This is a genomic window from Trinickia terrae, assembly GCF_005144415.1.
GTDB lineage: Bacteria > Pseudomonadota > Gammaproteobacteria > Burkholderiales > Burkholderiaceae > Trinickia_A > Trinickia_A terrae.
The window spans coordinates 56,032-111,799 of sequence record NZ_SWJE01000003.1 but is presented as its reverse complement, the minus strand read 5'-3'; the positions used below and the strand labels follow the sequence as shown (position 1 = coordinate 111,799).

54 protein-coding genes and 1 tRNA gene (2 of these 55 running past the window's edge) are annotated in these 55,768 nt (G+C 63.7%); 24 read left to right on the top strand and 31 right to left on the bottom strand.

Annotated features, from left to right (window positions below; genetic code table 11):
- The 3 genes from FAZ69_RS05750 to FAZ69_RS05740 form a co-directional block, all read right to left on the bottom strand.
- On the bottom strand, positions 1–1,668 hold the 5' portion of the coding sequence (locus tag FAZ69_RS05750; protein WP_136892995.1) for a M61 family metallopeptidase. 147 nt of this gene lie to the left of the window's left edge; only the first 1,668 of its 1,815 coding nucleotides appear in the window; it begins with the start codon at positions 1,666–1,668; its stop codon lies beyond the left edge, outside the window.
- A gap of 86 nt (positions 1,669–1,754) precedes the next feature.
- Positions 1,755–2,483, bottom strand: coding sequence for a DsbC family protein (locus FAZ69_RS05745; RefSeq protein WP_169708568.1), 729 nt, complete (start codon positions 2,481–2,483; stop codon positions 1,755–1,757).
- A gap of 75 nt (positions 2,484–2,558) precedes the next feature.
- The gene (locus FAZ69_RS05740) at positions 2,559–3,740 is read right to left on the bottom strand and encodes a UbiH/UbiF family hydroxylase (protein WP_169708567.1); all 1,182 of its coding nucleotides are present in this window, start codon (positions 3,738–3,740) and stop codon (positions 2,559–2,561) included.
- Between the two features lie 246 nt (positions 3,741–3,986).
- Between FAZ69_RS05740 and ychF the strand changes: the two genes are divergently transcribed.
- Positions 3,987–5,081: a redox-regulated ATPase YchF gene (ychF, locus tag FAZ69_RS05735; RefSeq protein WP_136892992.1), complete on the top strand. Its 1,095-nt coding sequence runs from the start codon at positions 3,987–3,989 to the stop codon at positions 5,079–5,081.
- Positions 5,082–5,173: 92 nt separating this feature from the next.
- Here ychF and FAZ69_RS05730 read toward each other — a convergent pair whose 3' ends face one another.
- A complete protein-coding gene (locus FAZ69_RS05730) occupies positions 5,174–6,163 on the bottom strand; it encodes a glycerophosphodiester phosphodiesterase family protein (protein WP_136892991.1) in 990 nt (329 codons plus the stop codon).
- A gap of 145 nt (positions 6,164–6,308) precedes the next feature.
- On the opposite strand from FAZ69_RS05730, the gene FAZ69_RS05725 reads away from it, so the two are divergent.
- The 3 genes from FAZ69_RS05725 (at position 6,309) to FAZ69_RS05715 (ending at position 9,730) form a co-directional block, all read left to right on the top strand.
- Positions 6,309–6,644 carry a DUF3761 domain-containing protein gene (locus FAZ69_RS05725; RefSeq protein WP_136892990.1) on the top strand — a complete coding sequence of 112 codons (336 nt, stop codon included), beginning with the start codon at positions 6,309–6,311 and terminating at the stop codon, positions 6,642–6,644.
- A 182-nt stretch (positions 6,645–6,826) separates the two neighbouring features.
- A complete protein-coding gene (gene ettA, locus FAZ69_RS05720) occupies positions 6,827–8,494 on the top strand; it encodes an energy-dependent translational throttle protein EttA (protein ID WP_136892989.1) in 1,668 nt (555 codons plus the stop codon).
- Positions 8,495–8,617: 123 nt separating this feature from the next.
- Entirely contained in the window at positions 8,618–9,730 is a 1,113-nt protein-coding gene (locus FAZ69_RS05715; RefSeq protein ID WP_136892988.1) for a DUF748 domain-containing protein, read from the top strand.
- Positions 9,731–9,785: 55 nt separating this feature from the next.
- On the opposite strand, the gene FAZ69_RS05710 is transcribed toward FAZ69_RS05715, so the two are convergent.
- From FAZ69_RS05710 to FAZ69_RS05695, 4 genes are read right to left on the bottom strand one after another with little or no spacing between them, the layout of a single operon-like run.
- Positions 9,786–10,409 (bottom strand): HAD family hydrolase, encoded by a 624-nt coding sequence (locus FAZ69_RS05710; protein WP_136892987.1) that lies wholly within the window; start codon positions 10,407–10,409, stop codon positions 9,786–9,788.
- The gene (locus tag FAZ69_RS05705; RefSeq protein WP_136892986.1) at positions 10,406–10,951 is read right to left on the bottom strand and encodes an isochorismatase family protein; all 546 of its coding nucleotides are present in this window, start codon (positions 10,949–10,951) and stop codon (positions 10,406–10,408) included. The genes FAZ69_RS05710 and FAZ69_RS05705 overlap by 4 nt, the downstream gene beginning before the upstream one ends.
- A 38-nt stretch (positions 10,952–10,989) precedes the next feature.
- Positions 10,990–12,819, bottom strand: coding sequence for an aminopeptidase P family protein (locus tag FAZ69_RS05700; RefSeq protein WP_136892985.1), 1,830 nt, complete (start codon positions 12,817–12,819; stop codon positions 10,990–10,992).
- An 18-nt stretch (positions 12,820–12,837) separates the two neighbouring features.
- A complete protein-coding gene (locus FAZ69_RS05695; protein WP_136892984.1) occupies positions 12,838–13,092 on the bottom strand; it encodes a hypothetical protein in 255 nt (84 codons plus the stop codon).
- A gap of 177 nt (positions 13,093–13,269) precedes the next feature.
- Between FAZ69_RS05695 and FAZ69_RS05690 the strand changes: the two genes are divergently transcribed.
- The 7 genes from FAZ69_RS05690 to FAZ69_RS05660 all read left to right on the top strand — a co-directional run bounded on the left by FAZ69_RS05690 (position 13,270) and on the right by FAZ69_RS05660 (position 19,535).
- The gene (locus FAZ69_RS05690) at positions 13,270–14,025 is read left to right on the top strand and encodes a response regulator transcription factor (protein ID WP_136892983.1); all 756 of its coding nucleotides are present in this window, start codon (positions 13,270–13,272) and stop codon (positions 14,023–14,025) included.
- A 59-nt stretch (positions 14,026–14,084) separates the two neighbouring features.
- Positions 14,085–15,374 carry a glutamyl-tRNA reductase gene (hemA, locus tag FAZ69_RS05685; RefSeq protein ID WP_136892982.1) on the top strand — a complete coding sequence of 430 codons (1,290 nt, stop codon included), beginning with the start codon at positions 14,085–14,087 and terminating at the stop codon, positions 15,372–15,374.
- 131 nt (positions 15,375–15,505) lie between these two features.
- On the top strand, positions 15,506–16,588 hold the full coding sequence (gene prfA / locus FAZ69_RS05680) for a peptide chain release factor 1 (protein ID WP_136892981.1): 1,083 nt from the start codon (positions 15,506–15,508) through the stop codon (positions 16,586–16,588).
- 37 nt (positions 16,589–16,625) lie between these two features.
- Positions 16,626–17,516: a peptide chain release factor N(5)-glutamine methyltransferase gene (gene prmC / locus FAZ69_RS05675; RefSeq protein WP_136892980.1), complete on the top strand. Its 891-nt coding sequence runs from the start codon at positions 16,626–16,628 to the stop codon at positions 17,514–17,516.
- A 108-nt stretch (positions 17,517–17,624) separates the two neighbouring features.
- Positions 17,625–17,936, top strand: a complete 312-nt coding sequence (gene grxD / locus FAZ69_RS05670; protein WP_136892979.1) for a Grx4 family monothiol glutaredoxin — start codon at positions 17,625–17,627, stop codon at positions 17,934–17,936.
- Positions 17,937–18,006: 70 nt separating this feature from the next.
- Positions 18,007–18,603 (top strand): UbiX family flavin prenyltransferase, encoded by a 597-nt coding sequence (locus tag FAZ69_RS05665; protein ID WP_136892978.1) that lies wholly within the window; start codon positions 18,007–18,009, stop codon positions 18,601–18,603.
- Between the two features lie 146 nt (positions 18,604–18,749).
- Positions 18,750–19,535 carry a DODA-type extradiol aromatic ring-opening family dioxygenase gene (locus FAZ69_RS05660; RefSeq protein ID WP_136892977.1) on the top strand — a complete coding sequence of 262 codons (786 nt, stop codon included), beginning with the start codon at positions 18,750–18,752 and terminating at the stop codon, positions 19,533–19,535.
- Between the two features lie 138 nt (positions 19,536–19,673).
- Here the strand turns inward: FAZ69_RS05660 and FAZ69_RS05655 are convergent, their stop codons facing one another.
- From FAZ69_RS05655 to FAZ69_RS33190, 3 genes are all read right to left on the bottom strand, one after another.
- Positions 19,674–19,973: an ESPR-type extended signal peptide-containing protein gene (locus tag FAZ69_RS05655; protein WP_136893347.1), complete on the bottom strand. Its 300-nt coding sequence runs from the start codon at positions 19,971–19,973 to the stop codon at positions 19,674–19,676.
- A 150-nt stretch (positions 19,974–20,123) separates the two neighbouring features.
- Positions 20,124–21,716 (bottom strand): APC family permease, encoded by a 1,593-nt coding sequence (locus FAZ69_RS05650; protein WP_136892976.1) that lies wholly within the window; start codon positions 21,714–21,716, stop codon positions 20,124–20,126.
- A gap of 49 nt (positions 21,717–21,765) precedes the next feature.
- Positions 21,766–22,080 (bottom strand): hypothetical protein, encoded by a 315-nt coding sequence (locus FAZ69_RS33190; protein ID WP_169708566.1) that lies wholly within the window; start codon positions 22,078–22,080, stop codon positions 21,766–21,768.
- A 91-nt stretch (positions 22,081–22,171) separates the two neighbouring features.
- Here FAZ69_RS33190 and FAZ69_RS05645 point away from each other — a divergent pair, with 91 nt between their 5' ends.
- Positions 22,172–22,378: a cold-shock protein gene (locus FAZ69_RS05645; RefSeq protein WP_136892975.1), complete on the top strand. Its 207-nt coding sequence runs from the start codon at positions 22,172–22,174 to the stop codon at positions 22,376–22,378.
- A 105-nt stretch (positions 22,379–22,483) separates the two neighbouring features.
- On the opposite strand, the gene FAZ69_RS05640 is transcribed toward FAZ69_RS05645, so the two are convergent.
- Positions 22,484–23,734, bottom strand: coding sequence for an Hsp70 family protein (locus FAZ69_RS05640; RefSeq protein ID WP_136892974.1), 1,251 nt, complete (start codon positions 23,732–23,734; stop codon positions 22,484–22,486).
- Between the two features lie 188 nt (positions 23,735–23,922).
- On the opposite strand from FAZ69_RS05640, the gene FAZ69_RS05635 reads away from it, so the two are divergent.
- Positions 23,923–25,404, top strand: a complete 1,482-nt coding sequence (locus FAZ69_RS05635) for an MFS transporter (RefSeq protein ID WP_136892973.1) — start codon at positions 23,923–23,925, stop codon at positions 25,402–25,404.
- Positions 25,405–25,512: 108 nt separating this feature from the next.
- On the opposite strand, the gene FAZ69_RS05630 is transcribed toward FAZ69_RS05635, so the two are convergent.
- On the bottom strand, positions 25,513–26,106 hold the full coding sequence (locus FAZ69_RS05630) for a nitroreductase family protein (RefSeq protein ID WP_136892972.1): 594 nt from the start codon (positions 26,104–26,106) through the stop codon (positions 25,513–25,515).
- A gap of 152 nt (positions 26,107–26,258) precedes the next feature.
- On the bottom strand, positions 26,259–27,545 hold the full coding sequence (locus FAZ69_RS05625) for an MFS transporter (protein ID WP_136892971.1): 1,287 nt from the start codon (positions 27,543–27,545) through the stop codon (positions 26,259–26,261).
- A 222-nt stretch (positions 27,546–27,767) separates the two neighbouring features.
- Here FAZ69_RS05625 and FAZ69_RS05620 point away from each other — a divergent pair, with 222 nt between their 5' ends.
- Both FAZ69_RS05620 and FAZ69_RS05615 read left to right on the top strand, forming a co-directional pair.
- Positions 27,768–28,436, top strand: coding sequence for a TetR/AcrR family transcriptional regulator (locus FAZ69_RS05620; RefSeq protein WP_136892970.1), 669 nt, complete (start codon positions 27,768–27,770; stop codon positions 28,434–28,436).
- A 62-nt stretch (positions 28,437–28,498) separates the two neighbouring features.
- Positions 28,499–29,065 carry a DUF1415 domain-containing protein gene (locus FAZ69_RS05615; protein ID WP_136892969.1) on the top strand — a complete coding sequence of 189 codons (567 nt, stop codon included), beginning with the start codon at positions 28,499–28,501 and terminating at the stop codon, positions 29,063–29,065.
- On the opposite strand, the gene FAZ69_RS05610 is transcribed toward FAZ69_RS05615, so the two are convergent.
- Positions 29,066–29,902, bottom strand: coding sequence for a class I SAM-dependent methyltransferase (locus FAZ69_RS05610; protein ID WP_136892968.1), 837 nt, complete (start codon positions 29,900–29,902; stop codon positions 29,066–29,068).
- A 355-nt stretch (positions 29,903–30,257) separates the two neighbouring features.
- Here FAZ69_RS05610 and FAZ69_RS05605 point away from each other — a divergent pair, with 355 nt between their 5' ends.
- Positions 30,258–30,578 (top strand): type II toxin-antitoxin system HicA family toxin, encoded by a 321-nt coding sequence (locus tag FAZ69_RS05605; RefSeq protein ID WP_136893346.1) that lies wholly within the window; start codon positions 30,258–30,260, stop codon positions 30,576–30,578.
- Here FAZ69_RS05605 and FAZ69_RS05600 read toward each other — a convergent pair.
- Entirely contained in the window at positions 30,566–31,711 is a 1,146-nt protein-coding gene (locus FAZ69_RS05600) for a methyltransferase (protein ID WP_136893345.1), read from the bottom strand. The genes FAZ69_RS05605 and FAZ69_RS05600 overlap by 13 nt on opposite strands.
- A 395-nt stretch (positions 31,712–32,106) precedes the next feature.
- On the opposite strand from FAZ69_RS05600, the gene FAZ69_RS05595 reads away from it, so the two are divergent.
- Both FAZ69_RS05595 and FAZ69_RS05590 read left to right on the top strand, forming a co-directional pair.
- Positions 32,107–32,475, top strand: a complete 369-nt coding sequence (locus tag FAZ69_RS05595; RefSeq protein WP_136892967.1) for a sigma-70 family RNA polymerase sigma factor family protein — start codon at positions 32,107–32,109, stop codon at positions 32,473–32,475.
- 311 nt (positions 32,476–32,786) lie between these two features.
- Positions 32,787–34,175: a tyrosine-type recombinase/integrase gene (locus FAZ69_RS05590; protein ID WP_136892966.1), complete on the top strand. Its 1,389-nt coding sequence runs from the start codon at positions 32,787–32,789 to the stop codon at positions 34,173–34,175.
- Between the two features lie 141 nt (positions 34,176–34,316).
- Here FAZ69_RS05590 and FAZ69_RS05585 read toward each other — a convergent pair whose 3' ends face one another.
- From FAZ69_RS05585 to FAZ69_RS05565, 5 genes are all read right to left on the bottom strand, one after another.
- Complete coding sequence (locus FAZ69_RS05585) at positions 34,317–35,315, bottom strand: GTP pyrophosphokinase (protein ID WP_136892965.1); 999 nt, start codon at positions 35,313–35,315, stop codon at positions 34,317–34,319.
- Complete coding sequence (locus FAZ69_RS05580; protein ID WP_136892964.1) at positions 35,312–36,400, bottom strand: nucleoid-associated protein; 1,089 nt, start codon at positions 36,398–36,400, stop codon at positions 35,312–35,314. Before FAZ69_RS05580 ends, FAZ69_RS05585 begins: the two co-directional genes overlap by 4 nt.
- Before the next feature lie 113 nt (positions 36,401–36,513).
- Positions 36,514–39,642, bottom strand: a complete 3,129-nt coding sequence (locus FAZ69_RS05575) for a type I restriction endonuclease subunit R (protein WP_136892963.1) — start codon at positions 39,640–39,642, stop codon at positions 36,514–36,516.
- Positions 39,639–40,967, bottom strand: coding sequence for a restriction endonuclease subunit S (locus tag FAZ69_RS05570; protein WP_136892962.1), 1,329 nt, complete (start codon positions 40,965–40,967; stop codon positions 39,639–39,641). The genes FAZ69_RS05575 and FAZ69_RS05570 overlap by 4 nt, the downstream gene beginning before the upstream one ends.
- Complete coding sequence (locus tag FAZ69_RS05565; protein WP_136892961.1) at positions 40,957–42,543, bottom strand: class I SAM-dependent DNA methyltransferase; 1,587 nt, start codon at positions 42,541–42,543, stop codon at positions 40,957–40,959. Before FAZ69_RS05565 ends, FAZ69_RS05570 begins: the two co-directional genes overlap by 11 nt.
- A 152-nt stretch (positions 42,544–42,695) precedes the next feature.
- On the opposite strand from FAZ69_RS05565, the gene FAZ69_RS05560 reads away from it, so the two are divergent.
- From FAZ69_RS05560 to FAZ69_RS05550, 3 genes are all read left to right on the top strand, one after another.
- Complete coding sequence (locus FAZ69_RS05560; protein ID WP_240702124.1) at positions 42,696–43,760, top strand: hypothetical protein; 1,065 nt, start codon at positions 42,696–42,698, stop codon at positions 43,758–43,760.
- A gap of 109 nt (positions 43,761–43,869) precedes the next feature.
- Positions 43,870–44,085, top strand: coding sequence for a DNA-binding protein (locus FAZ69_RS05555; protein ID WP_136892960.1), 216 nt, complete (start codon positions 43,870–43,872; stop codon positions 44,083–44,085).
- Entirely contained in the window at positions 44,082–45,467 is a 1,386-nt protein-coding gene (locus FAZ69_RS05550) for an AAA family ATPase (RefSeq protein WP_240702123.1), read from the top strand. The genes FAZ69_RS05555 and FAZ69_RS05550 overlap by 4 nt, the downstream gene beginning before the upstream one ends.
- 293 nt (positions 45,468–45,760) lie before the next feature.
- Here the strand turns inward: FAZ69_RS05550 and FAZ69_RS05545 are convergent, their stop codons facing one another.
- The gene (locus tag FAZ69_RS05545; protein ID WP_136892959.1) at positions 45,761–46,555 is read right to left on the bottom strand and encodes a hypothetical protein; all 795 of its coding nucleotides are present in this window, start codon (positions 46,553–46,555) and stop codon (positions 45,761–45,763) included.
- A gap of 915 nt (positions 46,556–47,470) precedes the next feature.
- On the opposite strand from FAZ69_RS05545, the gene FAZ69_RS05540 reads away from it, so the two are divergent.
- Together FAZ69_RS05540 and FAZ69_RS05535 are read left to right on the top strand one after the other, a co-directional pair.
- A complete protein-coding gene (locus FAZ69_RS05540) occupies positions 47,471–47,890 on the top strand; it encodes a DUF6573 family protein (RefSeq protein WP_136892958.1) in 420 nt (139 codons plus the stop codon).
- 61 nt (positions 47,891–47,951) lie between these two features.
- Positions 47,952–48,092, top strand: a complete 141-nt coding sequence (locus FAZ69_RS05535) for a peptidase (RefSeq protein WP_136892957.1) — start codon at positions 47,952–47,954, stop codon at positions 48,090–48,092.
- Positions 48,093–48,201: 109 nt separating this feature from the next.
- On the opposite strand, the gene FAZ69_RS05530 is transcribed toward FAZ69_RS05535, so the two are convergent.
- From FAZ69_RS05530 to FAZ69_RS05500, 7 genes are all read right to left on the bottom strand, one after another.
- Positions 48,202–48,277, bottom strand: a tRNA-Thr gene (locus tag FAZ69_RS05530).
- A gap of 19 nt (positions 48,278–48,296) precedes the next feature.
- Positions 48,297–48,803 (bottom strand): ClpXP protease specificity-enhancing factor, encoded by a 507-nt coding sequence (locus tag FAZ69_RS05525; protein ID WP_136892956.1) that lies wholly within the window; start codon positions 48,801–48,803, stop codon positions 48,297–48,299.
- Between the two features lie 65 nt (positions 48,804–48,868).
- Positions 48,869–49,480: a glutathione S-transferase N-terminal domain-containing protein gene (locus tag FAZ69_RS05520; RefSeq protein ID WP_136892955.1), complete on the bottom strand. Its 612-nt coding sequence runs from the start codon at positions 49,478–49,480 to the stop codon at positions 48,869–48,871.
- A gap of 94 nt (positions 49,481–49,574) precedes the next feature.
- Positions 49,575–50,345 (bottom strand): cytochrome c1, encoded by a 771-nt coding sequence (locus FAZ69_RS05515; protein ID WP_136892954.1) that lies wholly within the window; start codon positions 50,343–50,345, stop codon positions 49,575–49,577.
- A 103-nt stretch (positions 50,346–50,448) separates the two neighbouring features.
- A complete protein-coding gene (locus FAZ69_RS05510) occupies positions 50,449–51,828 on the bottom strand; it encodes a cytochrome b (RefSeq protein WP_136892953.1) in 1,380 nt (459 codons plus the stop codon).
- On the bottom strand, positions 51,829–52,449 hold the full coding sequence (gene petA, locus FAZ69_RS05505; protein WP_136892952.1) for a ubiquinol-cytochrome c reductase iron-sulfur subunit: 621 nt from the start codon (positions 52,447–52,449) through the stop codon (positions 51,829–51,831). It abuts the gene before it with no gap.
- Between the two features lie 216 nt (positions 52,450–52,665).
- Positions 52,666–53,412 (bottom strand): Nif3-like dinuclear metal center hexameric protein, encoded by a 747-nt coding sequence (locus tag FAZ69_RS05500; protein ID WP_136892951.1) that lies wholly within the window; start codon positions 53,410–53,412, stop codon positions 52,666–52,668.
- Between the two features lie 19 nt (positions 53,413–53,431).
- Between FAZ69_RS05500 and FAZ69_RS05495 the strand changes: the two genes are divergently transcribed.
- Positions 53,432–54,640, top strand: a complete 1,209-nt coding sequence (locus FAZ69_RS05495; protein ID WP_136892950.1) for a Do family serine endopeptidase — start codon at positions 53,432–53,434, stop codon at positions 54,638–54,640.
- 137 nt (positions 54,641–54,777) lie between these two features.
- Here the strand turns inward: FAZ69_RS05495 and tatC are convergent, their stop codons facing one another.
- Together tatC and tatB are read right to left on the bottom strand one after the other, a co-directional pair.
- Positions 54,778–55,566 (bottom strand): twin-arginine translocase subunit TatC, encoded by a 789-nt coding sequence (gene tatC / locus FAZ69_RS05490; protein ID WP_136892949.1) that lies wholly within the window; start codon positions 55,564–55,566, stop codon positions 54,778–54,780.
- A gap of 40 nt (positions 55,567–55,606) precedes the next feature.
- Positions 55,607–55,768, bottom strand: partial view of a Sec-independent protein translocase protein TatB gene (gene tatB, locus FAZ69_RS05485; RefSeq protein WP_136892948.1) — the end only. 402 nt of this gene lie beyond the right edge of the window; only the last 162 of its 564 coding nucleotides appear in the window; its start codon lies beyond the right edge, outside the window; it ends in the stop codon at positions 55,607–55,609.

The following is a 55,768-nucleotide window of genomic DNA, read 5'->3' as shown; positions in this document are numbered from 1 at the left end:
CGCGTGCACTTCGACCATCGCGCCCGGCTGGTGGCGCGTGAGCAGCGCGTCGAGGTTCGATCCGGTGACGCGCAGGCCGTCGACGGCGACGAGCACGTCGCCCGCCGACAAGCCCGCCTTCTGCGCGGCGCCGCCGTCGTGGACCGCCGTCAGCGTGCAATCGGCGCCGCCGCGCGTCTTCGCGCCCAGCGACGGCTTGCCGTTGGTGCCGGCGTCCGCCGCGAGCGTCACGCCGAACGGCGCGAGCAGCTCGGCGAGCGGCAGATCGCGCGTGCCGCGCACGGCTTCGCCAAACAGCCCCGACAGATCGGCGCCCGTCGCCTCGGCGAACAGCGCCTCGACTTCGTCCTCGCCCACGCCGTGCGCCTTGCCGCGATAGAAATCGCGCCCGTAGCGCTGCCACAGGAGGCGCATCACGTCATCGAGCGACTTGCGGTGATCCGTCTGCGCGCGGATCGCGAGATCGAGCGTCAGCGCGACGAGCGAGCCCTTCGCGTAGTAGCTGACGATCGCGTTCGGCGCGTTCTCGTCCTGGCGGTAGTACTTGACCCAGGCGTCGAACGAGCTTTCGGCGACGCTCTGCTTCAGGCGTCCGCTGCCACGCAGCACCGCGCCGATCGTCTTGCCGACGAGCTCGAAGTACTGGTCCGGCGTGATGCGCCCGCTGCGCACGAGCATCAGGTCGTCGTAATAGGACGTGAAGCCTTCGAAAAGCCACAGTAGCGACGTGTAGTTCTCGCGCGTCAGATCGTACGGCGCGAACGCGGCAGGTTTGATCCGCTTCACGTTCCAGGTGTGGAAATACTCGTGGCTGCACAGGCCGAGATAGGTCCGGTAGCCTTCGGACGTCTCGGGCCGGCCGAGCACCGGCAAGTCCGTGCGATTGCAGATGAGCGCCGTCGACGCGCGATGCTCGAGCCCGCCGTAGCCGTCGCTGACGGCCTGCGTCATGAACACGTAGCGGTCGACGGGGGTTTTCTTCGTCTTCGGCTCGAACAGCGCGATCTGCGCTTCGCAGATGCGCTTCAGGTCGGCCGCGAGCCGGTCCATGTCGAGCGCCACGACGCGCCCGGCGATCACGACATCGTGCGGCACGCCGTGCGCCTTGAACGTCGCGAGCGCGAATTCGCCGAGCGTCACGGGATGGTCGATCAGCTCGTCGTAATTCTCGGCGCGGTATTCGCCGAAGCCGTAGCGCTTCGTGCCGCGCGTCTCGGGCAGCGCCGTCGCGACGCGCCAGTTGCGGTACGCCGACCCTGCCGGCCTCTGAATCTCGACGATGCACGGCGCCGCTTCATGCCCCAGCGCCGCGAGAAAGACGCTCGTGCCGTTGAAGAACCCCGTGGTGTCGTCGAGATGCGCGGCCCGCACCGACAGATCCCACGCATACACCTCATAGCGCAGCGTCAGCGCGCCGCCGCCCTTGACCGGCGCCGCCTGCCACGTGTGCTTGTCGGTCTTCTCGATGCGCACCTTGCGGCCCGCCTCGTTGAACGCCCGCAGCGTGACGATGTTGCGCGCGAACTCGCGCACCATGTAGCTGCCGGGAATCCAGACCGGCAGCATGAAGCGCTGCCCGGCCGGATCAGGATCGGCGAGCGTCAGCGTCACTTCGAAGAGGTGCGCGGCGGGGTGCTTCGGGACGATGGTGTAGCGGATCGGCTTCATCGGCGGGGATGGGGTTGGAGGTGAAAAAAGAGGCCGCAGAAACGGCAAGAGGCGCCTCTGCGCCTCTTGCCGGGACTTGCGCCGCGTCAGTGCGCGGAGGCCAGGGCCTTGTCGAGCTGGTCGGCCGACACCGCGCCGGGCAGGCGGCGGCCGTCGGCGAGGAATACGGTTGGCGTGCCGGTCACGTTCATGCCGCGGCCGAGCGCGAGGTTCTTGTCGAGCGCGCTGGTGTCGCAATTGGCAGGACCGTTCGGCGCCTTGTGGTCGAGCATCCAGGCTTCCCACGTCTTCGCGCGGTCGGCCGAGCACCAGATCGACTTCGACTTCACCAGTGAATCCGGCGACAGCACCGGATACAGGAACGTGTAGACCGTGACGTTGTCGATCGACTTCAGCGTCGTCTCGAGCTGCTTGCAGTACGGGCAGTTCGGATCGGAGAACACCGCAATCCTGCGGCTGCCGTTGCCCTTCACGACCTTCACCGCGTTCCCGAGCGGCAGGCTCGCGAAATCGATCTTGTTGGTCTCAGCAAGGCGCGCTTCGGTGAGGTTGGTGCGCGTCTTCGTATCGACGAGGTCGCCGAGCAGCACGTAGTCGCCGTTCGCGTCGCTATAGATGATCTGCGAGCCGAGGTTGACCTCGTACAAGCCCGCGATCGGCGACTTCGTGATGCTCTTGATCGGCGCATCGTCGCCAAGGCGCGATTGCAGCGTGGCTTTCAACTTGTCGGTGACTTGGTCCGCCTGGGCGCTGCAGCCGAGCGTCGCTGCCGCGACGGCCAGCGCGGTGACCGCGATCCGTACGATTTTCTTCATTTCTTGCATCCTCTGATGGGGCGCGCGCGTTGCGCACCGTGTTCGTGGCGGGCGGGCCTCTCGCCCGCCTATCTCTTAACCCAAGGCGGCCGAAACGAGCCAGCGCTTAATGAGCGGCTGCGCGCCGACGAGCGCCATGCCCGTGTTGCGCACCGCGCGCGCGACCATGCCCGGAACGGAAAAGAGCCGTTGCAGGCCGTCGGTCGCAAGCATCAGCGCGCCGATATCCTCGCGGCGCGCGCGCTCGTAGCGGCGCAGGAGCACCGGGTCGCCCAGGTCGCGGAACGGCTCCTTCTTCGCGATGACGTCCACGAGCGCGGCGGCGTCGCGCAGGCCGAGGTTCATCCCCTGGCCCGCGAGCGGGTGGATCAGGTGGGCGGCGTCGCCGATCAGCGCGACGCGCGGCGCGATCAGGCGGTCGACCGTCTGCAGCGCGAGCGGAAAGCCCTGCGCGGGCGTCACGCATTCGAGCGCGCCGAGATGGCTCTGCGTGGCCTTCTCGACCGCCGCCGCGAGCTGCGCGGGATCGAGCGCGAGCAGCTCGTTCGCATGCTCGGTGCGCGCCGACCAGACGAGCGACACATGCCCGTCGGGCAGCGGCAGCAGCGCGATGATCTCGCCGTCCTTGAACCATTGGTACGCCGTTTCGCCGTGGGGCTTCGCCGCCTTGAAGTTGGCGACCACGCCGGTCTGCCGGTAGTCGCGCCGCTCGACTTTCGAGTCGATCTGCGCGCGCACCCACGAGTGGGCGCCGTCCGCGCCGACGACGAGATCCGCCTCGATTGCCTGGCCGTTCGCGAGGCCTAGCGTGGCGGCGTCCGGCTCGACGTCGAGGCCCTGGGCGCGTGCGTCGGTCCAGGTCAGGTTCGGCTGGAAGCGCAGCGCGGCATCGAGCGACTGCTCGATCAGCGACGACTCGACGATCCACGCAAGCTGCGGCACCGCCGCCTGAAACGCCGAGAAATGGAGCTCGGCGGCCGCATCGCCGTAGACGCGCATGTCGTAGACGGGCGCAGGCCGGCTGTGATCGAGCGCCTGCCAGACGCGCAGGCGTTCGAGCAAAGTCTGCGAGCTGGCCGACAGCGCGTAAATACGAGCGTCGAACATGGCGTCGGCGGGACGCGGCGCGGCGGGTTGAGCAAGCAGCGCGACACGCAAGCCCGCTTGCGTCAGCGCGAGCGCGGCGGTCTTGCCGACGAGTCCGCCGCCGACGACGGCCACGTGGAACGATTGATGAGGGGAAGTCATGCCGGGCATTATAGCCGCGCCCTATGGGACGGCTGATCCGGACGGGCCGCGCCGGTGCGCCATATCAAAAGTCGCGGGGACGCCTTCGGCGCGGTCTGCGGCAGGACCGGCGGTACAATAGCGCTTTTGCCGGCCGCGCTCGCCGCTCACGTCGAGCGCGCCGCCCATTTTTTCCGCGCTGCGGCCGCCCCGCCTTTCCGGCCGCGCCCCGCAGCGCCCGGCCCCACGCGCCGTTTTACCCGTTCGAAGGATTCCATGAGCCTCAAATGCGGCATCGTCGGCTTGCCCAACGTCGGCAAGTCCACCCTGTTCAACGCACTGACCAAGGCGGGCATTGCCGCCGAGAACTATCCGTTCTGCACGATCGAGCCGAACGTCGGCGTGGTCGAAGTCCCTGATCACCGCCTGAAGGCGCTCTCGGAGATCGTCAAGCCCGAGCGCGTAATGCCGGCGGTGGTCGAGTTCGTCGACATCGCCGGGCTCGTCGCCGGCGCGAGCAAGGGTGAAGGCCTCGGCAACCAGTTCCTCGCCAACATCCGCGAAACCGACGCAATCACGCACGTCGTGCGCTGCTTCGAGGACGAGAACGTGATTCACGTCGCGGGCAAGGTCGATCCGCTGTCGGACATCGAGGTCATCAACACCGAACTGGCGCTCGCCGACCTCGCCACGGTCGAAAAGGCGCTCGCGCGCTACTCGAAGGCGGCCAAGTCCGGCAACGACAAGGAAGCCGTCAAGCTCGCGGCCGTGCTGGAAAAGGTGCGCGCGCAGCTGGATCAGGCGAAGTCGGTGCGGGCGCTCGATCTTTCCGACGAAGAGCAGGCGCTGCTGAAGCCGTTCTGCCTGATCACCGCGAAGCCGACGATGTACGTCGCGAACGTGAAGGAAGACGGCTTCGAGAACAACCCGCACCTGGAAGCCGTGCGAAAGTACGCGGAAGCCGAGAAGTCGCCGGTCGTGGCCGTGTGCGCGGCGATCGAGGCCGAGATCGCCGATCTCGCCGACGAAGACAAGGAAGTGTTCCTCGCCGACATGGGCATGGACGAGCCGGGCCTGAACCGTGTGATCCGCGCCGGCTTCAAGCTGCTCGGGCTGCAGACGTATTTCACCGCCGGCGTGAAGGAAGTGCGGGCGTGGACGATCCATATCGGCGATACCGCTCCGCAGGCCGCCGGCGTGATCCACACCGATTTCGAGCGCGGCTTCATCCGCGCGCAGACCATCTCGTTCGATGACTACGTGACCTATAAGGGCGAGCAAGGTGCGAAGGAAGCCGGGAAAATGCGCGCCGAAGGGAAGGAATACGTTGTGCACGACGGGGATGTGATGAACTTTTTGTTCAACGTCTGACCGCCGCTTCCGGCGCAGGATTCAACCCCGCAACAGCAAGGCCCGCATCAGTGCGGGCCTTGTCGCATATCTGTGTTACGCGATCCTTTCCGCTAGGGATCAATCCCCGCGCCAATCGATGCCGGACACCGCAGCGGCCTCGCCATCCCCTCGCGAATCGCCGCCATCTCCCGCGGCGAATCGGCCAGCACCGCATCGATGCCCAGACACGCCGCCGTGCGATAGTCATCCCCATTGTTCACCGCAATCGCCACGATCCGGACCTTGCTCGACTGCTTCCGGAAACACGCCACCGTGGCGGGCGTCCACATCGTCGCGCTCACCTCGGAGCGCCCCTCTCCCAACGTGAATTTCTCGGTGACGGTCAGCTTGCGATGCAGTTCGAAGCCCGTCCACGCCGATGCGGCGGGCGCATCCATGCAGCCATCGTCGAGCAACACACGCAGCAGGCGCAAGCGCGTCGCATCGCGCGACTCGAACAACCGCGCCTGCGGATAAGCAGCGAAACCGCGTTGGTACGCCGCTTCCGTCGAATAGATCGCGACGCGCGCCCATGCCTCTTCCTCCGTGAGCACCTTGGCAACCGCCTGCGTCTGCGGCTCGGCGGGCAGCGCTTTCATGTCCAGGATCACCGGCATCGTCGGCGGTAACGCACGCAATGCGTCGCGCAACGTGGGAACGCCGGCGGGATGGCGGCGATAGGGGTAATCGACTTGGCCTGCGGCATCGGTCTGCTTGAACGTCCATCCTGCGTTGACGCGGGCCAGCTCTGCAGCCGTCTTGCCCGCAACCGGCCCCGACACATCGGTCAGCGCCGACAAATCCGCCGGGCGGTACAGCACCGGCACGCCGTCCTTGCTCAGTTGGACAGTGAGCCACATGACGTCGGCGTGATGCTCGAGCGCCTGCCGGATCGCTTCGAGCGTGTTCTCGGGCGCATCGGCCGTGCCGCCGCGATGCGCGACGACGAGCGGCAGCGCCAAAACCGGCGCGGTCGTCGAAGCGGGCGGCGCAGAAGCGCAGGCCCCCAGCAAAACCGCGCAAAGCGGCACGAACCAACCACCACGAATCAAACGCAACACGCGAACACCTCCCTCTCCAACGGTCGCAGCATTTTGCTTGGTTTGCCCAATCGAATGAAATCGCAGGGCACGGCCGCGCTATATTCTGCCCCTCGCAGTGCGAATCCTCCGTGAAAGAAAACGACGCAAACAGGAGACCCCATCCATGCCGCATAGCAGCGCAATCAGCCGGGCCGGCCATTCGGCCTTCGGCCGGACATTCAAGCAAGCCGTCGCCACCGCATTTGCCGCCGCCCTGCTGCTCGCCGTGACGCCTGCTCTCGCCTATTCGACTTCGGCCGCCACGCCCGACGAAGCCAATCTCGACAATCACCACACGTATCGGAACCGCTCCGGCGAGACGGTGCATTCGCCCGCGCACTCGAAATCGGGCCGCGCCCCCGAAGGCGCGACGGCCCGCTGCCGCGACGGCGCCTACAGCTTCAGCCGACACCACCGCGGCACGTGCTCGGGGCACGGCGGCGTCGCCGACTGGCTCTGAAGACATCGTCCGCGTTTCCGGCGAGCGCGAAGTCCCGAAGTACAATAGCGGACGCTTTCGCGCGCAAAACGCCGCCGCGAGCGCGCATCGAAGCGCCCCCGGCGCAGCGCCAGCCCTTTTCACCCATCGCCGCCCGCGCCCTCTCCCGCGCCGCGCGGCCTCAACATTCCGACTTCACGCCCATGGCCCAATACGTCTTCACCATGAACCGCGTCGGCAAGATCGTGCCGCCGAAACGCCAGATCCTGAAAGACATCTCGCTCTCGTTCTTCCCCGGCGCGAAGATCGGGGTGCTCGGCCTGAACGGCTCGGGCAAATCGACCCTCATCAAGATCATGGCCGGCGCCGACAAGGAAATCGAGGGCGAAGCCACGCCGATGCCGAACCTGAACATCGGCTATCTGCCGCAGGAGCCGCAGCTCGATCCGCAAAAGACCGTGCGCGAAGCGGTTGAAGAAGGCCTCGGCGACCTCTTCCAGGCGCACAAGAAGCTCGACGAGATCTACGCGGCCTACGCCGAGCCCGACGCTGATTTCGACGCGCTCGCCGCCGAGCAGGCGAAGTACGAAGCGATCCTCGCCGCAAGCGACGGCGGCAGCCCCGAGCAGCAGCTCGAAGTCGCCGCCGACGCGCTGCGCCTGCCGCCGTGGGACGCCAAGATCGAGAACCTGTCGGGCGGCGAGAAGCGCCGCGTCGCGCTCTGCAAGCTGCTGCTCGAAAAACCCGACATGCTGCTGCTCGACGAGCCGACCAACCACCTCGACGCCGAATCGGTCGAATGGCTCGAGCAGTTCCTCGTGCGCTTCCCGGGCACGGTCGTCGCCGTCACCCACGATCGCTACTTCCTCGACAACGCCGCCGAGTGGATTCTCGAGCTCGACCGCGGCCACGGCATTCCGTGGAAGGGCAACTACAGCAGCTGGCTCGACCAGAAGGAAGAGCGGCTGAAGCAGGAAGAAACGTCCGAATCGGCACGCCAGAAGGCAATCAAGAAGGAGCTGGAGTGGGTGCGCCAGAATCCGAAGGGACGCCAGGCGAAATCGAAGGCGCGGATCGCGCGCTTCGAGGAGCTGAACAGCCAGGAATACCAGAAGCGCAACGAAACGCAGGAAATCTTCATTCCTGTCGGCGACCGGCTCGGCAACGAAGTCATCGAGTTCAAGAACGTCAGCAAGGCCTACGGCGATCGTCTCTTGATCGACGACCTGAGCTTCAAGATTCCGGCCGGCGCGATCGTCGGCATCATCGGGCCGAACGGCGCCGGCAAGTCGACGCTGTTCCGCATGCTGACCGGCAAGGAGCAGCCGGATTCGGGCGAGATCGTGCACGGCCCGACCGTCAAGCTCGCCTACGTCGACCAGAGCCGCGACGCGCTCGACGGCTCGAAGACGGTGTTCGAAGAGATCTCCGGCGGCGCCGACGTGCTGACGGTCGGCAAGTACGAAACGCCGTCGCGCGCGTACATCGGCCGCTTCAACTTCAAGGGCGGCGACCAGCAGAAGAACGTCGGCACGCTGTCGGGCGGCGAACGCGGGCGCCTGCACCTGGCGAAGACGCTGATCACGGGCGGCAACGTGCTGCTGCTCGACGAGCCGTCGAACGACCTCGACGTCGAAACGCTGCGCGCGCTCGAAGACGCGCTGCTCGAATTCGCGGGCTCGGTGATGGTGATCTCGCACGACCGCTGGTTCCTCGACCGGATCGCGACCCACATCCTCGCGTTCGAAGGCGACTCGCAGGCGGTGTTCTTCGACGGCAACTATCACGAGTACGAGGCGGACAAGGTGAAGCGCCTCGGCGAGGAAGCCGCCAAGCCGAAGCGCGTGCGCTACAAGCCGGTCACGCGTTAAGGTAAACCGGCCGGTTTTAAAGCAAGCCAGGGCACACGGCTTGCGCGATGACAAGCGCCCCGCGGACTGTGAAGTGCGCGGGGCGCTTGTCCGTTTGCGGCAAGGTACCTAACGGAGCGATAGATGGCATCGAGAGGCAAACGCGCGGCATCGATGGTCTTCGGCGTGATCGCCGCACTGATCGTCGCGGCGATCGTCGGCGTGTACGTTGCCGAGCGCGAACTGAAAGCCCGCATCGCCAATGCGCTCGCGCCTCTCGGCAGCGCCGAGCGCATCGACATCGGCTGGTCGGGCGTGACCCTCTCCAACGTCCGCCTGCACGCGCCGAAGGGCTGGCCCGCCGGCGACACGCTGCGCGCCGAGCGCATCACGATCGAGCCGGACCTGCCCGACCTGCTCAAGAAGCGCGTGCATATGCGCAGCGTCGTCGTCGACGGCTTCATGCTGACCGTACTGCGCACCGCGAGCGGCGGCCTGCAGGTCGTGCCGAACCTGCGCGAGGCGCTCAACCGGACGCCGATCGCCGCAGACGTCGCGCCTGCCCAGCAGGAAACGCGCATCGACCACATCGAGTTCACACACGGCACGTTCGAGTTCTACGACGAGACGGTGCGGCATCCCGCCTACAAGATCGCCGTCGAAAACGCGCGCGCGACCGTCGACGACCTGCGCCTGCCCGCCCTCTCCGAGCCGGCGAAGGTCAGCGCAAGCGGCGACATCAAAGGCCCGCAGCACACCGGCAAAGTGTCGTTTTCCGGCTGGATCAAGATCGCGAGCAAGGACTCGCAGACGAACACGCAACTGCGCGGCGTCGACATCGCCGTGCTCGATCCTTACCTGCTCACGAAAATCAGCGCAAAGACGCCGGTGGCGAGCGGCACGCTCGACATGACCGTCGACGCGACGGTGCGCGACGAGCAGCTTCACGCGCCCGGCGTGGTCACGCTCGACCACCTGCAGCTCGCCGAGAGCGGCGATCCGCTCGACACGTTCCTGTCCCTGCCGACCAAGGCGGCCATCGCCGCGCTGAAGGCGCATGGCGACACGATCACGCTGCATTTCGTGCTCGACGGCGATCTGCGCGACCCGCAGTTCTCGCTCAACGAGCGCCTCGCCACCAAGCTCAGCTCAGGCTTCGCCGGCGCGCTCGGCGTGAGCGTCAAAGGCGTCGCGAAGGGCGTGGGGGAAACGGTGAAGGGGCTGAGCGGCGCGCTGCGTAATCTGCTCGGGCAATGAGGGGCCGGCATGGCAGGCGGCGCGCGGCCGCCAGAACCGGCGGCCGTCCGCCAACTCAGACCGGCAGGCCCAATTCGCGCAAGCGCGCTTCGGTGGCCGCCGCGCTCGTATGGTGGACGCCATGCCAGCCAAGCGCCGTCGCGGCGTCGGCGTTCTTGCGGTTGTCGTCGATGAAGACGATTTCGTGCGGCACGATGCCGGGCAGGTGCGGCTCGATCCGGCTCGCCATCTCGCGGTAGATCGCCGGGTCCGGCTTCACGAGCTTCACGCGGCCCGAGACGACGATGTCCTTGAAGCGCCGCAGGATCGGAAAGTTCTCCCACGCATACGGGAAGGTCTCGGCCGACCAGTTCGTCAGGCCGAAGAGCGGCACGCCGGCCGCGTCGAGCTTATCGAGCGTCGCCGCGCCGTCCTCGAGCACGCCGCCGATCATCTCGTGCCAGCGCTCGTAGAACGCGCGGATCAGCGCCTCGTGCTCGGGAAACTTTGCCACGAGCTCAGCGGTGCCGTCGGCGATCGACTGGCCGCCGTCCTGCCTCACGACCCAGTCCATCGCACAGACATGCGTGAGAAACCACCGGCGCTCGGTCTCATCGGGAATCAGCTGGCGGTACAGGTAATCGGGGCTCCAGTCGATCAGCACCCCGCCAAAATCGAAGACGACGGCCTTGACGGTCATGCGAACTCCGCTTTGAGCACGTCGGCGAGCGGGCGCACCGAGATCGGGTTGCCGGTGAGCGAGCTGTTGGTCCAGACGAAGTTTTGATGCTCGACGATCTGCTGAGCCGTGAGATGCGGTTTGTCCTGGGTCGTGTGCAGATCGGAAACCACCGTCGTCCGGTAGCCGAGCAACGCTGCGCGGCGTGCGGCCGTGTTGACGCAGAACTCGCTCGCGTAGCCGCAGAACACGACATGCTCGACACCCTGCCGGTCCAGTTGCGCCTGAAGCGGCGTCTCGTGGAAAGAATCGCCGACGCGCTTGCCCACAGCGAGGTCGCCGTCTTCGAGCACGAGCCCGGGATGGAGCTGCCAGCCGGGGCTGTTCGGCGCGAGCATCTCGTCATGCGCGTGCTGCACGAACCACACCGGCGCTTTCGCCGCGCGGGCGGCGGCGGTGAGCCGATTGATCCCTTCGACCACGGCTTCGACGCGATATGCCGGAGTCGCTCCGGCGAGCAAGGCTTGCTGCATGTCGACGACGACCACTCCGATGTTCGGCATCTCTCGGTTCCTTTTGTTCGTTGCGTGTTCAGGTCAGATCAGATGGGTTGAGTACGCGTCTCGAGCCACGCTTTCGCATCGCCCGTCACATGCGGCGACACCCGCGTGCGCACCGTCTCGTGATACGCGTTGAGCCACGCGCGCTCGTCCTCGCGCAGCAGCGAAACCTCGATGCAGCGCGTGTCGATCGGGCACAGCGTCAGCGTCTCGAACGCGAGGAACGAGCCGAACTCGGTCTCCCGCGCAGCGCGGTTCAAGACCAGGTTCTCGATCCGCACGCCCCACTTGCCCGGCCGGTACACGCCCGGCTCGACAGACGTGATCATCCCCTCTTCCATCGCCGTGAACGGCTCGGCCGGCGCGTAGTGCGAGATGACCTGCGGGCCTTCGTGCACGTTCAGGAAGTAGCCGACGCCGTGCCCGGTGCCGTGGCCGTAATCGAGGCCGGCTTCCCAGATCGGCGCGCGGGCGATCGCATCGAGCATCGGCGAGCGGATGCCGCGCGGAAAATGCGCGCGCGAGAGCGCCATCATCGCCTTGAGCACGATCGTGAAGTCGCGCTTCTGCTCGTCCGAAACGGCGCCGACCGGCACGACTCGGGTGATGTCGGTGGTGCCGCTCACGTATTGGCCGCCCGAGTCGATCAGCAAGAGGCCATTGCCTTCGATCGTCGCGTGCGACGCTTCAGTCGCCCTGTAATGCGGCATCGCGCCGTTCGCGTTGAAGCCCGCGATCGTCGAGAAGCTCAGCGAGACGAAGCCCGGCCGGCGTGCGCGCGCCGCCGTCAGGCGTTCGTCGACGGTGAGCTCGGTGAGCTTCTCGCCCTTGGCGAGCGCGCTCTCGAACCACGCGAAAAACTCGGCGAGCGCCGCGCCGTCCTGCTCCATCGTCGCGCGCACGTGCTCGGCTTCGCTCGCGGTCTTGCGCGATTTGGCGAACGTCGACGGGTTGACCGCCTCGACCACTTTCACCGACGCCGGCACCGCCTGCAGCGAGCCGTAGGTAATGCGGCGCGGATCGACGAGGAGCGTCGATCCGGCCGGCAGCGCGGCGAGCGCGGCCGCAGCGTTGCGGTACGGCTCGACGCGGATGCCGTCGCGCGCGAGCGCATCGACCGTTTCCTGCGGCACCTTGCCGTCGCCGATGAAGAGCGATGCGCCATCGAGCCCGATCAGCGCATGCGCGACGAACACCGGGTTGTAGGTGACGTCCGCGCCGCGCAGGTTCGTCAGCCACGCGAGGTCGTCGAGCGTCGAGACGAAGTGCCATTGCGCACCTTTTTCCTGCATCGCGCGGCGCACCTGGGCGAGCTTTTCGGCGCGGGTGTCGCCCGCGTGCGGGACGGCGTGCTCGAAAACCGCCACGTCCGGCAACGCAGGACGCGCCGGCCAGATCTCGTCGAGCAAATCAACGTCGGTGCGCAACGCAATGCCGCGCGGCGCAAGCCCGTCCGCCAACGCGCGCGCCGCCGCGACGCCCAGCACCGCGCCGTCGACGCCGACCGCCGCCCCCGCCGGCAGAGTCTGCGCGAGCCAATCGACATGCGCCTGCGACTGCCCGCCCGCCATCAGCTTCATGAGCTGCACGCCGCTGCCGGCCAATTGCGTCTCGGCCTGCTCCCAGTAGCGGCTGTCCGTCCAGAGGCCCGCGAAGTCGGCGGTCACGATCAAGAGCCCTGCCGACCCGTCGAAGCCCGACAGCCATTGACGGCCCTGCCAGCGCTCGGGCGGATATTCGGAGAGATGCGGGTCGGCAGTCGGCACGAGGCAAGCGGCGAGCCCCGCGCGCGCCATGGCGCCACGCAGGCGCGCCAGCCGCTCGGGAATGGATTCGCCGAGGGCAGCGGATTCAGGATGTCGGATATTCATTGTGTAGCCTGCAAGCGTTCATCGACGGGAGAACAAGCCGACCGTCACGGCAACGGCGAGGAGCGAGGCGGCCGTGCACACCGGCCATTCGAGCGTGTCGCCATCATGGAAAAGTCCCGTCGCATTGCCGGCCATCTTGGCGGCAGCGGCCGCCGCAAGCCCGATCAGCACGGCGAGCCACGGACGCACGCGGCCCGCGCGACGCAGCGGATGGAGCCACCAGCCGGCAAAGCCGACGACGGCGCCGAGCACGACGATACCCGGCCAGCCCATCAGACGTGTCCCCGCATTATTTTCAGACTAATCCCATAGGCGCAGCGCAAACGCCTCAATAGCATTCTTATCTCATTTCCACAGAAGATCAGCACAGCATTTTTCCGTTAAGCGGTCGAGTTTAGGGGCCGGAAGAATGTTAAGCAAGCGCGTGCGCTGGCTCGCTGACGCCTATTCATGCGAATCGCCCTTATCGAACCGGATTCTCGCCACGCCGAAGTGATGGACCGTCTGTTGTTCGCAGGCGGCCATGCCTGTCAGCACTTCACCAACAGCAACGATTTCTTCGCGTGGCTCGCCACGCGAACCTGCGATCTTCTCATTACCGACTTCTGGGCCGGCGATCTGCCGTCCGAGGACGTCATCCCCGCCGCCCGCGCGATCCTGCCAGGCCTGCCCGCCATCGTCCTGATCCACGCGCCGCGCGAAAGCGAGATCGTCGCGAGCCTCCACGCGGGCGCCGACGACTGTCTCGGCAAGCCGGTGCGCGGCCCGGAGCTGCTTGCGCGCGTCGACGCCCTGCTGCGCCGCGCCGGCGTGCGCCGCCCGCCGAGCCCGTCGCGCGGGCGCTTCGGCGAGTATGCGTTCGACGTCTCGCGCGGTCTTGCACGATTCGGCGACCAGGTCGTCACGCTGACGCCGAAGGAATGCCGCTTCGCGCTGCTGCTGTTCGCGAACCTAGGCAGGCCGGTATCGCGCGCGCACATCCTGGAGACAGTCTGGGCGACCCGCCGCGACCTGAAGTCGCGCACACTCGACACCCACGCCTCGCGCATACGGACCAAGCTGGGGCTGCACCCGGAGCGCGGCTACTGCCTGACCCCGCTATACGGTTACGGCTACCAGCTCGACCGGCTCACCGCGGAGCCCCCGGGAAAGCAAGTGGCGGCGACCGATCACAACGGGAATGAAAGAAGCATAGAAACGCTATAATATCGGGCTGAATCATAGCCTTGCCGCATCAACGGCGAGGGTCCATCGCAGCCCCGCACATGCAACTTCTGACGATCGGAATCAACCACCACACTGCGCCAGTCGCCCTGCGCGAACGCGTGGCGTTTCCACTCGACCAGATCAAGCCGGCTCTCGCGACCTTCAAGGACCTCTGGCTCGGCAGCTCTGCGCCGAACGCCCCCGAGGCCGCGATCCTCTCCACCTGCAACCGCACCGAGCTCTACTGCGCAACCGACGACCGCGCCGCGCGCGAAGCCGCGATCCAGTGGCTCTCGAAGTACCACGCCATCTCCGTCGACGAACTTGCGCCGCACATCTACGCGCTGCCGCAATCCGAAGCGGTCCGCCACGCGTTTCGCGTCGCGTCGGGCCTCGATTCGATGGTGCTCGGCGAAACGCAAATCCTCGGACAATTGAAGGACGCGGTGCGCACCGCCTCGGAAGCGGGCGCGCTCGGCACCTACCTGAACCAATTGTTCCAGCGCACCTTCTCGGTGGCGAAGGAGGTACGCGGCACGACCGAGATCGGCGCACAGTCGGTCTCGATGGCCGCCGCGGCCGTGCGGCTCGCGCAGCGCATCTTCGACAAGGTCGCGAACCAGCGCGTGCTCTTCATCGGCGCGGGCGAAATGATCGAGTTGTGCGCCACGCACTTCGCCGCGCAACAGCCGCGCGAGCTCGTCATCGCGAACCGCACCGCCGAGCGCGGCGCAAAGCTCGCCGAGCGCTTCAACGGCCGCTCGATCCCGCTCTCCGAATTGCCCGCGCGGATGCACGAGTTCGACATCATCGTGTCCTGCACGGCGTCGACGCTGCCGATCATCGGCCTGGGCGCCGTCGAGCGCGCGGTGAAGGCCCGCCGGCACCGCCCGATCTTCATGGTCGACCTCGCCGTGCCGCGCGACATCGAGCCCGAAGTCGCGAAGCTCGAAGACGTGTTCCTCTACACCGTCGACGACCTCGGCGCGATCGTGCGCGAAGGCAACGCGTCGCGCCAGGCAGCCGTCGCGCAGGCGGAAACCATCATCGAGACGCGCGTCGCCAACTTCATGCAGTGGCTCGACGCGCGCAGCATCGTGCCGGTGATCCGCCACATGCACACGCAGGCAGACACGCTGCGCCGCGCGGAAGTCGAACGCGCGCTGAAGATGCTCGCGCGCGGCGACGATCCGGCCGTCGTGCTCGAAGCGATGTCGCAGTCGCTCACCAACAAGCTGATTCACGGCCCGACGCACGCGCTCAATCGCGCAAACAGCGATAACCGCGATACGCTCATCGAACTGATGGGCGGGTTCTACAAGCATTCGACTTCTTCCGACCACCGTTAGCGGCGCTGCCTCGCTTCCTCGCGCTCCATGACCCCAGCGCAGCGGGCAAACCATTCGAACCAACGTCCCGCCGCAGCCGCCACGGTCCACCTGCCTCAGATTTAGCCAACTTGGGAGCCCCGCTCCACACCATGAAAACGAGCATGCAACTCAAGCTCGACCAGCTCACCAACCGGCTGGCCGAACTCAATGACCTGCTGAGCCGCGAAGACATCACGTCGAACCTCGACCAATACCGCAAGCTCACGCGCGAGCATGCCGAGATCGGGCCGGTGGTCGAGCATTACTCGCACTGGCGGCAGGCGCTCAACGATTCGGCGACGGCGCAGGAGCTGCTTTCCGACGCGTCGATGCGCGATTTCGCCGAAGAGGAGGTGCGCGGCGCGCGCGAGAAGATGGGCCGCATCGAAGGCGAGCTGCGCACGATGCTGCTGCCGAAGGACCCGAACGACGACCGCAACATCTTCCTCGAAATCCGCGCCGGCACGGGCGGCGACGAATCGGCGCTGTTCGCGGGCGACCTGCTGCGCATGTACCTGCGCTTTGCCGAGCGCCAGCGCTGGCAGGTCGAGATGATGTCGGAGAGCGCATCGGACCTGGGCGGCTACAAGGAAGTGATCGTGCGGATCGCAGGCCAGAGCGCGTACTCGCGGCTCAAGTTCGAATCGGGCGGCCACCGCGTGCAGCGCGTGCCGGCGACCGAGACGCAGGGCCGCATCCATACCTCGGCCTGCACGGTCGCGGTGATGCCCGAAGCCGACGAGATCGGCGAAGTCGAGATCAATCCGGCCGACCTGCGCATCGATACGTTCCGCGCGTCCGGCGCGGGCGGGCAGCACATCAACAAGACGGACTCGGCGGTGCGCGTCACGCACATTCCGACTGGGATCGTCGTCGAGTGCCAGGACGACCGCTCGCAGCACAAGAACAAGGATCGCGCGCTGAAGGTGCTCGCCGCGCGCATCAAAGACAAGCAATATCACGAGCAGCACGCGAAGGAAGCCGCGACGCGCAAAAGCCTGATCGGCTCGGGCGACCGCTCCGAGCGGATTCGCACCTACAACTTCCCGCAAGGGCGGCTCACCGATCACCGGATCAACCTGACGCTGTACCGGCTCGAAGCGATCATGGACGGCGATCTCGACGAACTGATCGCGGCGCTCGTCAGCGAGCATCAGGCGGAGCTGCTGGCTTCGCTTGGCGACGCCGACTGACCTTGCCCGGCAAACCGGAACCCGCGATTTCGCCGCAATGAATACCGCCGCCGCGCCCATGCCCGAAACCGCCGACGCGCTCTTGCGCGCGTCGCCACTGCCCGCGCTCGAAGCGCGGATCCTGCTCACGCACGTGCTCGGCTGGCGCCGCACCGAACTGATCACGCGCGGCGACGAACCGCTCGCCGGCGCGGCGCGTGCGCAATATCGGGCGCTCGAGGCGAGGCGCGTGGCGGGCGAGCCAATTGCGCAGATCGTCGGAACGCGGGAATTCTTCGGCCTCGACTTCGAAGTCACGCCGCACGTGCTGATTCCGCGGCCGGAAACCGAGCTGCTCGTCGAAACGGCGCTCGCCGCGCTCGAAGGGATCGCGGCGCCGCGCGTGCTCGACCTCGGCACGGGCACGGGCGCGATCGCGGTGGCGATTGCCTCGGCGCGGCCCGACGCGCGCGTCTGGGCGCTCGACCGTTCCGCCGATGCACTTGCGGTCGCCTCCCGCAATGCCAGCAAGCTGCTCGATGCCGTGCGTCCGGGCGGTGCGCTCTCGCTGCTGCAAAGCGACTGGTACACGGCACTCGATGCGGCGCTCTCGTTCGATGCGATCGTCAGCAACCCGCCGTATATCCGCCACGGCGACCCGCATCTGAGCGAAGGCGACCTGCGCTTCGAGCCGCGCGGCGCACTCACTGACGAAGCCGATGGGCTGACGGCGATCCGCATCATCGTCGCGGGCGCGGGCCAGCGCCTCGCCGCGCGCGGCCAATTGTGGATCGAGCATGGCTACGACCAGGCCGCCGACGTGCGCTCGCTGCTCGCCGCCAGCGGCTTCGAGAACGTCCATTCGCACGCGGACCTCGCCGGTATCGAGCGCATCAGCGGCGGCACGTGGACGAACGACGCCACCGCACGTGGCGCGCAAGGGACGTAGAATCCCGCCGCCGCCCCCCCGCTAGCGCCCCCGGCCACGCCCAGCCCCACCAGGCGAATTCCGCTATCATTTCAAACTATCTTCACCCCACATAACGCAAGGCCAGTCATGGACACGCAACAACGCATCAAGCAAATCGTCGACGAAAACTCCGTCGTGCTTTTCATGAAAGGCAACGCGCAATTCCCGATGTGCGGCTTTTCGGGCCGCGCGGTGCAGATCCTGAAGGCTTGCGGCGTCGACGAGTTCAAGACCGTCAACGTCCTCGACGACAACGACATCCGCCAGGGCATCAAGGAATTCTCCAACTGGCCGACCATCCCGCAGCTCTACGTGAAGGGCGAATTCATCGGCGGCTCGGACATCATGATGGAGATGTACCAGAACGGCGAGCTGCAGCAGCTGTTCGCCTCGGCGTAAGCCCGCGCGCGTTACCGCCCGCTCCCTTCCACGCGCACCCGCGCAACACGTGCAAGACGCGCCGCTCGCAATGCCGCCCCAGGATGCAAAGCCGCGCCGGCTGATCGTCGCGATCACCGGCGCCACCGGCGCGATCTACGGCGTGCGGCTGCTCGAGACCTTGCGGCGCACCGGCGGCGTCGAAACCCATCTGCTGATCTCCGGCGCCGGCTGGCTCAATATCCAGCACGAACTCAAGCTCACGAAAGACGACGTCCATCCGCTCGCCGATGTCGTCCATTCGGTGCGCGACGTCGGCGCGAGCATCGCGTCGGGCTCGTTCGCGACCGAGGGCATGATCGTCGCACCGTGCTCGATGAAGACGCTCGCGAGCATCGCGCACGGCCTCTCCGACAACCTCATCACGCGCGCCGCCGACGTCACGCTGAAGGAACGCCGCCGCCTCGTGCTGATGGTGCGCGAAACGCCGCTGAACCTCGCGCATCTGCGCAACATGACGGCCGTCACCGAAATGGGCGGCGTCATCTTTCCGCCGCTGCCCGCTTTCTACAACGCGCCGGCGTCGATCGACGAGATGGTCGATCATACGGTCGCGCGCGTGCTGGACCTGTTCGCGCTCGGCACGCCGCACGCGCCGGTCTGGCAAGGGATGCGCGGCGGCGACTGACGCGCCGCTAGCCGGATCACACCGGCTCGATTCCCAACAACTGCGACACAATCAATTCCACGTTGCCCCGTTTATTAAACGGCGATGCACACCTATATTCGTAGCAACGCCACTTTCCCGATCGCGCCCGGCGCGACTTTGCTGCCATGTCCCGACTGCCTTCCGTCTATCTGTCCCACGGCGCGCCGACGCTGCCGATCGACCCGTCGCTGCCGTCAGCCGAATTTGCCTCGCTGAGCGCGCGCCTGCCGCGTCCGCGGGCGATCCTGATGCTGTCGGCGCACTGGGGCACGCTCGCGCCGGTCGCGAGCACGGCTGAGCGGCCCGAAACGATCCACGATTTCTACGGCTTTCCACGTGTGCTCTACGAGATCCAGTATCCGGCGCCGGGCGCGCCCGATGTCGCCGAGCAAGCGGCCATTCTGCTCGGCGAAGCCGGCATCTCGGCCAGCACTCAGCCGCACGGTCTCGACCACGGCGCCTGGGTGCCGATGCTGCTGATGTTCCCGCACGCGGATATTCCGGTCGCGCAGTTGTCGATCCAACCGCGCATGGACGCCGCGCACCACTACCGGATCGGCCGCGCGCTGCGCCCGCTACGCGACAGCGGCGTGATGGTGATCGGCTCGGGGCAAATCACGCACAACCTGCGCGCCGCCGATTTCTCGGCGGGGCCGGAAGATGCCGATCCGCGCGTCGACGAGTTCACGGACTGGTTCGAGGCGAAGCTCGCCGAGCGCGACGTCGACGCGCTGCTCGACTACCGCCGCCAGGCGCCGCACGCCGTGCTGATGCACCCGACCGACGAGCACCTGCTGCCGGTGTTCTCGGCGCTGGGCGCCGCGGACGACGACTACACGCTCGACATCCAGCCGCTCGGCACCTACCAGCGCATGCTGGCGATGACGAACTACGTGTTCGGGAGCGCGTGACGAGGACTTCGCCGCCCGCTAGCCCGCCCGCCGGACTCGCGCCTGCAGCGCAAGCCCATATGGAAAAGGGACGCCTGGATCAACCCAGGCGTCCCTTTCGCTTTTCCGCACGGCTTGCTTCGCGCGCCGCACAAACGCTTACCAGTGCATCGCGACGCCGAAATCCGCGCCGCGGCTGCTCGTATCCGCAGCGACCTTGACCGGCCACTTGCCGCTGCGCGACAGATACGAAGCGCCGATCGCGGTGCCGACCTCGCCGTCGTACGTGCTGCCCGCTGCGGCGACGAACACCCGGCCCGGCCGCGCCGACTGCGGCAGCTCCGCCACCGCCATCGCGACGGCGACCCCGCCCCCTTTCGTGTGCCCTTTCGCCGTTTCCGCCACGGCGCTCCACGAAGCCGCCGCGACGTTCCACACCACTCGATAGACCTTGTTCATTGCGCTTCCCCAAATTCACCTAATTTTGGAAGGATGTAAAACGGGACTCTGGCGCCTCCAATTTGAGGCAGATCAAATGAAAACAGCCCGCCTGATCGCTCAGGCGGGCTGCTCAAGTTAAGGCTTCCGTTCGTTGTGTCCCGTACTGCCTTACGCCCCGATCCCCTCAAGAATCTCGTCGTGCGTCTCACGCTCGTCGAGATACTCGGTGCGATAACCGGTGTTGACGCCCCAGAAGTAGAAGATGAGCGACACGACGGCCACGACCAGCATGTCCCAGCCGTACGGCAGCAAGCCCATGCCGCCGAACTGATGGCTGCCGACCAGCGACAGGATCGCCATCGTCGGCAGATAGGCGACGAGCCACCACGCGGCCTTCAGGTCGCGCCCCCAACCCGCCCAGCCCGACTTGCCCTGGAAGTAGAAGTACACCGGCAGCGCGACGATCATCAGCAGAATGATTTCGCCGGTCAGCGGCCACTTCGCCCAGTACAGCACCATCGATGCGCAGACGAACGCGAACGGCGCGATCACCTTCATGCCGGGCACGGAGAGCGGGCGCTCGACGTCGGTCGCCGCGCGCTTGAGCGCCATCAGGCTGATCGGGCCGGTCAGGTAGGAAATCACCGTGGCGACCGAGATCACCGCCGCGAGCGAGCTCCAGCCGCGAAAGAAGAACAGGAAGATGAACGAGACGAGCAGGTTGAACCACATCGCGTTGCGCGGCACGCCGTAGAACGGGTGCACGTTGCCGAACATCTTCGGCATCGTGTTGTTGCGCTCCATCGCGTAGATCATGCGCGTGGTCGTCGCCATGTAGGTCGTGCCGGTGCCGCTCGGGCTCACGAAGGCGTCGACGTAGAGCAAGATTGCGAGCCAGTTCAGGTTCAGCGCGAGCGCGAGTTCCGCGAACGGCGACTTGAAGTTGAAGTGGCTCCAGCCCTGCGCCACGTCGGTCGGGTTCACCGCGCCGATGTAGGCGATTTGCAGCAGCACGTAGATCACGAGCGCGAGCAGGATCGAGCCGATCACCGCGAACGGCACGCTCTTGGCCGGATTGCGCGCTTCACCCGCGAGGTTGATCGGGCTCTGGAAGCCGTTGAAGCTGAACACGATGCCGCTCGTCGCAACCGCGGTAAAGACCGCCGACCAGCCGTACGGCGCGAAATTGCCGGCCGTGCCGAAGTTCTCGGAATGGAATCCCGTCAGCAACAGGCCGAGGATCGTCAAACCGGGAATGATGAACTTGAACACGGTGATGGCCGTGTTGGCGCGCGCAAACACCTTGACGCCCCAGTAGTTCAACATGAAGTAGATCACCACGAGCACGGCGGAGAGCAGGAGGCCGTTTGTGGTTAGCGAGCCGTTGACGAACAACTCATGCGCCCATTCGTAAGGCCAAGTGCTCATGTACTGGATCGACGCCTCAGCTTCGATCGGAATTACCGACACGATCGCGATCCAGTTCGCCCATGCGCTGATGAAGCCGACGAGCGCGCCGTGCGAGTAGCGGGCATAGCGCACCATGCCGCCGGATTCGGGGAACATGGCACCGAGCTCGGCATACGTCAGGGCAATCGCGAGAATCACGACGGCGCCGATCACCCATGCGCAGACCGCGGCGGGACCCGCGATCTTGGCTGCTTTCCAGGCGCCGAACAGCCAGCCCGATCCGATGATCGAACCCAGGCCTGTCAGCATCAGCGCAAACGGCCCAACGTTCCGTTGAATAGAACTCTTCACAACTTCTCCTTCCTCTATCTCAAAAGGCGTGATCGGCGCCGCTCCTCATTCATTCATCGTCCAACTGGGAACGGTCGCCGCCACCCGCTCTGTGGGGGCCGATGTACCACTCGGTGCAACCGGCGCGCGCGGCGCGTAGTTTAACGGTTGCGCCCGGCGAATGGCGCCAAAACGGATCAGGCACTACAAAAAAACCGTCAAAACCGCAAGATTTGTAAGCGTTATCCCGGCCATTTCGCATAGCCTTCTCGAAAAGCCCCCTAAGCTTGTCGGGATTGGGTTGACCTTTCATGACTTTCGCCTTATAAAGTCCGGGCAGGATTTCAAGTGGCGAGTGGATTGGTCTTTCGTAGTTTCGCCCCATCACGGTACTCCGGTTGGTCCTATTACCCTTCCTTGATTTTCATGCACCCCAGGGCTTCGGCCTTTTTTACCCATTTTTAGGAAAATGTAATATGGAAACCGGTACCGTCAAGTGGTTCAATGACGCTAAGGGCTTTGGCTTTATCACCCCGGACGGCGGCGGCGAAGATCTGTTCGCGCATTTCTCGGAAATCCGCGTCGATGGCTTCAAGACGCTGCAAGAAAACCAAAAAGTGACGTTCGAAGTGAAGACTGGCCCGAAGGGCAAGCAAGCTGCGAACATCAAGCCGGTGGTCTAAGCAAGCATAAGCTGGCTTCCACTGGATGCAAAAAGCCCTGCGACTGCAGGGCTTTTTTTATTTGTCCGATGTAAAAGTCCACCTCTTCTGTGGATACGCCGCTCTTCAGTAAAAGACACGCTGCGCGTGAATCCCCAGCCCCGTCGCCACGCTGGCGAGCCGATCGCCGAACACTGGCTTCGCGTCGGGAAACGCCCCGGCGAGCGCGTTCGATAGGAACGCCAAGCCAGTCGAGCCGCCCGTGAAGTAGACTGCGCCGACCTCGCGCGGCACAATGCCCGCCGCCTGAACGGTGTCGCGCGCGGCCTGGACGATGCGATTTACCTCGTCGAGGCCCGCCTCGATCAACTGCGCCTCGTCGAAGGCGAGTCGCAAGTCGTCCTCCACCTCCTCCAGATCGATCAGCGTCTGGCCGCCGGCCGCGACGCCGATCTTCGCCTCTTCCGCGCGCGCCGTGAGCGCGTGGCCGAGACGCCGCTCGACCACGCGCGTCAGCCGGTCGTGCTGCCGCAGGTCGGTGTAAAGGTGCCGCATCAGCTTCAACTCGCTGACGCGCTTCGGGCCGTAGACCGTGTTGATCAGGTGCCACGTCGCGAGATCGAAATAGATGCGGTTCGGCAGCTCACGCCCTTCCGGGTCGAGCGCGCCGTAGCCGAATTCGCGCAGGATCGTCGTGAGTTCGACGCGCCGGTCGAAGTCCGTGCCGGCCACGTGCACGCCGTGATGCGCGAGCACGTCGTCCTTGCGCTCCATCCGCTTCATGCGCTCCGGGCCGACGCGAACCAGCGAGAAGTCCGACGTACCGCCGCCGATGTCGGCGACCAGCACGAGCCCTTCTTCCGTGAGCCGCGATTCGTAATCGAAGGCGGCCGCGATCGGCTCATACTGGAAGTGGATGTCGGCGAGGCCCACCGAGCGCGCCGCCGCTTCGAGCTGGCGCTGCGCGAGTTGGTCGGCGCGCGGGTCGTCGTCGACGAAGAACACCGGGCGGCCGAGCACCGCGCGCTCGATCGGCGCGCCGGCGACCGCCTCCGCCTTGCGCTTCAGGTAGTCGACGAAGATCGCGATCACGTCGGTGTACTTGATTGCGGAGCCGTCGCCGAGGTCGGTCGTGGTATCCGCGAGCGCCGAGCCGAGGATGCTTTTCATCGAGCGCATCAGACGGCCGTCGAAGCCGTCGATGTAGGCCTCGAGCGCGGCGCGGCCGAACTCGCGCGTGTGTTCGTCGGTGTTGAAAAATACGGCGGTCGGCAGCGTCGTATAGGCGCCCTCGACCGGCGCGAGCCGCACCGCGCCGCCCGCAGGCAGGGCGACGGCCGAATTCGAGGTGCCGAAGTCAATCGCGCAGTAAGTCATGGCTGGAATCGCATCACGCCTGGCGCGAACAATTGAGGACCGGTTTTTTATCATGAAAGCGCAGCGGCCAGCAACCCAGGGCGAATAAGCGTGCTGCGAACTTCGGCCGAGGAACAGGATTTGCTCGCGACCAAGGGTTCTCTTTGCGCTCGCTGCTCGGCAAGGCAGTCTTCAGGAGGTTCGACGCGATGAATCGGGAGACCAATCTACAGACCAAAGCGCAGGCGAACGCGCTGCCCGCGATCATCGAAACCGACCTCCCCTCGCGCCTCGACCGCCTGCCGTGGGGGCGCTTTCACACGCTGATCGTGGTCGCGCTCGGGGTCACATGGCTGCTCGACGGCCTGGAAGTCACGCTTGCCGGCGCCGTGGCGAGCGCCTTGAAAACGAGTCCCGTGCTGCGTTTCTCCAACGCGGACGTCGGTCTGGCGAGCAGCGCATACATCGCCGGCGCGGTGCTCGGCGCGCTGTTCTTCGGCTGGCTCACCGACCGCCTCGGGCGGCGCAAGCTCTTCTTCGTCACGCTGAGTCTCTATCTGGCGGCGACGGCGGCCACCGCGACCTCGTGGAGCCTCGCCAGCTTCATCGTGTTCCGCTTCCTGACAGGGGCAGGCATCGGCGGCGAATACGCGGCCATCAACTCGACGATCCAGGAATTCACGCCGGCTCGCGTGCGCGGCTGGACCGATCTCGCCATCAACGGCACCTTCTGGGTCGGGGCGGCGCTCGGCGCGGGCGGCTCGATCGTCCTGCTCGATCCAGGCATCCTGCCCGGCGACTGGGGCTGGCGAGCGTGCTTCTTCATCGGTGCGGCGCTTGCGCTCGTCATCGTGCCCATGCGGATGTGGATACCCGAAAGCCCCCGCTGGCTGCTCACGCACCACCAGCCGGGGACTGCGCGCGTTGTCGTCGAGGGTATCGAAGCGCGTTTTCGGCACGTCGGCCACGCACTGCGCGACGACGGCGTGCGCGTGCTGCGATTGCGTGAACGCGCAAGCACCTCGCTTCAAGAAGTGCTGCATGCGCTCTTCGTGCTGCACCGGCGGCGCTCGCTGGTCGGACTGTCGCTGATGACCGCGCAAGCGTTCTTCTACAACGCGATCTTCTTCACCTATGCGCTCGTGCTCACCGAGTTCTATCGCGTGCCGGGCGACCATGTCGGCTGGTACCTGCTGCCCTTCGCACTCGGCAATTTCCTCGGCCCGCTCGTGCTCGGCCACGCCTTCGACGCGATCGGCCGCCGCGCCATGATTGCGTTCACCTACGCGATCTCCGGCGTCCTCCTGATCGGCAGCGGGTTCTTGTTCGAACGCGGCGGGCTGAGCGTCGTCGGGCAGACCGTCGCGTGGATGGTGATTTTCTTCTTCGCGTCGGCGGCGGCGAGCTCGGCGTATCTCACGGTGAGCGAATCGTTTCCGCTCGAGATCCGCGCGCTGGCGATCGCCGTGTTCTACGCGTTCGGCACGGGACTCGGCGGGATCGCGGGGCCGGCGCTCTTCGGGCGCCTCATCGATACGCATCAGCGCAGCGAGGTCTTCTCCGGCTATCTGGTCGGCTCGGCGTTGATGATCGCCGCGGCGCTGATTGCGGCGATCTGGGGCGTCGACGCCGAGCGCAAGCCGCTCGAGCATGTTGCGCTGCCTTTGTCGGCGATAGACGAAGATGCTTAGCCGGCGCCGCCAGCCTTGCATGGGGCCTGAGTAAGTGCTGAAGCACCAACTCGGGTCGACATAAAAAAACGCGCAGACCATGCTGCGCGTTTCGTGTGCCGGCGCCGATCAGAACGCCTTCTTCCACGCCCCCGCGTAGGCGATCTCGCCGAGCGGCAAGCGCGTGCGCGGCGCCTTTTCACGCTCGCGCAGCACCGGGTCGAGCTTGTCCGCGTCGCCATGGTGGCCGATCGAAATCATCGCGATCGCTTCGACGTCGTCCGGCAACGCGAACGCTTCGTGGAAAGCCTTCTGGTCGAAGCCGCTCATCTGGTGCGCGGCCAGGCCCAGCGCGTGAGCCTGCAGCACCAGCGAGAACGCCGCCGCGCCCGCATCGTAAGGCGCGACACGGTTCACTTCGCCCTTCGCGGTCAGCTTGTGCGCCGTCACCGCGATCAGCACCGGCGCGTTGGCGTTCCAGCCCTGGTTGAACGGCACGAGTGTCGCGAAGGCGCGCTTGAAGGCGGCTTCGTCCGCGCTGCGGTCGAACACGACGAAGCGCCACGGCTGGAGGTTGTAGCCCGACGGCGCCCAGCGGGCCGCCTCGAGCACGGACTGCAACTGCTCGCGGCCGATCGGCTCGCTCGAATACGCGCGCGGGCTCCAGCGGCCGGCGATCAGTTCGTGAATGGGGGTTTCGGTCGGTGCGGGTTTCTTGGACATGAGCTTCTCTTGGTCGAGTTCGCAATCGAGGAAAACGGCGGCCAGCGCCCGGGTCGATAGCATAACCGCCCTCATAAAAGCGCGCTGCGCCGTTCGCTCGAATGCTTTTCGCGGGCGCCGATTGGGTGTCGCACGGCGCCCGGCTTACGACCTCATGCCGCGGAAGCCGCCGCCCCCACTTCGCCCCGTCGATTGATGCGCAACACGAGGAACGAAGCGATCAGGCACAAGCCCCCCGAGATCATCGACGCCACCGTATAGGTGCCGAGGCTCGCGCGCAGCATCCCGGCGCCGAGTGCCGCGAACGCCGCGCCGAGCTGATGGCCCGCGACGATCCAGCCGAACACGACGGGTGCGGCGTCCTTGCCGTAGACGTCGGTGGTGAGACGCACCGTCGGCGGCACCGTCGCGATCCAGTCGAGCCCGTAGAAGACCGCGAAGAGCGGCAGGCCGAAGAAGTCGATGCCGAACGCGTGCGGAAGATAGATCAGCGACAAGCCGCGCAGCCCGTAGTACCAGAACAGCAGCACGCGGCTGTTGAAGCGGTCGGAGAGCCAGCCCGAGAGCGTCGTGCCGAACAGGTCGAAGATGCCCATCGCCGCGAGCAGCGAGGCGCCCTGTACTTCCGACAGGCCGTAGTCGCCGCACATCGCGATCAGGTGCGTGCCGACATAGCCGTTGGTGCTAGCGCCGCAGATGAAGAAGCTGAAGAACAGCAGCCAGAAATCGCGCGTCCTGCTGGCCGAGGCGAGCGTGCCGAACGCGATCGCGAGCGGATTCTGCTTGGCGGCGGGGCGCTTGATGGGCGCGTCGTGCGGGTCACCGAACGGCCGCAGCGCCAGGTCGGCCGGAAACTCCGGCAGCAATAACGCGACGAGCGGCAGCACCACTGCGGCAACCACCGCGACGGTCAGCACCACCACTCGCCAGCCTTGATGCTCGGCGATGGCGGCGAGCATCGGCAGAAACACGAGCTGACCGGTGGCCGAGCTGGCGGTGAGGATGCCCATCACGAGGCCGCGGTGCGTCGTGAACCAGCGATTCACGACCGTCGCCGACAGCGTCAGTGCCGCCACGCCCGTCGCCCCGCCCACCATCACGCCCCAGATCAGCACCATCTGCCACGGCGCGTGCATCAGCGAGGACAGCGCGACGCCGGCCGCCATGACGCCAAGCGCCGTGAGCAAGGTCGGACGCACGCCGAAACGCTGCATCGCGGCGGCCGCAAAGGGGCCGGTCAAGCCGTACAGCGCGATGTTCACCGAAATCGCCAGCGAGATCGTCGCCCGGCTCCAGCCGAAATCGTGCTCGAGCGGCACCATCAGCACGCTCGGGGTCGCGCGCGTGCCAGCCGCCGCCAGCAGCACCAGGAAGACCACGGCCGCCACTAGCCAGCCATAGTGAAACCGCCCGCCTATCAGTTTTGTTGCCCAGTTCATCGGGACTCCGATCCGCGCCGTCTTCGCAGGTTGAAGCGGCGCAGCAGTTGATTGGTACACATGTCACAACATTGTTGTTACCGATCAGTAACAAACCGTCTTGCGATCCTAGTTACCGATCGGTAACATGTCAAGAGAATTCCCTGTGATGGGAACGGCTATCCGATCTGTGATGCCGTTCAAGCCAAGCCGTCGCATCATGCATTTCCAGCAGGAGCCAGCATGACCCGAACCGTTACCGCCGCCCCCTCGGCGCCTCGTGCACGCGCCCATACGTCCGGAACGACTGCCCAGGAGCAATTGCTGCGCGCCGCCGGCGAGCTGTTCTACCGCGAAGGCGTGCGGGCAGTCGGCGTCGAGGCCGTGGTCGAGCGCGCGGGCGTCAACAAGATGAGCCTTTACCGGCAGTTCGCGTCGAAGGATGAGCTCGTCGTCGCGTACCTGGAGCAGTCCGATGCCACGTTCTTCGAGCGCTTCGAGGGAAGCATCGCGAAGCATCCCGGCAACCCGGTGCGCCAGTTCGCACAGTATTTCGAGGACTTGGCCGAGCGCGCTTCCGCCAAGGACTATCGCGGCTGCCCGTTCGTGAACGTCTCCGCGGAGTTTCCGGATGCGTCGCATCCGGCGCGGCTGTGCGTGTCGCGCAACAAGGCGAAATTGATGGCGCGGCTGGCGGAAATCTCGACCGAGGCCGGAGCGGACGATCCGCAGGCCTTGGCCGACGCGCTCGCGCTCTTGATCGAGGGGATCTACGCGGCAAGCCAAACGTATGGCCCGGGTTGCGGGCCAATCAAGGCCGCACCGCGGGTGGCCGCGGCGCTGGTCGCGGCGGCGTGCGCGAATGCGCCGGGCGCGGAACTTCCTGGCGGCAATAGCGCGCAGCCGGACTGACTCGCCTCCGCGCAAAGCGCCGCACGCTTAGAATGCACGCTTTCGATCGCCCCACCCGCCCCATGCCGACGCCAGCCGATTCCCATGACACCATCCTGGCCGCCACGCGCCACTGGCTGACGCGCGCGGTGATCGGGCTAAACCTGTGCCCGTTCGCGAAGGCCGTGCACGTGAAGAATCAGATCCGCTACGCGATCAGCGAAGCGACGGACATGGAAGGCGTGCTGACCGACCTCGAAGCCGAGCTGGGCACGCTGGCAAACGCCGATCCAGAGCAGATCGACACGACGCTCGTCGTCTTCCCGCGTACGTTGGCCGATTTTCTCGACTTCAACGATAGCCTGTTCTTCGCGGAGCGCCTGCTCAAGCAGATGCGCCTCGAAGGCATCCTGCAGATCGCGAGCTTTCACCCGCAGTATCAATTCGAAGGCAGCGAACCCGACGATATCGAGAACTACACGAATCGCGCGCCGTACCCGATCCTGCATCTGCTGCGAGAGGCGAGCATCGAGCGCGCGGTGGAGGCGTTCCCCGACGCCGCCGAGATCTACGAGCGCAATCAGGAAACGCTGCGGCGCCTGGGCCATGAAGGCTGGCGGGAATGGATGCGCGAACAGCGCGGGAATTGATCAGGCCGTTGCAAAAAACCGCTCGCGCAGCTCATCGAGCCCGAGCGTGCCGAGCACCTCGGCCAGCCGCTCGGCCGGACGCCGCCGCGGCAGATCCTTGTACTGCGCGATGATCAGCTCGTTCTTCATCGAGTGCTCCCAGCCGACGAGCTCCGTCACGCTCACCTGATAGCCGTGCGCCTCGAGCTGCAGGCAGCGCAGCACATTCGTGATCTGGCTGCCGAACTCGCGCGTGTGTAGCGGATGGCGCCAGATTTCCGTCAGCGCATCGCCGAGCGACTTCCCCTTGTTCCGCCGCAGCACACCGGCCACCTCCGCCTGGCAGCACGGCACGAGCACGATGAACTGCGCATGCTTTTCGAGGGCGAAGCGGATGGCGTCGTCGGTGGCGGTGTCGCACGCGTGGAGGGCGGTCACGACATCGATGGTCGCCGGCAGACGGTCCGAGGCGGTCGATTCCGCCACCGACAAGTTCAAAAACGACATCCCCTCGAAGCCGAGCCGCGCCGCCAGCTCGACCGACTTCGCGACGAGCGCCTCGCGCGTCTCGATGCCATAGATGCGCGACGAGCCGTCGCCGGGCTGCTCCTTGAAGAACAGGTCGTAGAGGATGAAGCCGAGATAGGACTTGCCCGCGCCGTGATCGACGAGCGATACGTGCCCCTGCTTTTGCTGCACTTCCGCGAGCAGCGGCTCGATGAACTGGAAGAGGTGGTAGACCTGCTTGAGCTTGCGGCGGCTGTCCTGGTTCATCTTGCCGTCGCGCGTCAGGATGTGGAGCTCCTTCAGCAACTCGATCGACTGATTCGGACGGATTTCGTAGGTTTTATTGGACATCGTGCGGGCGGCTGGGAGGCAAGTCGCATTCATACGTGCGAAAGCCTACAGAAGAACGGAAGCAATCGCGTCAGTTTACCGAAAAGAACGCAGGGCGGCCCTTCGTGCCCGCGTGAGAGCGCGACGGACGAGCGGAATGGAACGCTTCATGCATGCCGATTGCGCGAAAGCACGCATCGGCGAAGCCCGCTCGAAACACGACACACGACGAACAACATGGGGAAACGCCGGGCTGAAGCGGTGCAGCGCGATCAGGCGCACAATCGCAAGACGCTCGCGACGGGATCGAACGTATCGGACATGGCGCGGCGCCGCTTGGCCGCGCGAGACCCAAGTTGACGAAAGGACGACAGCGATGGCTACGATACCTAACGGAGACGCGGAGCAAAAATTTCAGGAAATGCTCGCCAAACTCATGGCGACACCGTCCTGGTCCGAAAAGCAGCAGCTCGAGCTCGAAATGGCGCGTGACATTTCAGTCGAGATGCTGCGCATCGCCGAGCTGATGCGCGACGGCGACGCCGGGCTCGAGAACTGCCTCACCCTGCTCAAGTACGCAAAGGTGATGGACTTCATCCTGACGACGCTCGCGTCTAGACGAGAAATCAAACCGCAGACGCTGCGCGTCATCTTCAAGCTGGCCGGGCTCAAGGTGGACGAGGCTTATCCCGGCTGAGCGCCGCGCGCCTTCAGCCGCCATAGCGACGTCACCTCCGCGACGCGCGCCTGATAAAGCGGATCGGCCGCGTCCGACGCCTTCGGATGCTTCGGCTTGATATCGTCGCGGCCGACGACCTCCAGACCAGCCGAGTCGATCATCGCGAGCAGCGCGTCGCGCGTGCGCAAGCCGAGATGCTCAGCGAAATCCGACAGAATCAGCCAGCCCTCGCCACCCGGCTCGAGATGGGCGGCCAGGCCGTCGAGAAAGCCTCGCAGCATGCGGCTATCGGGATCGTAGACAGCCCGCTCGATCGGCGAGTTCGGCCGCGCGGGCAGCCACGGCGGATTGCAGACGACGAGCGGCGCGCGGCCTGCGGGGAAGAGATCGGCTTCGACGACGTCGACCTGCGATTGCAGGCCGAGCCGCGCGAGGTTCTCGCGAGCGCAGGCGAGCGCGCGCGGATCCTGATCGGTGGCGACGATGCGCTTCACGCCGCGCGTGGCGAGCACGGCGGCAAGCACGCCTGTGCCCGTGCCGATATCGAACGCCAACGCCTGCGAGGGCAAGGGCGCTCGCGCGACCAAATCGACATACTCGCCGCGCACCGGTGAAAAGACGCCGTAGTACGGGTGAATGTGCTCGCCGCCCAACGCCGGGATCGCGACACCCTTCTTGCGCCACTCGTGCGCGCCGATCAAACCTAGCAGCTCCCTCAGCGAGACCACCGAGGGCGCTTCGCCCTCGCCGTACGCTTCCTTGCAGGCGTCCTGCACGTCTGGCGCACGGCGCAAATCGATCGAGTAGTCGGCTTCGAGCGGGATCAACAGCATGCCCAGCGTACGCGCGCGCTGCGACTGGGCTTGGCGGTGGAGATTGAACGCCTCGATAGGGGTTGCCGCCGCTTTGCGCGGCTTGCGGTCCGCGCGGCGCGACATCGCCTGCAACAACTGGCGCGCGTTCTGGAAGTCGCCGCGCCACAGCATCGCGATGCCTTCGCAGGCCTGGCGGTAGGCTGTGTCGGCCGTGGTGCGATCGTCGGCGATCGCCACGCGCTTGGGCGGCGGGTTGCCGGCTTCGGAGCGCCAACGGGCAGCGTGGGTTGCGCCGGTGGACGGGTCGGTCCAGGTGAGAGTTGGGAAGTCTGTCACGGGTTGGGCATCGAGGTAGGTCAGGCTCGCGACGTGCTGCGAATTGCCGTGCGTCGCGGGCCGCATCGCCGACACGATACTCGGTTTTGCGAAGCTCGCGACAAAAAGCCGACCGCGCGTGTCACGCTCGGCGGCGCCGTCTCGTCTTGTCATGCGAATCCACTAACAACGAAGGAGATGAGCATGACCCCAAGACTGAACCCGTTCGCCGCCGCGCCTGCCGCCATGCAATCGTGGCTCGGGTTTGGCAACCAGATTCTCAAATCGGCCTCGAGTTCGACGAGATCGCGGAAACGTTCGGGCGGACGGCGGCGACATGCCGGCAGTTGGCGAGCCGGGCGCGGGATCTTGTCCGGGCGGAGCAACCTCGGTTTCCGATGCCGAAGAGGCATGGGATGGAGATCGCCGCGGCGTTCTTCGCGGCTTCACGGAGCGGCGATATGCAGCAGTTGCGGTCGCTGCTGGCGGCGGATGCGACGACTTACGCCGATGGCGGCGGGAAGGCGTCGGCGGCGGTCGAGCCGATCGTCGGGATCGAGAACGTCATGCAGCTTCACGCGACGCTAGCGCGGATTTTTGCGGAGAGGATGTTGCGGATCGTGCGGTATGGGCTCGTCATTGGACTACCGAGGTTCGTTTCGATCGAGCCGGAAGAGGTTCTGCAGACCACCGCGCTGCAGATCGAGGACGGGAAGATCGTCGCGATTTATGTCATGCGGAATCCGGATGCGGTCAGGCATCTTGGAGGGGATGCTGTGCATTGAACGCGCCGTGTCCGGCTAGGCCTTCCAAGCCACAAAAACAAACGGGCTACGCAAACATTGCGTAGCCCGTTTGACATGCCTGGTGCCGGCTGCAGGACTCGAACCCGCCACCTGATGATTACAAATCATCGAAACCTCACATTTCTCGGCGTTGACTCGAATTCAAAAATCCGCCAAAACCCCCGTAAATACAGGGGATACGCGGAAATTACATGTTTATCCACGTTGACACGAATTCCCCTAAAACGACAAAATCCGGTTACACAGCGGTTACATGGATGTCCATGTAACTCTTCCCGAGGATGGTAACGGTGGCCAAGGTCAATTTCACGGCGGGGCGGGTCAACGGGCATAGCTGCCCTACTGGCAAGGCTCAGGCTTTTCTCTGGGACAGCAGTGCATCCGGCCTGGGCCTTCGCGCCACGGCGGCGGGCACGCTGTCTTATATCTTTCAGGGCAAGCTGAACGGGGCGACAGTGCGCGTCACGATAGGCTCGCCGAAAGACTGGGGCATTGACAAGGCGCGCGACGAAGCGCGCCGCCTGCAACGTCTGATTGACGCCGGCAAAGACCCCCGAGAGGAAGCTGCCGAGCAGCGCGCAGCCCTAGCCACACGAAAAGCCGAAGCCGAGCGCCAGGACGTAACATTCGCCGATGCGTGGACGGCCTACCTGACTGACCTTGAAGCGACGCCATCTCCGAAAACGAAGCGCCCCCGCAGCGCGCAGTACATTGAGGACCACCGCAAGTTAGCCGCCCCCGGTGGAGCGGAAAAGAAGCGAGGAAAGGGGCTGACAAGCCAAGGTCCGCTGCATGCGCTCATGCCGATGAAGCTGCCCGACATGACCGGCGACGCGATTGCTAGCTGGATGGAGGACGAGGTTGCCGAGCGGCCGACCAGCATCGCTTATGCGTACCGCATGTTCAAAGCGTTTGCTGGCTGGTGCGAGGGTCAAACGAAATTCAAGAAGCTTCTGCCGGACGACTGCTATTCATCCCCGAAGGTCACGGCCCTTCTGCCAAGCGTGAAGACGCCCGAAGGCGATTGCCTGGAGCGCGAGCAACTTCGAGCCTGGTTTAAGGCAGTGCGCGCCCAGCCCAACCGCGTGGCGGCCACCTACCTGCAAGGCGTCCTCATCACCGGTCCGCGCCGCGAGGAACTAGCAGAACTGCGCTGGGAAAACGTCGATTTGCGCTGGAACAAGATAAAACTCCGCGACAAAGTCGAAGGCTCCCGCATCATTCCGCTAACGCCGTATTTCCGCTCGCTGCTGCTCGAACTGAAGCGACTCAACGACACACCGCCGAGCATCAAGGTACTTCAGAGAATGGAAGACGCTGGCACGCCGTGGCAGCCATCGCCCTGGGTGTTTCCAAGCGTCGCATCGGAGAGCGGCCACATCGAGGAGCCGCGCTTCGCACATGAGGCCGCTATTGAAGAAGCAGGCCTGCCGCATGTGACGCTGCAAGGTCTACGCCGCTCGTTCGGCACGCTGGCCGAGTGGCTAGAAGTGCCCACCGGTGTCGTGGCCCAAATTCAAGGACACAAGCCTAGCGCTCTGGCGGAAAAGCACTACCGCCGCCGCCCGCTCGACTTACTGCGCAAGTGGCACACACGCATCGAAGCGTGGATGCTCAAACAGGCGGGTATCGACTTCAAGCCGGAACAGGCTCAGCAGGATTCGCAGGCGCTGCAGTGACCATGCTCCGAAGGATGTTGTCCAAAGTCGGCCATGCAGAAAGCGTGGCCAAGTTGAGAACTTGACCAGGTTGGCCAATGTGACTATTCCAACTGTATGTAGCCTCAGTAATACGCTGGATTCGCTTCGTGCTCGCAGAACTTAGATTTGCGCTGGAAACGCCCGCCCTAAGTCAGTGTAAATCGGTCTAAGCTCGTCAGGCGTCAGCGGCCAGCGTTCGGCAGTCACGGCAGGTGCGGAGTCCGCCATTAGATACGCCAAAAGTATCCATGGTTGGCGGAAAAGATAGTGCGTCGCCGCGCGGCCTCGGACCCGCTCGGCAATGAACGGTTTCTGAACGAGCAACTCCGTCAGACATTGGCGCAAGTCTGCACCCATGTTCTGGCGAAATGCTTGCAATACGAGCCGATTGCTTAGGTCTGTCTGAGGAGCGAAACCGATGTGCTCCGAGTAGACCGTAGCCAAAATATCAAGCGCTTCACGCTCGGCCTTGGTTGCCGAATTAAGTTCGTCTACAGCACTGATAAAGTAGTCGTCAACCGCCTCAATCAGCGCCATGCTCTTTGCGACGGTCCGTTCCACCGTCTTGGCTACCTCGGACCCCGGCTCACGCTTATAGATATTATCGTGCGTCAGCTCACTATGGGCATGCTGCAGCAGGGTCCGAATCTGCACTTCACACGGCGTATCTTTCTGGACCTCAACGTAGGACTCCGTCCTAAACGTGTTGGCAGCCTTCAATACATAGTGCGTCGATTGATACGTAAATTCCAACGGCCTCGTTTCGCGCTCTGCTTCGTAGTCTCTATCGAGACTGCACGTCCACATAGTGGAGCGCTCGATGACATGCTGAATCTTCTTTATGTCAGAAGTAAGCAACACCACAAACCGGACTCCAACCTTATCCTCAATATTGACGTAAGGGTCCGCATACGCTTTGTTTCGATGAAACGCCTTGCCGATAAGGGAGTTATCCGTTTTCGTTCGTGGCTCTGGGAGAATCTTGAGAAATGCATGTGCGTCGAAGTGAGGTATCGACGCGTGTAGGTCCGCAATAATCTGATTCTTAACGAATAGACCCCAAGCGGAATATGAATCCCGCTCAGCGTGCCATCGCGCAAGAAATTCAGATTCGGTCATTCTTGAGTAGAGATTCGGTCTTTAACGATTACCTGGGTCCACTTTGGCGCGACACCATTATTTTCCTCGCCGTCAATTAGCGACACGTTTACCAATTTGTCGAATGACTCTGCGGGACCGCTGATACGCACGCGGCTGGCAAAATTCAGTCTTCGCAACTTCATTGCTGATGCAACATCAGTCGTGTCTTTGTTGACCGCGACTTCAGGAAACCCTTTCTCGACCATGTAGGCACGATAGGCGTCACGTCCATCCGCATCTCCGAAGTACGCCTCTGCAAAGGACGCAATTCCGACAGTCGGAAGTTGGTCCGCGCGCAAATACGTAATGAGTGCGTTATGCAACACGATTTTTTCTTCCTCAGGCTTGTCCATCGATTGGATAAAAGCCTTCGTCAAATCAAAAAACTGCTGCGTCTGGCGCGCGCTAGATTGCGCGAAACCTAGCCCCAAGAAACCCTCATAGAAATATTTGGCCGCACCGTATCTATTCGCTACAGTTAAGGTTTCGTCATAGATATAGGCATCCCAACCGGCCGGAAATTCGCCTTCAACCGGCGGTCGTGGTTCCAGAAACAGGCCAACCTTATACAGCTTGGTCTGTGCAGTCAGCATAAGCGACTTCAAAAACTTGAGCTTCGGCTTTGCATCTGCGGCTTCGCGTGCCCGCATGAATCCATTATGCACTTCGGCTTTGATGACGCCAACCAATCGCCGCGCTGGATGACCGGCAGTACCGCTGAATACGACGACTACTCCACCGGGTAGATTTCGGTTCTTTTGTTCGTCAGCGAGCTTATCAGCGATGCCCCGAGACGCAGCAATGAAGCCTGCATCATCGGCGTCGAGGGCTACGGATGCTCGATGGACAAGGCTTTCCGCGCTTGCTTTCACGATGGACATCTGCACGCACCGCGTCGCGCTTGTCATGGCAGTTACAACGCGGTCTCGAAGAGCCTCGGAGGCTTCGTCATCCAGCACCTCGAGTTCATCTCCAAACTCGGGTTGCACCTTGTTCCCATCATTCCCCCGCTTGAAAACCTCGTGCAAGACGACTCGTGAAATCGTGAGGTTGAGAAGCTGCATCGACCCTCCAGCCTTATATTTACGAGACCCCGCGAATTTAAGCGCCAGAGTGCGGGTTATTGTAACTTGGCCATATCTTCAGCATGGACAAGTTGGCCAACATGGCCAGATTGCTACACTGCCACCCAATCCGCCGACAGCGTTTCCGCCTGCGACAACACCGTATCCGTCGCTTCCTCCTGTCGGTCGGGCGGATACTTGTAGCGCTTGAGCAGTGTCTTGACCATCACGCGCAGCTTCGCGCGCACGGTTTCGCGTTTCGCCCAATCGACCGTCACCGAGCCGCGCAGCTTCACGACCAGCTCGACCGCGATTTTTTTGAGCGTGTCGTCGCCGAGTTCACGCACCGCCGCCTCGTTGGTCGCCAGCGCATCGTAAAACGCCATCTCGTCGCTGTTCAGCCCCAGACGCTCACCGCGCTCGGCAGCTTCCTGGAAAGCCTTGGCCATCTCGATAAGCTCCTCGATGACCTGCGAAGTCTGCACCGTTCGATTGTTGTAGCGCGTCAGGCTCTGCTGCAACAGCTCCGAGAACTTCGCACTCTGCACGACGTTGGTCTTGAAGCGCGACTTGATTTGGTCTTTCAGCAGGCGCTCCAGCAGCTCAACAGCGAGGTTGCGCTGCTTCATGTGGCGCACATCATCAAGGAACGCGTCGGACAGCACGCCGATGTCAGGTCGCTTCAGTCCCAGCGATGCGAAGATGTCGATGACCTCATCGCTGACGACCACGCTGCTGATGATTTGCCGAAGCGCGTGTTCTTTCTGCTCGTCGGACAGGGTCTTGTTGACGTTCTCGTTCTTGATAATGGCTGCCTTGACGGCCTGCAGGAAAGCCAGCTCGTCGCGATACTGAAGCGCCTCGCTGAGCGTGCAGCACAACGCGAATGCCTGGCCAGCCGCCAATACCGCGTCCGCAAACCGCTTCTTGCCATCCTTCTGGCCAAGCACATGGTCGGCCACGGTCGGCAGCAGTTGCCAGGCTTGAGTACGGAACGCCGTGTAATCGACGCCGTGCAGCAGGTCGTGCAGCAGGTCCATCTTTTCCATCAGGACTGCCAGCGCTTCCCGCGCGTCGATGGTTGGCCGGCCGCGTCCGTTGGCCTGCGTGTACGTGGCCAATGCCGCCTTCAGCTCGTTCGCGATGCCGATGTAATCGACAACCAAACCGCCAGGCTTGTCTTTAAAGACCCGGTTGACGCGGGCGATAGCCTGCATCAGGTTGTGGCCTTTCATCGGCTTGTCGATGTACATCGTGTGCATACACGGCGCGTCGAAGCCCGTCAGCCACATATCGCGCACGATGACAAGCTTGAACGGGTCGGATGTGTCCTTGTACCGGAGTTCGAGCTTCTTGCGGATGTCCTTCGGATGAATATGCGGCTTAAGCAGAGCTTTGTCGGACGCCGAACCCGTCATCACAATCTTGATGACGCCCTGCATCGGGTCGTCGCTATGCCACTCCGGACGCAGGGCGACGATGGCGTTGTACAGATGCACGCAGACGTCGCGGCTCATCGCCACCACCATCGCCTTGCCATCCATCACCGACTGTCGATTCTCGAAATGGGCCACGATGTCGGCCGCGATTTTCTGGATGCGAGGCGGCGCACCGACAATCTTTTCCAACGCTGCCCAGCGACGAAGCGTGGCAACCTTTGATTCGTCGCTGGCCTCAGCTTCGGTCAGCTCGTCTACCTGGTCGTCCAGGTCGTCGGTGTCTTCTTCCTTCAGCTCCAAGGCAGCCAGACGGCTTTCGTAGTAAATCGGCACTGTTGCGCCGTCCTTCACTGCCTGCTCGATGTCGTACACATGCACGTAGTCACCAAACACTGCCCGCGTATCCCGGTCGTTCAGCTCGACCGGCGTGCCGGTGAATGCGACGAACGTAGCGCCGGGTAGTGCATCGCGCAAATATTGCGCATAGCCGTAGCGTACCGCCGAGCTGGCAGACTGCTTACCATTGGCTGGCTCAGGCAGACGGGCGTCGAATCCATACTGACTGCGGTGTGCCTCGTCGCAAATGACAACGATGTTGCGACGCTCCGAGAGAACCGGGAACGTGTCCTCATCCTCGCCGGGTGTGAACTTCTGGATAGTCGTGAAGATGATGCCGCCAGATGGGCGGTTATCGAGCAAGCGACGCAACTCCGTCCGCTTATCAGCCTGCACGGGTGTTTCGCGCAGTAGCTCGCTGGCTCCAGCAAAGACGCCGAAAAGCTGGTTGTCGAGGTCATTGCGGTCGGTCACGACCAAGAGCGTTGGGTTCTCCATCTCCGCGCTGGCCATCAGCGCGCCGGCAAGGCAGGTCATCTCGATGCTCTTGCCTGCCCCCTGCGTGTGCCAGACGACGCCCCCCTTACGCGAACCACCAGGGGCCGAGGCGTGCAGCACGCTTTCGACAACGGCGCGCACCGCATGGAATTGGTGATACGCGGCAATCTTCTTGAGGAGCTGGCCTTCGTCCTCGAACAGGATGAAATGACGCAGATAATCAAGCAGGTAGTCGCGGCGGAACAGGCCTCGCGTAAGCGTTTCGAGTTCGCGCATTGGCCCGTGCGGGTCAGTCTCCCGGCCGTCGATGGTGCGCCAGGCGAGGAAGCGCTCCTTGTTTGAGGTAAGCGAACCCATGCGGGCCGTTGTGCCATCGGAGATGACCTGTATGGCATTGGCGTTGAACAGGTCGGGAATGTCTTCCTGGTAAGCCTGAAGCTGGTTCCATGCGCCCCAGATGTCGGCGTTCTGGTCGCCGGGGTTCTTCAATTCAACGACGACAATCGGCAAACCATTCAGGAACAGCACCACATCGGGACGGCGGGTTTTCTTCGCGCCCTGGGTGCTGAACTGATTGACGGCCAGCCAGTCATTCGCGGTCACGTCGGAAAAATCGGCCAGGCGAACGCGGTCGCCGCGTGTCTCGCCGTCCTTCTGATATTCGACCGGCACACCGTCCACCAGCCAGCGGTAGAGCTGTCGATTGGCGTTGACGAGACCGGGCACGTTCGGATTCAGTACATGGCGCAGTGCGTCGTCGCGGGCCACGGACGGAATGTGCGGGTTCAGCTTGGCAATGGCGGCAGCCAGGCGGTGGCGTAGCGTTACGTCGCGGTAGGTATCGCGTTCTGTGCCGGGCGTTTTGGCATCCGGCGGGGAAATATCCGGTCCGTGGGCGGTCTGCCAGCCGAGGGCCGTCAGCCATTCGAGCATTGCCTGTTCGACTGCGTCCTCAGTGATGCCGCTCATGCAAGCGCCTCGTTCAGTTGGGCCTCGGCTTCGAGAAAGCGGAGTCTGCCGGAAATCAGGCGCGGCAGCAGAGTATCGCGTATCTCTGCGAGTTGGTGCGCCTGCCGTTCGCCGTCCGTGATACGGGCGAACAGTTTTCCAGCTAACTCAGTGAAGCGGTCAATAACCTCAGCGGACGGCACGATTAACGAAATCGGCCTGAATGCCGTCTTGCTAATTTCCATGAACGTTGAGCCATTTGCTTTCTGCTTGATGGCATCCATGTTAGCCTGACACCAGAAATACAGATATATCGGCGGAAGCGTTCCACCGGGAAGCATGGCGATATACCCTTGATTTACTGCTACCGAAATCGCTGAAATAGCCAAGTAACCAATCGGAGCACGCGACGACATTAGCAAGGTTCCAGCAGGGAGCAGTCCGCTGCTGACTTTTGCCAAGCCGGCATCGGATAGCTTTCGCTCAGTGCTGAGAAGCACGGGGGCCGTTATGCCAGACAGGTCTTTGGGCGTAGTCCAATGATGAACAGCTGGCTCCCAAAATTTTGCCTCTTTGGTGCTCGGAGTTCCGCCGCCAACACATTGCGCCACGCTACCGACTTCGGATACTACCCACCCCTTCGGAATCGCTCCCAACGCCGAATCCTCGAACGCATCCGGAAACAGTGCAGCCGTTTCTCCATCCATACCTTCAGGGTCTCGGCCTTCGGCCTTCGCTCGCACCGGGTCGAAGTCGATGAACCAGCTTTTGAACAACGCTTGAGCGATGGATTCGAGCGTGGCGTTGGTTTGGCGTAGGTTGTCAATGCGGTCATCGAGTACGCGCAATACCCTTCCAATTTCCTTTTGCTTTGCAAGAGGAAATGCAGGAATTTTCAGGTCTCCAATTTCTTGCAGATTAAAATTCGGCTGAGCAGATTGCGCAGCTGAGCGCATTACCCAAGCGCGACATGCTGGAGATTGCAGCGAATAGTGGATGAAGTGCGGGTCGGCTTTCGACTCATCCAAAGTGATGATGCCAACTGCCTGATTTGTATTGGCTGGCAAATGCTCCGGCAAGACGATAGCCGTCTTACCCAGATATACGCCGGCCATTGAGAAAAGAACATTTCCAGCACGAAGCTGTGACCGAGCGAGCTTGTCGTGGGTTTTTTCGTCTATGAATGCGAATTTAGACGCATCAATCGAGCCATCAGAAGTGATGGACTCGGATTTGATGTAGTTGACTCCGCGCGCAACGAAGCCTTCACCTTTTGTGGGTGTGGTTCCTTTCGTGATGCGGACACTCAACTCCCGAAGTCGAATCAAGTCAACCTCAGACGCCATAGCCCAATCCCCTAAGATTCGCCCGTATCACGACATCCAACTCCTCACCACGCATCATTTGCTCGGACAACTGCGCGGTCAGGCGTTCCATCTTCTCGTTGAACGCCTCGTCGTCGTCCTCGGTTTCTTCCGCGCCGACATATCTGCCCGGCGTGAGCACATGCCAATGCTCCGCAATCTCGGCCAGCTTCACCGCGCGACAAAAACCCGGCACATCAGCGTAGGGCTCATCGGTGCCATCCTCGCCATCGGCCCGCCAACGATGCACCGTCGCCGCAATCTTCGCGATGTCTTCGTCATCGAACACGCGCACCACTCGCGATTCCATGCGCCCGAGCTTGCGTGCGTCGATGAAGAGCACCTCGCCACGCCGGTCACGCCGCGGCTTGGCACCTGCAATCGGAGCGCCGCTCTTGTCTTTTGCGAGGAACCAGAGACATGCCGGTATCGGCGTGTTCAGGAACAGTTGCGGCGGTAGGGAAACCATCACGTCAACAACATCGGCCTCAACCATCGCACGGCGAATGTCGCCTTCGCTGTTCTGGTTGCTGCTCATGCTGCCGTTGGCGAGCACTACGCCCGCCTGACCGCGCGGGCTCAGGTGGTGCAGGATGTGCTGAAGCCACGCATAGTTCGCGTTACCTGCGGGAGGTGTGCCATATGTCCAACGCCGGTCATCGGTCAGACGCTCACCGCCCCAGTCGCTGATGTTGAACGGCGGGTTCGCCAGCACATAGTCGGCGCGCAAGTCCGGATGCTGGTCACGATGGAACGTGTCGGCGGGCTCTTTGCCGAGGTCTGCCGCGAAGCCGCGAATCGCCAGGTTCATTGCCACCAGACGCCACGTGGTCGGGTTGGCTTCCTGGCCGTAAATGCTGATGTCGTCCGCTCGCCCGCCGTGCGACTCGATGAACTTCTCGCTCTGCACGAACATACCGCCCGAGCCGCAGCACGGGTCATAGACGCGCCCTTGGTGCGGTGCCAGCACCTCCACCAGCACGCGCACGACCGAGGCGGGCGTGTAAAACTGTCCGCCCTTCTTGCCTTCGGCGGTGGCGAACTGCCCGAGGAAGTATTCGTACACCTCGCCCAGCAGGTCTTTCGCGTGGTGGCCCTCGCCAAAGCCAATCTTCGAAATAAGGTCCACCAGCTCGCCGAGCTTGCCCGGTTCGAGCTGCGTGCGGCCAAAGCGCTTGTCGAGAATGCCTTTCAGGCGGGTGTTGTCAGCCTCGATTGCTTCGAGGGCTGCATCAATCCTCACGCCAATGTCGGCCTGCTTCGCCTGCGCGCGCAGCGTTTCCCAGCGCGCCTCTGCGGGCACCCAGAAGACGTTGGTCATCGTGTAATAGTCGCGCTCTTCCAGCGCATCGGCGCGGTCTGCCGCATCGGGCAGGTACAGGTCGTCCTCCTGGTTGCCGAATGCCGCCGAAAGTTGTGCGCGACGCTCGTCGAACGCGTCCGAGATGTACTTCAGGAAAATCAGCCCAAGCACGATGTGCTTGTACTCGGCGGCATCCATCGACGCCCGCAGCTTGTCGGCCGCAGCCCAGAGGGTTTTCTTCAAATCCTGATTCATCGGGACAATATTGAAATTCGGTGTCGGACGACATGATAGTGCTTTCCCCCGGATTGGCGATAGCGACATACCCCTCGTCGCCGGCCTTTGCCGGCGCGGCACCGGCGCCCTTCATTAACTGCCGAGCAGTGCCGATATAAGGCTAGTAGGCCATGTTGGCCAACCTGGCCAGTTTTTCATACCGGCCAAGCTGGCCAGCCTGCGCTGTTTCTGAGAAAAGATGCGGAGATACGGTGGGCGACGTGGGAAGCAATGCTGGCAACGGTCAATTCATCAATCTGTGGGAGCTGTTCGCGCAAATCGGGGAAGCGGAAACGGTGGAGCGGTACGAAGCTGCCGGCTATCTGGTTTCCTGCCTGGACCGCGACCCGACGACCGTCAATGACATCCGCCGTCGCGACGAAGGTATCGTGCTTCCGGTAGACAGGAGCACACGCCTGCACCTGCTGAGTCAGCTCGGCATCTTTGCAAACCAGGCCACGCTGTTCGATGCTGACGACATGCCCAGCGACGACGCCCAGCCGACGTTCGAGCGCTTCGGTTTCTACGCGTCGGACATTTATCCGTTTCTAGCTCGCCACGATGTCGCTGTTTCGCAACCAGGGGGGGACGGTTCCGAGGGTCGCCAATCTCCAGACGGCCGGCGCATTCCCAGCTGGATATTCGCCTACAGCGGACAAGCGTGGATTTCTCGCGGCAGAGCCGCGAAAATCCTCATCGCCGGCACAAGCGACGCCGTACTCAGGGCGCCGCAGTACGACGACGTGTTCTGGCGGTGGAACGCCGCGCTGTCAGATGCCGTTGAACGTGGCGCCATCGCGACAACTATGGCCGGACGCAGACAGCTGCTAGCCCATGCCGACATTCGCACGTGGTGCGAGCAGCACGGCTACTTGTGGCTACCAGACGCCCAAGTATCGCTTCAAGCCAGCCCCTCGGAATCTGTTTCAGGCGATGGCGACATGGCGGCGACTGGAATTTCATCAGCGCTGGCGAAAACCCCCACACCCCGGCCATTGCCCCAGCAGCTCCACCAAGAACAGGAAATTCTGCGTGCGCTTCGAGAGCATGGATTTGACCCGAAGAAGTTGCCCAAATCGCCGGCCGGAAAACCTGGCGCCAAAGCGCTCGTTCGCAGGCTTCTAGGCTGGGAAGGCACCATATTCGACAAGGCATGGGAACGGCTCAGGAGCGGCAAGGAAATCGCCGACGCCTGAGTGCCCTCCCCCAAATTGGTGGACCGGGGGACCGTTGCGGGGGACGGTATAGGGGGAAATCTAATGCGTATCACCCTAACGAAACGCCAATCGGCGAAAGGTGATACCGATGAACACGAATCAATCCCGGGCACTGTTTGCCGTCCGCCCTTTCCTCACCACAGAGGAACTCGCATCGCTGATGGCCGTGCGTCCGCAGTCCATCCGCAAGCGGTACATGGAAACTGGGAGCTATCACGGTGTGCGGCCCACCAAGCTGCCGAATCGCTTCCTCGCGTGGCCGAGCAACGCCATCCAGCAACTGATGGGTGAGGTAGCAGCATGAGCCTCATTCAGTGGAGCGAGTACCAGGTCGGCGAACATCGAATCGCGTGCCCGGACTGCAACCGTGGCCAGCACGACAATGCGCTGACGCTCGTCATAAACGCCGACGGCTCAGGCGAAGCGTGCTGTGCTCGATGCTCGTTCACGGAAACCCATCGCCCGAACGGTCATGTGCCATCCGCCGCATCCATCACGAGCCGGGAATCCAGCGTGAGGCCATCGCCGGAGGTCAAACCCGCGCTGACCAAACCTGACCCGCTGGGCGACGGCATCATCATCGTCAACGGTGCCGACATGAAGCCAGAACCGATTAGCTGGCTATGGCGTGGCTATATGGCGCGAGGAAAGCTGACTATCCTAGCCGGCGAACCGGGCACGGGAAAGACGACCGCAGCGGGGTCGCTCGCTGCGACGACGACCTGCGGCGGCACGTGGCCCGATGGGACGGTGGCGGAGCCCGGAAATGTCGTCATCTGGTCAGGAGAAGACGACCCGAAAGACACGCTGACGCCGCGCCTGATGTCGGCAGGTGCGGATATGAACCGAGTGTTCTTCGTCGCCGGGATGCGAGTCAAGGGCAAGGAACAAGGCTTCGACCCGGCGCGCGATATGCCTGCGCTCCAGGCCGCGTGCGAGGAAATCGGCGACGTGCGGCTGATTGTCGTGGACCCCATCGTTTCCGCCGTAGCGGGTGACAGCCACAAGAACGCCGAGACGCGTCGCGCGTTGCAGCCGCTCGTGGACCTGGCTGCCAATGTCGGCGCCGCGCTGCTTGGCATCACGCACTTCAACAAGGGAAAGCAGGGCAAGAACCCGGCACAGTGGGTCAACGGTTCCGTCGCCTTCACCGCAATCGCGCGGGTCGTGATAATCGCTGCCAAGGTGGCGAGCGATGACGGCGATGAGCACCGCATCTTCGCGCGGGCCAAGTCCAATATCGGTCCGGACGACGGCGGCTTCGAATACCAAATCGAACAGTCAGAGCCGATACCCGGCATCCTGTCTTCCTGCATCGCGTGGGGTGACGAGGTGGCCGGCTCCGCGCTCGAACTGCTGGGCAACCACGCACAAGACAAAGCGCGCGGCGGTAGCGCGGTCAATTCGGCCAAGGCGTTTCTGGCCGACCTGCTGGACGACGGTGAAATGCCGGTCAAGTCCATCGAGGACCACGCGACGGCTGCAGGTATCGCGCTGCGGACCCTGCGCCGCGCGTCGGACGCGCTCGGCGTCGGAAAGCACAAGGGCAAGGATGCGAAGTGGTACTGGAGCCTGCCCGCGAAGCAGTCCATTGTGGGCAGCGTAGAACGGCTGGACAACATGGACAGCATGACAAAACCGGCTCGCACTCATCTGCAACTGGTACCCAACCCGGAGGCGCGTTGATAAACGTCGAAAAACAACCGCCCAGCCAGAAACTAACCGGGCTGGGCGGGTGCTGCGACGGCAATCGCCGCGCCGTGGCCTGCAACCTCTGGCCCTCGTTCGATATGCGCCTCAATATGGCAACTACTAACCCCTGATGCCTGTAACGTGCGACTACCGGAAGCGGGCAGCGCACGCCCGCGTCGCACGGCCCGCTTGATTGGCGGGCAGAAAGGTCATCCACTACACATCCAGTCCAGCAGCCTGGCGTGGGTACCTGTATCCATGCCGCCGGCTTGTGGCGGCACGGTGTTTCACCAGAACATGATGTCCACGAAGCTGTATAGCTCATCAACGAAGCATGTCAGCCGCTTTATCGCGGCTTCCGTCCAACCTGCGCCTTCCAACTCGCGCACAAGGCGGGCGCGAAATGCCGACGTGCAGATGAAGATGACTTTCGCCCAGCGCTGGCCATCGAGCAGCACCGGTCCCGCTGATTGTCCCGCGTCGTGAAGGACCGCAGCCAGGAACGCGTGAAGTCTCGCGCGGTCGCTCGCGTTACGGCGCGAACGTTCGACCTCGACCCACCACACCTGGCCGTTGCCTTGCAGCAGCACGTCCGGCTTCTTGCCTGCAACGCCGAGTTCGCCGCCCAGCCATTTGTCCATCGCGATTTCTCGCTCGGTCGAGGTGCGAAAACCCGCGACGATGCCCGAAATGGCGATTTCGTTGGCAATGCAGCGATGCCGATACTGTGCGGCACTGAAGCGCCGCACCAGGTCTTTGCCAGTCGCCGCCGGCACGCCTAGCTGCGCGAGCCGACGAACACCGGCAGTCGCAAGCGCGTAAATCAGGCTGCCGTCTGGCGCCTGCGAGCGCAGCACCTGTCGAGCGTGATACAGCCGGCGCAGCGTGCGCTGCGCCATCAGGCGTGCGGATGCCGTTGGCACCTGCGGCCGCATGTCCGGCTCGCCAGCCGGCTTGCGGGCCCAGGGCTGCCAGAGCAGTGCCGCTAGGTCTTTCGTTCGCAGCCAGCCAAAACGATTCAACGCGCGCAGCACGCGCACCTCGTTCTGGCTGGCCAGAATCCGGCCATCCGCTGCTGTCACGGCATGTATCTCCAGTGGTGTCTACATGTCCGTATAGCGCGAGCGAACCCGTATGTTTCCCCATATGCCGAGGGGCATACAGGGAGTACGTAGCCACTTTCGCGGCGAGGCCACCATCCCCTTACGCAGCCTGTACGGCTGCACGGGGATTTGGCTGGCTGGACGCCAGCCATGCCCTCAAACCCCAGCGCCCCGCACTGCGTGCGGGCAAGGTACTCATCCGTCCACGCTGAATGCGCCGCCGGCTCCGGCCCGGGGCCTTCGGTCTACGCTGCGCTGCGACTTGACTACCTTGCCCGCACGCAGCTTCCGCTGCGCTTCGGGGCGGGGCTCCGCCCCCGGCCCTCTGCCGGTCGCTGGGGCGACCTCTGCCAGCTTGGGCTGTCAGCGATGACCGGCTCCCCCGCGCAGCCCGGCAACCGTCCTGGGGGACGGCGCGCCAGTCTGTGCTGCGCGCTGTACGCGCTAGCCCCACGCCGCTGCGCGACGCGGCGCCCCCTTCGCCACCGTGCCGATGCACGCCGGCTGCGCGCCGTTGGCTTGCGAGTCACGCACGCTGCGCGTGCATAGGTCGCGTACGCACGTGTCCACCGGCCCCGTTCTCCCGCGACGTCGGTTCCGTCGCAATGGCGGCCTGCCACCGTCCTTCCCGCCGCTTAGCCCAAACGGATGACTTTGCGCCAGGCGTGCCGCCATACAAGGTTGAACGCTGCGCGCACGTTCCTCACCCGGTTCCTTCGGACTGCGGCTTGCGGACGTGACCTTGCACGTCGTCCCTGTTGCCTGTCGTCGCAGTGCATCAGGGCGAAGCAGAGGGAAGAACGGCGGCAGGCACCGCGCCACCCCACGCCGGCACCGGGAGAACGGTGTGGGCTCTGCATCAGGAACCCGGTCAGCTTTCAAGGAGCGAACACCATGCACGACAACGCACACAACCCCGATGACATTTTTGGCAAGACGATTTCGAGCTACACGCGCGCGCAGGCGATTGCCGATGGCGTGCTAGTCGATTTAAGTGCTCTGGCGCGAGAAGCCGGCTTTCGCACTCCGGTCGCGGTGACATCAGCGGTATGGGCGGATTGCGTGGCGTGGACCGACGCGGACAGCCAGAGGCAGGCCGCACAGGACGAAAGCGGCCGACTTTGGGACTTGCTCTGGATGGGGGCACTGGCAGCAAAGCGCGTACGTGGCGCACAGCGTATCGCGTTTGAACTGCACCGCGTGCCGCGCGGCGGTCGTGGTACGCGGCCTCGACCTGTCGTGTTGAACCTACACATCGGCCCAGGCGATGACGCCGAACCCGTTATCACGATTCTGATGACTGACGAGGACTGAGTTCCAGCCGCCCCGTCGATAGCAACGGGGCATTTTCTAACCGCTCAACAAGGAGAGCGCTATGACCTACCCTATCAACCCGGCAACTGGCCTACCGATGACCAGCGACGACTACTCTGGCGTCGATGTCGGCGGCAACCCGTACGGCACGCGCCTAGATTCCCGGCTGCCCTGGTCAGCGACTTTCTGGGATGCCATGTAACCGAAGCGGCGTAGACCGGAATTGACGAAATCCGGTTACATGACGGTTACACGACCGCCAGAAACGAACAAGGGGTTACGAACAAGAATTCGTAACCCCTTGATTTATTTGGTGCCGGCTGCAGGACTCGAACCCGCCACCTGATGATTACAAATCAACTGCTCTACCAGATGAGCTAAGCCGGCGTAAGACCGCGATTCTACTTCATTTCACGATCTTGAGGTGGCCTCGGCCGCCGCCTTTTTGACCGTCGTCGTCAGTGGGCGGCACGTCGCCGTCGCTATCCGGCTCGGCCTCGGCCGGCGCCGCTTCCGTCTCGTCGGAAGCAGACTCCGAGGACGCCTCGCTCACCGCGGGCTTCCCCGAAGGAGCCGGCGGCGCCTCGCCACCCGCAGCCGCCGGCTCCACCGGAAACGCCATCCCCTGCCCGTTTTCCCGTGCATAGATCGCCAGCACGTTCGCCACCTGCACTTCGATCTTGTGCGACTTGCCGGAAAAACGCGCGCTGAACTCGATCCACTCGTTACCCATCTGCAACTGGCTCGTCGCCTCGAAGCTGATGTTCAGCACGATCTCGTCGTTGTGCACGAACTGACGAGGCACACGCGTGTTCTGGTCGACCCGCACCGCGATGTGCGGCGTATAGCCGTTATCGGTGCACCACTCGTACAACGCCCTCAGCAAATACGGCTTCGTGGAAATCTCTTGCATCAACTGTCCTCGCACCGAAGCGGCGCGCCGCCCGACAAAGCCGGCGCGGCCGCTCCGAATCCATCTCAACGGCGCATGACCTTTTCCGAAGGCGTCAGCGCTTCGATATAGGCCGGGCGGCTGAAAATGCGCTCGGCGTACTTCATCAGCGGCGCCGCGTTCTTCGACAGCTCGATCCCGTAGTGATCCAGGCGCCACAAGAGCGGCGCGATCGCGACGTCGAGCATCGAGAACTCTTCACCCAGCATGTACTTGTTCTTCAGGAAGATCGGCGCGAGCTGCGTGAGGCGGTCGCGGATCGCGAGGCGCGCCTTCTCGTGATTCTTCTCGGCGCCCTTGCCCTTTTCATTTTCGAGCGTGCCGACGTGAACGAACAGCTCCTTCTCGAAATTGAGCAAAAAGAGACGCGCGCGCGCGCGCTGCACCGGATCAGCCGGCATCAGTTGCGGGTGCGGAAAGCGCTCGTCGATGTACTCGTTGATGATGTTCGATTCGTACAGGATCAAGTCGCGCTCAACCAGGATCGGCACCTGACCATACGGGTTCATCACCGCGATGTCTTCGGGCTTGTTGAACAAGTCGACATCGCGGATCTCGAAGTCCATGCCCTTTTCGAACAGCACCAGCCGGCAACGCTGGGAGAAGGGGCAAGTCGTGCCGGAATACAAAACCATCATGTCTAAAATTTCCTCAAGAAGCTAAGGGCCGGCACGCCGGAAAACCGTCCAGCTGGTTTTCCCTTGAGCCGGCCCCACACCAATCACGGCGTGTTTATTTGATGTCTTTCCAATATGCGGCGTTCAGGCGCCAGGCGAAAAAGGTCAGAACGCCCAGGAACAGGAGCACCCATACGCCCAGTTGCTGGCGGGTCTGCTGGGTGGGTTCGGACATCCACGACAGGTACGCAACCAGGTCGCCGACGGCAGCATCATAATCTACTGGCGACATCGTCCCGGATTTCACCTGTTGAAACGCGACGAACCGATGGGATTTTTCCCTCGTTTCCGGATCGGTCACGTCCTCGAACTGCGCGGTGCGTTCCCCCTGCAGCTGCCACAGCACGTGGGGCATGCTGACGTTCTCGAACACCATGTTGTTCCAGCCGGTTGGACGCGTGTCGTCGCGATAGAAGCTGCGCAGGTACGTGTACAGCCAATCGCGGCTACGTGCCCGCGCCTCCACCGACAAATCCGGCGGCGGCACGCCGAACCACGTCTTCGCGTCGCCCGGGCGCATCGCCACGGTCATCGTGTTGCCGACCTTGTCGGTCGAAAACAGCAGGTTCGCCTCGATTTCCTTCTGCGATATGCCAATTTGCTCCAGTGCGCTGTAGCGCATCAGGTTCGCACTATGGCAACTCAGGCAATAGTTTACAAACAATTGGGCGCCGTGCTGCAGAGAAGCGAGATTTTCCGTGTTATCGGGCGCACGGTCGAGCGGAAAATTTTCCTCCGCGTGGGCCGGCGCCGCCACAAGCCCGAGCGGCCCCAGCACGAGCGCCGTCGCGCCGATCACTGCCAGCTTCGAAAGCCAATTCTTCATATCGTTGCCTCCCGCCGGGCCGCCCCAAGGGAGGCAATAGCCCCCTCGGGGGGCAGCGAACGAATGTGAGCGTGGGGGTTGTTCATATTGTCCTCGCTCGCGGTTAATGGGGCTTGAACCGGACGCGCTCGGGCGGCTCTTTGAACGTGCCGAGCGGCGTCCAGAACGGCATGCCGAGGAAGAACGCGAAGTAGATCAGCGCGCAGACCTGCGCGATCAGCGTCGCAGCCGGCGACGGCGGCTTGGTCCCGAGGAACGCGAGCGTGAAGAACGCGAGCACGAAGATCGCATAGAACACCTTGTGGAAGAACGGCCGATAGCGGATCGACTTCACCGGGCTGCGGTCGAGCCACGGCAGGAAGCACAGCGAGATCACCGCCGAGCCCATCACGACCACGCCCCAGAACTTCGATTCCGTCAGGTACATCACGACGACCACGATCACCGCGAGCGCCGGCAGGCCGGCCTTCCACTTGCCGCGCGCCCTGACGAGCGCAAGCAGGCCGAGCAGCGCGATCACGATCATCAGGACGATCTTGAACGGGTCGGTGGTCGCGCGCAGCATCGCGTAGAACGCCGTGAAGTACCAGACCGGTGCGATCTCCGGCGGCGTCTGCAGCGAGTTCGCCGGGATGAAGTTGTTCGACTCGAGGAAGTAGCCGCCCATCTCCGGCGCGAAGAACACGATCGCCGCGAACACGAGCAGGAACACGCATACGCCCATGAAGTCGTGCACCGAGTAGTAAGGATGGAACGGGATGCCGTCGAGCGGGATGCCGTTTGCGTCCTTCTTCGCCTTGATCTCGATGCCGTCCGGGTTGTTCGAGCCCACCTCGTGCAGCGCGACGACGTGCGCAAACACCAGCAGGATCAGGACGAGCGGGATCGCGATCACGTGGAACGCGAAGAAGCGGTTCAGCGTGACGTCGGAGACGACGTAGTCGCCGCGAATCCACAGCGACAGGTCCGGCCCGATGAACGGAATCGCCGAGAACAGGTTGACGATCACCTGCGCGCCCCAGTACGACATCTGGCCCCACGGCAGCAGGTAGCCGAAAAACGCCTCGGCCATCAGGCACAGGAAGATCGCGCAGCCGAACAGCCAGACAAGCTCGCGCGGCTTGCGATACGAGCCGTACAGGAGCCCGCGGAACATGTGCAGGTAGACGACGACGAAGAACATCGATGCGCCCGTCGAGTGCATGTAGCGGATCAGCCACCCCCACGGCACCTCGCGCATGATGTACTCGACGGAAGCGAACGCGAGCGTCGAATCCGGCTTGTAGTTCATCGTGAGGAAGATGCCGGTGACGATCTGATTCACGAGCACGAGCAACGCGAGCGAGCCGAAGAAGTACCAAAAGTTGAAATTCTTCGGCGCGTAGTACTCGGAGACGTGCTTCTTCCACGTCTCGGTCATCGGGAAGCGCTTGTCGATCCAGCCGGAAAAGCCTGTCGTCCCCACTTCTTTTTCGGTCGCCATTTACGCTTCTCCTTGCTCGTCCTTGCCGATCACGACGGTGTTCGCCGACGTGAACATGTAGCGCGGGATGTCGAGGTTCTGCGGCGCAGGCTTGTTCTTGAAGACGCGGCCCGCGAGGTCATAGGTGGAACCGTGGCACGGGCAGAGGAAGCCGCCCGGCCAGTCGTCGGGCAGGTTCGGCTGCGCGCCTTCCTGGAAGCGCGCGACCGGCGTGCAGCCCAGATGCGTGCAGACGGCGACGGCGACGAGGAGGTTCTTGCGATCGGCCCGGGCGCGATACTCGTTGTTGCAGTACTCGGGCAACGGCATGGAGAAAGGCTTCTTGGTGTGCGGATCGGCGACTTCGTTATCCGCCTTCGAGACGTCGGTGAGCATCTCGTCGGTGCGGTTGATGATCCACACCGGCTTGCCGCGCCACGCCACGGTCATCATCTCGCCGGGCTTCAGGTTGCTGATGTCGACTTCGACCGGGGCGCCAGCAGCTTTGGCCTTCTCGGATGGCGCCAGGGAACCTGCAAAGGGTATGACAGCGGCTACGCCTCCAAAGCCGCCTGCTACAGACGTCGTAATCAGCCAGGTACGGCGGCCGCTGTCGACGCGCTGCTCTTCTTTGTCTCGCATCACACGCCCCACTTCTGAGTTGGATTTTCCGTCACGACTTTTTCAAGCCTCGCTAGTTTGCGCGAATGGAGTCGGCATTTACAAGACCCGATCGCCAAAAACCGTGCGAAGTCCTTGACGCGCAAGGGTTTCCCCTAGGGATTGGGGCGCGTTTCGCATTGCTCCTTTTAAGCATTTCCTGAGCCGGCCACGTAATTGCCGGCGTCGATTTTCGGGTTAAACCGGATTATGGATATCGATAAACAGGTGCTCGATATCGAAGGTTTCCGAAAGGTGCGCGCCGAGCGCCTGCACGCCGAAACGCTCGGTCGCGTGGTGGCCGGCCGCGAGGAAGGCAACGCCGCTTTCGGCCGACATGTGCGTCGTGGGCTCGGAGATCTCGCCGGTCAGGTAGACGTCGGCGCCGGCGTCGATCGCCGCCTCGAAGTAGTTTTGCGCAGCGCCCGTGCACCATGCGACGCGCCGCAACTCCCAATCCGGATCGCCCAGCACGACCGGCGTGCGCCCGAGCGTCTGCTCGACCTGCGCGGCGAAGTGCGCGAGCGTGATCGGCATCGGCAGCGTGGACATCCAGCCGAGATCGTTCTCGCCGAAACGTCCGTCGGCGATCCAGCCCATCCGCTCGCCAAGCTGCGCGTTGTTGCCGAATTCAGGGTGGTCGTCGAGCGGCAAATGGAAGGCAAAGAGATTGATATCGTTGGCGAGCAAAAGCTTCAAGCGCTTGTATTTGCGGCCCGTGATTTGCGGCGCTTCATTGCGCCAGAAATAGCCGTGATGGACCAATACGGCATCCGCGCCCCACTCCAGCGCGGCTTCGAGAAAAGCGAGTGAAGCGGTCACTCCCGTCGCGATTTTATTGATGCGGCGGCGGCCCTCGACTTGCAGTCCGTTGGGGCAATAGTCCTTGAACCGGCCGGTATCTAGCACGTTGTTCAAGTACAATTCAAGTTCGATCCTATCCATATAAACCTCTAATCTTCAGATGCTTAGACGCTTTTGGCTGTTCTTTGCCCAAGCGGTGACCGTGCTTCTTGCCCTCATGTTCATTGTGGCCACGCTCAAGCCCCAATGGCTGACCCGGCAGGGGCAATTCGGCAAGCAGCTCGCCGAACCGATCGTCGCTCTGCGGGAAGTGGCGCCAAGCATCGGCACCGGTCCCGCTACAGCTTCCTATGCCGACGCCGCCCAGAAGGCAATGCCGGCGGTGGTCAATGTGTTTTCCAGCAAGGACGGTGCGCTGCCCCCCGATCCCCGCGCGAAAGACCCGCTCTTTCGCTACTTCTTCGGCGACCGGGGCAACCGCAAGCAGCAGGAAGAACCCGCAACCAACCTGGGTTCGGGCGTCATCGTGAGTTCTGAAGGTTACATTCTAACGAACCAACATGTCGTCGACGGGGCACAGAAGATCGAGATCTCGCTCGCTGACGGCCGCACCGCCGATGCCAAGGTGATCGGTGTCGATCCCGAGACGGATCTTGCGGTCCTGAAAGTCAACCTGACGAACCTGCCCACCATCACGCTCGGCCGCATGGACCAGGCGCGCGTCGGCGACGTCGTGCTCGCGATCGGCAACCCGTTCGGCGTTGGCCAGACGGTGACGATGGGCATCATCAGCGCGCTCGGGCGCAACCACCTCGGCATCAACACGTTCGAGAACTTCATCCAGACCGATGCGCCGATCAACCCGGGCAACTCGGGTGGCGCGCTCGTCGACGTGAACGGCAACCTGCTCGGCATCAACACGGCGATCTACTCGCGCTCGGGCGGCTCGCTCGGGATCGGCTTTGCGATTCCGGTCTCGACGGCGCGCAGCGTGCTCGAGAGCATCATCACGACGGGCACGGTCACGCGCGGCTGGATCGGCGTCGAGCCTCAGGACGTGACGCCGGAGATCGCGGAATCGTTCGGCCTCGAGCAGAAGACGGGGACCATCATCACGGGCGTTCTGCAGGGCGGTCCGGCCGACAAGGCCGGCATCAAGCCGGGCGACGTCCTGCAAAGCGTGAACGGCGAGGAGATCACCGACACGACGCGTCTCTTGAACGTCATCGCGCAGATCAAGCCCGGCACCGACGCGAAGATCCGCCTGATCCGCAAGAACAAGCCGATCGACCTCACGGTGATGATCGGCAAGCGTCCGCCGCCGCCGAAGCAAGCGAGCAGCGAGAACGACGATCAGAGCGACGAGTGAGGAAAGCCTCACCGCCGCCTGAGCAGAACCGGTGATTTGAAAATGCAGAAGGGCAGCCGCGAATGGCTGCCCTTCTGCATTTCAAGATTGCCGCGTTCGACCCTGACCGGCGCGCCGCTGTGCGGCCCGAGACTCAACTAACTCGCCGCCTGCTCCTCATCGGCCGCGGGCGCCTGCTTGCCGACGATCAGCCGCGCCGCGATGATCCCCGCCTCGTACAGGATGATCAGCGGCAGCGCGAGAATCAGTTGCGAAAACACGTCGGGCGGAGTCACGACGGCCGCCACGATGAACGCGCCGACGATCACATACGGACGAATCTCCTTGAGCTTCTTGATCGTGACGAGACCCATGCGCACGAGCAGCACGACGACGATCGGCACCTCGAAGGTCACGCCAAAGGCGAGGAACATCGTCAGCACGAAGCTCAGGTAATTATCGATATCAGTGGACATCTCCGCGCCGAGCGGCGCGTTGTAGTGCGCCATCACGCGAAAGATCGTCGGGAACACGACGAAGTACGCGAACGCCATCCCGCACAGGAACAGCACATAGCTGCTGCCGACGAGCGGCACGACCAGCTTCTTCTCATGCTGGTAGAGCCCGGGAGCCACGAACGCCCAGATCTGATAAAGCACGTAAGGCAGCGCGATCACGAGCGCGACCAGCATCGTCACCTTCATCGGCACGAAGAACGAGCCGGTGACATCGGTGACGATCATCTTGCCGCCTTTCGGCAGGTTCTGCATGAGCGGGCGCGCGAGCAGCCGGAAAATATCCGGCGCCCAGTAGACGAGCCCGATGAAAACGACGATGACGGAGACGCCCGCCCGGATGATGCGGTCGCGCAACTCGACGAGGTGGGAGATGAAGGTCTCTTCAGTGCCTTCTTCCGGGCTGTTCTGGCTTTGCTGGGGGTCGCTCACAACGGCCCTCGGTAGGAAATTGACGATACGGTCATCAGAATCAGAAGAAGCGCTTCGGGCGGCGCAGGCTCACCGGCGTGTGCCGCGCGACGCGCGCCGCACCTGACTGCACGCGCGTGCGGCGCAGCGTGGCGCGCTTATACCACAGCGGCGCGGCCGACTGCTTCACGCGCCAGTTCTTGCGCTTGCCTACGTGCGCGAC

Bases quoted from the DNA above. Each gene is read 5' to 3' on its own strand.
- FAZ69_RS05745 (WP_169708568.1), bottom strand. From the start codon at position 2,483: ATGAAGAAAATCGTACGGATCGCGGTCACCGCGCTGGCCGTCGCGGCA.
- FAZ69_RS05740 (WP_169708567.1), bottom strand. From the start codon at position 3,740: ATGCCCGGCATGACTTCCCCTCATCAATCGTTCCACGTGGCCGTCGTC.
- ychF (WP_136892992.1), top strand. From the start codon at position 3,987: ATGAGCCTCAAATGCGGCATCGTCGGCTTGCCCAACGTCGGCAAGTCC.
- FAZ69_RS05725 (WP_136892990.1), top strand. From the start codon at position 6,309: ATGCCGCATAGCAGCGCAATCAGCCGGGCCGGCCATTCGGCCTTCGGC.
- ettA (WP_136892989.1), top strand. From the start codon at position 6,827: ATGGCCCAATACGTCTTCACCATGAACCGCGTCGGCAAGATCGTGCCG.
- FAZ69_RS05715 (WP_136892988.1), top strand. From the start codon at position 8,618: ATGGCATCGAGAGGCAAACGCGCGGCATCGATGGTCTTCGGCGTGATC.
- FAZ69_RS05710 (WP_136892987.1), bottom strand. From the start codon at position 10,409: ATGACCGTCAAGGCCGTCGTCTTCGATTTTGGCGGGGTGCTGATCGAC.
- FAZ69_RS05705 (WP_136892986.1), bottom strand. From the start codon at position 10,951: ATGCCGAACATCGGAGTGGTCGTCGTCGACATGCAGCAAGCCTTGCTC.
- FAZ69_RS05700 (WP_136892985.1), bottom strand. From the start codon at position 12,819: ATGAATATCCGACATCCTGAATCCGCTGCCCTCGGCGAATCCATTCCC.
- FAZ69_RS05695 (WP_136892984.1), bottom strand. From the start codon at position 13,092: ATGGGCTGGCCGGGTATCGTCGTGCTCGGCGCCGTCGTCGGCTTTGCC.
- FAZ69_RS05690 (WP_136892983.1), top strand. From the start codon at position 13,270: ATGCGAATCGCCCTTATCGAACCGGATTCTCGCCACGCCGAAGTGATG.
- hemA (WP_136892982.1), top strand. From the start codon at position 14,085: ATGCAACTTCTGACGATCGGAATCAACCACCACACTGCGCCAGTCGCC.
- prfA (WP_136892981.1), top strand. From the start codon at position 15,506: ATGAAAACGAGCATGCAACTCAAGCTCGACCAGCTCACCAACCGGCTG.
- prmC (WP_136892980.1), top strand. From the start codon at position 16,626: ATGAATACCGCCGCCGCGCCCATGCCCGAAACCGCCGACGCGCTCTTG.
- grxD (WP_136892979.1), top strand. From the start codon at position 17,625: ATGGACACGCAACAACGCATCAAGCAAATCGTCGACGAAAACTCCGTC.
- FAZ69_RS05665 (WP_136892978.1), top strand. From the start codon at position 18,007: ATGCCGCCCCAGGATGCAAAGCCGCGCCGGCTGATCGTCGCGATCACC.
- FAZ69_RS05660 (WP_136892977.1), top strand. From the start codon at position 18,750: ATGTCCCGACTGCCTTCCGTCTATCTGTCCCACGGCGCGCCGACGCTG.
- FAZ69_RS05655 (WP_136893347.1), bottom strand. From the start codon at position 19,973: ATGAACAAGGTCTATCGAGTGGTGTGGAACGTCGCGGCGGCTTCGTGG.
- FAZ69_RS33190 (WP_169708566.1), bottom strand. From the start codon at position 22,080: ATGGGGCGAAACTACGAAAGACCAATCCACTCGCCACTTGAAATCCTG.
- FAZ69_RS05645 (WP_136892975.1), top strand. From the start codon at position 22,172: ATGGAAACCGGTACCGTCAAGTGGTTCAATGACGCTAAGGGCTTTGGC.
- FAZ69_RS05640 (WP_136892974.1), bottom strand. From the start codon at position 23,734: ATGACTTACTGCGCGATTGACTTCGGCACCTCGAATTCGGCCGTCGCC.
- FAZ69_RS05635 (WP_136892973.1), top strand. From the start codon at position 23,923: ATGAATCGGGAGACCAATCTACAGACCAAAGCGCAGGCGAACGCGCTG.
- FAZ69_RS05630 (WP_136892972.1), bottom strand. From the start codon at position 26,106: ATGTCCAAGAAACCCGCACCGACCGAAACCCCCATTCACGAACTGATC.
- FAZ69_RS05625 (WP_136892971.1), bottom strand. From the start codon at position 27,545: ATGAACTGGGCAACAAAACTGATAGGCGGGCGGTTTCACTATGGCTGG.
- FAZ69_RS05620 (WP_136892970.1), top strand. From the start codon at position 27,768: ATGACCCGAACCGTTACCGCCGCCCCCTCGGCGCCTCGTGCACGCGCC.
- FAZ69_RS05615 (WP_136892969.1), top strand. From the start codon at position 28,499: ATGCCGACGCCAGCCGATTCCCATGACACCATCCTGGCCGCCACGCGC.
- FAZ69_RS05610 (WP_136892968.1), bottom strand. From the start codon at position 29,902: ATGTCCAATAAAACCTACGAAATCCGTCCGAATCAGTCGATCGAGTTG.
- FAZ69_RS05605 (WP_136893346.1), top strand. From the start codon at position 30,258: ATGGCTACGATACCTAACGGAGACGCGGAGCAAAAATTTCAGGAAATG.
- FAZ69_RS05595 (WP_136892967.1), top strand. From the start codon at position 32,107: ATGGAGATCGCCGCGGCGTTCTTCGCGGCTTCACGGAGCGGCGATATG.
- FAZ69_RS05585 (WP_136892965.1), bottom strand. From the start codon at position 35,315: ATGACCGAATCTGAATTTCTTGCGCGATGGCACGCTGAGCGGGATTCA.
- FAZ69_RS05580 (WP_136892964.1), bottom strand. From the start codon at position 36,400: ATGCAGCTTCTCAACCTCACGATTTCACGAGTCGTCTTGCACGAGGTT.
- FAZ69_RS05575 (WP_136892963.1), bottom strand. From the start codon at position 39,642: ATGAGCGGCATCACTGAGGACGCAGTCGAACAGGCAATGCTCGAATGG.
- FAZ69_RS05570 (WP_136892962.1), bottom strand. From the start codon at position 40,967: ATGGCGTCTGAGGTTGACTTGATTCGACTTCGGGAGTTGAGTGTCCGC.
- FAZ69_RS05565 (WP_136892961.1), bottom strand. From the start codon at position 42,543: ATGAATCAGGATTTGAAGAAAACCCTCTGGGCTGCGGCCGACAAGCTG.
- FAZ69_RS05560 (WP_240702124.1), top strand. From the start codon at position 42,696: ATGTTGGCCAACCTGGCCAGTTTTTCATACCGGCCAAGCTGGCCAGCC.
- FAZ69_RS05555 (WP_136892960.1), top strand. From the start codon at position 43,870: ATGAACACGAATCAATCCCGGGCACTGTTTGCCGTCCGCCCTTTCCTC.
- FAZ69_RS05550 (WP_240702123.1), top strand. From the start codon at position 44,082: ATGAGCCTCATTCAGTGGAGCGAGTACCAGGTCGGCGAACATCGAATC.
- FAZ69_RS05540 (WP_136892958.1), top strand. From the start codon at position 47,471: ATGCACGACAACGCACACAACCCCGATGACATTTTTGGCAAGACGATT.
- FAZ69_RS05535 (WP_136892957.1), top strand. From the start codon at position 47,952: ATGACCTACCCTATCAACCCGGCAACTGGCCTACCGATGACCAGCGAC.
- FAZ69_RS05525 (WP_136892956.1), bottom strand. From the start codon at position 48,803: ATGCAAGAGATTTCCACGAAGCCGTATTTGCTGAGGGCGTTGTACGAG.
- FAZ69_RS05520 (WP_136892955.1), bottom strand. From the start codon at position 49,480: ATGATGGTTTTGTATTCCGGCACGACTTGCCCCTTCTCCCAGCGTTGC.
- FAZ69_RS05515 (WP_136892954.1), bottom strand. From the start codon at position 50,345: ATGAAGAATTGGCTTTCGAAGCTGGCAGTGATCGGCGCGACGGCGCTC.
- FAZ69_RS05510 (WP_136892953.1), bottom strand. From the start codon at position 51,828: ATGGCGACCGAAAAAGAAGTGGGGACGACAGGCTTTTCCGGCTGGATC.
- petA (WP_136892952.1), bottom strand. From the start codon at position 52,449: ATGCGAGACAAAGAAGAGCAGCGCGTCGACAGCGGCCGCCGTACCTGG.
- FAZ69_RS05500 (WP_136892951.1), bottom strand. From the start codon at position 53,412: ATGGATAGGATCGAACTTGAATTGTACTTGAACAACGTGCTAGATACC.
- FAZ69_RS05495 (WP_136892950.1), top strand. From the start codon at position 53,432: ATGCTTAGACGCTTTTGGCTGTTCTTTGCCCAAGCGGTGACCGTGCTT.